The sequence below is a fragment of the Halomonas sp. SpR8 genome, from assembly GCF_031010195.1.
In the GTDB taxonomy this organism is placed as follows: Bacteria; Pseudomonadota; Gammaproteobacteria; order Pseudomonadales; family Halomonadaceae; genus Vreelandella.
The window spans coordinates 397,611-455,281 of sequence record NZ_JAUAMC010000003.1 but is presented as its reverse complement, the minus strand read 5'-3'; the positions used below and the strand labels follow the sequence as shown (position 1 = coordinate 455,281).

At 54.7% G+C, this 57,671-nt stretch carries 51 protein-coding genes and 1 riboswitch (2 of these 52 cut by a window edge); of the genes, 35 read left to right on the top strand and 16 right to left on the bottom strand.

From position 1 onward, the window contains the following. The 3 genes from QT230_RS08695 to QT230_RS08685 form a co-directional block, all read left to right on the top strand. Positions 1-1,581, top strand: partial view of an SMC family ATPase gene (locus QT230_RS08695; protein WP_308321227.1) — the 3' portion only. Its footprint begins 1,485 nt before the window's first position; 1,581 of the gene's 3,066 nt are visible here — the last part of the coding sequence; the start codon falls outside the window, past its left edge; the stop codon is at positions 1,579-1,581. Between the two features lie 121 nt (positions 1,582-1,702). After that, positions 1,703-2,443: a tellurite resistance TerB family protein gene (locus QT230_RS08690; RefSeq protein ID WP_308321226.1), complete on the top strand. Its 741-nt coding sequence runs from the start codon at positions 1,703-1,705 to the stop codon at positions 2,441-2,443. Further along, the gene (locus QT230_RS08685; RefSeq protein ID WP_308321225.1) at positions 2,443-2,922 is read left to right on the top strand and encodes a phosphatidylglycerophosphatase A; all 480 of its coding nucleotides are present in this window, start codon (positions 2,443-2,445) and stop codon (positions 2,920-2,922) included. The genes QT230_RS08690 and QT230_RS08685 overlap by 1 nt, the downstream gene beginning before the upstream one ends. A gap of 116 nt (positions 2,923-3,038) precedes the next feature. Here QT230_RS08685 and QT230_RS08680 read toward each other — a convergent pair whose 3' ends face one another. The 6 genes from QT230_RS08680 to QT230_RS08655 all read right to left on the bottom strand — a co-directional run bounded on the left by QT230_RS08680 (position 3,039) and on the right by QT230_RS08655 (position 9,160). After that, entirely contained in the window at positions 3,039-4,421 is a 1,383-nt protein-coding gene (locus tag QT230_RS08680) for an NAD-dependent succinate-semialdehyde dehydrogenase (protein ID WP_308321224.1), read from the bottom strand. A gap of 246 nt (positions 4,422-4,667) precedes the next feature. Next, the gene (locus QT230_RS08675) at positions 4,668-5,462 is read right to left on the bottom strand and encodes an IclR family transcriptional regulator (protein WP_308321223.1); all 795 of its coding nucleotides are present in this window, start codon (positions 5,460-5,462) and stop codon (positions 4,668-4,670) included. 94 nt (positions 5,463-5,556) lie between these two features. Continuing rightward, on the bottom strand, positions 5,557-6,849 hold the full coding sequence (locus QT230_RS08670; RefSeq protein ID WP_308321222.1) for an FAD-dependent oxidoreductase: 1,293 nt from the start codon (positions 6,847-6,849) through the stop codon (positions 5,557-5,559). A gap of 12 nt (positions 6,850-6,861) precedes the next feature. After that, entirely contained in the window at positions 6,862-7,590 is a 729-nt protein-coding gene (locus tag QT230_RS08665; protein ID WP_308321221.1) for an amino acid ABC transporter ATP-binding protein, read from the bottom strand. Beyond that, positions 7,587-8,252, bottom strand: coding sequence for an amino acid ABC transporter permease (locus tag QT230_RS08660; protein ID WP_308321220.1), 666 nt, complete (start codon positions 8,250-8,252; stop codon positions 7,587-7,589). Before QT230_RS08660 ends, QT230_RS08665 begins: the two co-directional genes overlap by 4 nt. 122 nt (positions 8,253-8,374) lie before the next feature. After that, the gene (locus QT230_RS08655) at positions 8,375-9,160 is read right to left on the bottom strand and encodes an ABC transporter substrate-binding protein (protein WP_308321219.1); all 786 of its coding nucleotides are present in this window, start codon (positions 9,158-9,160) and stop codon (positions 8,375-8,377) included. A 424-nt stretch (positions 9,161-9,584) separates the two neighbouring features. Here QT230_RS08655 and QT230_RS08650 point away from each other — a divergent pair, with 424 nt between their 5' ends. From QT230_RS08650 to QT230_RS08640, 3 genes are all read left to right on the top strand, one after another. Further along, positions 9,585-10,757, top strand: coding sequence for an iron-containing alcohol dehydrogenase (locus QT230_RS08650; RefSeq protein WP_308321218.1), 1,173 nt, complete (start codon positions 9,585-9,587; stop codon positions 10,755-10,757). Positions 10,758-10,832: 75 nt separating this feature from the next. Then, entirely contained in the window at positions 10,833-12,254 is a 1,422-nt protein-coding gene (locus QT230_RS08645; protein ID WP_308321217.1) for a hypothetical protein, read from the top strand. Positions 12,255-12,347: 93 nt separating this feature from the next. Beyond that, positions 12,348-13,934: a sigma 54-interacting transcriptional regulator gene (locus QT230_RS08640; protein WP_308321216.1), complete on the top strand. Its 1,587-nt coding sequence runs from the start codon at positions 12,348-12,350 to the stop codon at positions 13,932-13,934. 17 nt (positions 13,935-13,951) lie between these two features. On the opposite strand, the gene msrA is transcribed toward QT230_RS08640, so the two are convergent. Together msrA and QT230_RS08630 are read right to left on the bottom strand one after the other, a co-directional pair. After that, positions 13,952-14,620 (bottom strand): peptide-methionine (S)-S-oxide reductase MsrA, encoded by a 669-nt coding sequence (gene msrA, locus QT230_RS08635; RefSeq protein WP_308321215.1) that lies wholly within the window; start codon positions 14,618-14,620, stop codon positions 13,952-13,954. Between the two features lie 107 nt (positions 14,621-14,727). After that, on the bottom strand, positions 14,728-15,660 hold the full coding sequence (locus tag QT230_RS08630; protein WP_308321214.1) for a LysR family transcriptional regulator: 933 nt from the start codon (positions 15,658-15,660) through the stop codon (positions 14,728-14,730). 164 nt (positions 15,661-15,824) lie between these two features. Here QT230_RS08630 and QT230_RS08625 point away from each other — a divergent pair, with 164 nt between their 5' ends. The 10 genes from QT230_RS08625 (at position 15,825) to QT230_RS08580 (ending at position 28,742) form a co-directional block, all read left to right on the top strand. Continuing rightward, entirely contained in the window at positions 15,825-17,336 is a 1,512-nt protein-coding gene (locus tag QT230_RS08625; RefSeq protein WP_308321213.1) for a CoA-acylating methylmalonate-semialdehyde dehydrogenase, read from the top strand. Positions 17,337-17,362: 26 nt separating this feature from the next. Beyond that, on the top strand, positions 17,363-19,021 hold the full coding sequence (locus tag QT230_RS08620; protein ID WP_308321212.1) for a GMC family oxidoreductase N-terminal domain-containing protein: 1,659 nt from the start codon (positions 17,363-17,365) through the stop codon (positions 19,019-19,021). A 233-nt stretch (positions 19,022-19,254) separates the two neighbouring features. Then, complete coding sequence (locus tag QT230_RS08615) at positions 19,255-19,458, top strand: cold-shock protein (RefSeq protein ID WP_007113564.1); 204 nt, start codon at positions 19,255-19,257, stop codon at positions 19,456-19,458. A 235-nt stretch (positions 19,459-19,693) separates the two neighbouring features. Further along, entirely contained in the window at positions 19,694-21,463 is a 1,770-nt protein-coding gene (locus QT230_RS08610) for an SLC13 family permease (RefSeq protein WP_308321211.1), read from the top strand. 90 nt (positions 21,464-21,553) lie between these two features. Next, a complete protein-coding gene (locus QT230_RS08605; RefSeq protein WP_308321210.1) occupies positions 21,554-22,219 on the top strand; it encodes an alpha/beta fold hydrolase in 666 nt (221 codons plus the stop codon). A 46-nt stretch (positions 22,220-22,265) separates the two neighbouring features. After that, the gene (locus tag QT230_RS08600; protein WP_308321209.1) at positions 22,266-22,964 is read left to right on the top strand and encodes a hydrogenase subunit MbhD domain-containing protein; all 699 of its coding nucleotides are present in this window, start codon (positions 22,266-22,268) and stop codon (positions 22,962-22,964) included. Next, entirely contained in the window at positions 22,961-24,451 is a 1,491-nt protein-coding gene (locus QT230_RS08595) for a proton-conducting transporter membrane subunit (protein ID WP_308321208.1), read from the top strand. Before QT230_RS08600 ends, QT230_RS08595 begins: the two co-directional genes overlap by 4 nt. Next, entirely contained in the window at positions 24,448-25,953 is a 1,506-nt protein-coding gene (locus tag QT230_RS08590) for a proton-conducting transporter membrane subunit (protein WP_308321206.1), read from the top strand. The genes QT230_RS08595 and QT230_RS08590 overlap by 4 nt, the downstream gene beginning before the upstream one ends. After that, a complete protein-coding gene (locus QT230_RS08585) occupies positions 25,950-27,722 on the top strand; it encodes a complex I subunit 5 family protein (protein ID WP_308321205.1) in 1,773 nt (590 codons plus the stop codon). Before QT230_RS08590 ends, QT230_RS08585 begins: the two co-directional genes overlap by 4 nt. Before the next feature lie 36 nt (positions 27,723-27,758). Then, a complete protein-coding gene (locus tag QT230_RS08580; RefSeq protein WP_308321204.1) occupies positions 27,759-28,742 on the top strand; it encodes a YihY/virulence factor BrkB family protein in 984 nt (327 codons plus the stop codon). 38 nt (positions 28,743-28,780) lie between these two features. Here the strand turns inward: QT230_RS08580 and QT230_RS08575 are convergent, their stop codons facing one another. Both QT230_RS08575 and QT230_RS08570 read right to left on the bottom strand, forming a co-directional pair. Then, positions 28,781-30,190 (bottom strand): PhoH family protein, encoded by a 1,410-nt coding sequence (locus QT230_RS08575; RefSeq protein WP_308321203.1) that lies wholly within the window; start codon positions 30,188-30,190, stop codon positions 28,781-28,783. Positions 30,191-30,385: 195 nt separating this feature from the next. After that, positions 30,386-31,255, bottom strand: a complete 870-nt coding sequence (locus QT230_RS08570; protein ID WP_308321402.1) for a LysR family transcriptional regulator — start codon at positions 31,253-31,255, stop codon at positions 30,386-30,388. A 109-nt stretch (positions 31,256-31,364) separates the two neighbouring features. Here QT230_RS08570 and QT230_RS08565 point away from each other — a divergent pair, with 109 nt between their 5' ends. Beyond that, entirely contained in the window at positions 31,365-32,231 is an 867-nt protein-coding gene (locus QT230_RS08565) for a cation diffusion facilitator family transporter (protein ID WP_308321202.1), read from the top strand. Between the two features lie 21 nt (positions 32,232-32,252). On the opposite strand, the gene QT230_RS08560 is transcribed toward QT230_RS08565, so the two are convergent. Continuing rightward, positions 32,253-32,438, bottom strand: a complete 186-nt coding sequence (locus QT230_RS08560; RefSeq protein ID WP_308321201.1) for a DUF3008 family protein — start codon at positions 32,436-32,438, stop codon at positions 32,253-32,255. Positions 32,439-32,545: 107 nt separating this feature from the next. On the opposite strand from QT230_RS08560, the gene ybaK reads away from it, so the two are divergent. From ybaK to QT230_RS08545, 3 genes are all read left to right on the top strand, one after another. Continuing rightward, a complete protein-coding gene (gene ybaK / locus QT230_RS08555; RefSeq protein WP_308321199.1) occupies positions 32,546-33,013 on the top strand; it encodes a Cys-tRNA(Pro) deacylase in 468 nt (155 codons plus the stop codon). 95 nt (positions 33,014-33,108) lie between these two features. Next, positions 33,109-34,506 carry an ATP-dependent RNA helicase DbpA gene (dbpA, locus tag QT230_RS08550; RefSeq protein WP_308321198.1) on the top strand — a complete coding sequence of 466 codons (1,398 nt, stop codon included), beginning with the start codon at positions 33,109-33,111 and terminating at the stop codon, positions 34,504-34,506. Positions 34,507-34,539: 33 nt separating this feature from the next. Further along, positions 34,540-35,415 (top strand): PA4780 family RIO1-like protein kinase, encoded by an 876-nt coding sequence (locus QT230_RS08545; protein ID WP_308321197.1) that lies wholly within the window; start codon positions 34,540-34,542, stop codon positions 35,413-35,415. Here the strand turns inward: QT230_RS08545 and tkt are convergent. Together tkt and tal are read right to left on the bottom strand one after the other, a co-directional pair. Next, a complete protein-coding gene (gene tkt, locus QT230_RS08540) occupies positions 35,412-37,403 on the bottom strand; it encodes a transketolase (RefSeq protein ID WP_308321196.1) in 1,992 nt (663 codons plus the stop codon). The two genes, QT230_RS08545 and tkt, sit on opposite strands and share 4 nt — an antisense overlap. A 40-nt stretch (positions 37,404-37,443) precedes the next feature. Next, on the bottom strand, positions 37,444-38,391 hold the full coding sequence (gene tal / locus QT230_RS08535; RefSeq protein WP_308321194.1) for a transaldolase: 948 nt from the start codon (positions 38,389-38,391) through the stop codon (positions 37,444-37,446). Positions 38,392-38,746: 355 nt separating this feature from the next. Here tal and QT230_RS08530 point away from each other — a divergent pair, with 355 nt between their 5' ends. The 9 genes from QT230_RS08530 (at position 38,747) to QT230_RS08490 (ending at position 49,047) form a co-directional block, all read left to right on the top strand. Then, the gene (locus tag QT230_RS08530) at positions 38,747-39,220 is read left to right on the top strand and encodes an RpiB/LacA/LacB family sugar-phosphate isomerase (RefSeq protein ID WP_308321193.1); all 474 of its coding nucleotides are present in this window, start codon (positions 38,747-38,749) and stop codon (positions 39,218-39,220) included. A gap of 93 nt (positions 39,221-39,313) precedes the next feature. After that, positions 39,314-41,044 carry a dihydroxyacetone kinase family protein gene (locus QT230_RS08525; protein ID WP_308321191.1) on the top strand — a complete coding sequence of 577 codons (1,731 nt, stop codon included), beginning with the start codon at positions 39,314-39,316 and terminating at the stop codon, positions 41,042-41,044. Between the two features lie 38 nt (positions 41,045-41,082). Next, on the top strand, positions 41,083-42,063 hold the full coding sequence (locus QT230_RS08520; RefSeq protein WP_308321190.1) for a sugar-binding transcriptional regulator: 981 nt from the start codon (positions 41,083-41,085) through the stop codon (positions 42,061-42,063). Between the two features lie 414 nt (positions 42,064-42,477). Next, a complete protein-coding gene (locus QT230_RS08515; protein WP_308321188.1) occupies positions 42,478-43,584 on the top strand; it encodes an alcohol dehydrogenase catalytic domain-containing protein in 1,107 nt (368 codons plus the stop codon). A 47-nt stretch (positions 43,585-43,631) separates the two neighbouring features. Further along, on the top strand, positions 43,632-44,276 hold the full coding sequence (locus QT230_RS08510; protein ID WP_308321187.1) for a DUF2291 domain-containing protein: 645 nt from the start codon (positions 43,632-43,634) through the stop codon (positions 44,274-44,276). Positions 44,277-44,285: 9 nt separating this feature from the next. Then, the gene (locus QT230_RS08505; RefSeq protein ID WP_308321186.1) at positions 44,286-45,827 is read left to right on the top strand and encodes a sugar ABC transporter ATP-binding protein; all 1,542 of its coding nucleotides are present in this window, start codon (positions 44,286-44,288) and stop codon (positions 45,825-45,827) included. Positions 45,828-45,852: 25 nt separating this feature from the next. Beyond that, on the top strand, positions 45,853-46,968 hold the full coding sequence (locus QT230_RS08500; RefSeq protein ID WP_308321185.1) for an ABC transporter permease: 1,116 nt from the start codon (positions 45,853-45,855) through the stop codon (positions 46,966-46,968). Positions 46,969-47,045: 77 nt separating this feature from the next. Beyond that, positions 47,046-48,002 (top strand): D-ribose ABC transporter substrate-binding protein, encoded by a 957-nt coding sequence (locus tag QT230_RS08495; protein WP_308321184.1) that lies wholly within the window; start codon positions 47,046-47,048, stop codon positions 48,000-48,002. Between the two features lie 133 nt (positions 48,003-48,135). After that, positions 48,136-49,047 carry a ribokinase gene (locus QT230_RS08490; RefSeq protein ID WP_308321183.1) on the top strand — a complete coding sequence of 304 codons (912 nt, stop codon included), beginning with the start codon at positions 48,136-48,138 and terminating at the stop codon, positions 49,045-49,047. 119 nt (positions 49,048-49,166) lie between these two features. Here QT230_RS08490 and QT230_RS08485 read toward each other — a convergent pair whose 3' ends face one another. Continuing rightward, the gene (locus QT230_RS08485; protein ID WP_308321182.1) at positions 49,167-49,643 is read right to left on the bottom strand and encodes a 6,7-dimethyl-8-ribityllumazine synthase; all 477 of its coding nucleotides are present in this window, start codon (positions 49,641-49,643) and stop codon (positions 49,167-49,169) included. Positions 49,644-49,740: 97 nt separating this feature from the next. Continuing rightward, a riboswitch (FMN riboswitch) is annotated at positions 49,741-49,905 on the bottom strand. Positions 49,906-50,104: 199 nt separating this feature from the next. On the opposite strand from QT230_RS08485, the gene QT230_RS08480 reads away from it, so the two are divergent. The 4 genes from QT230_RS08480 to QT230_RS08465 all read left to right on the top strand — a co-directional run bounded on the left by QT230_RS08480 (position 50,105) and on the right by QT230_RS08465 (position 54,850). Beyond that, entirely contained in the window at positions 50,105-51,145 is a 1,041-nt protein-coding gene (locus QT230_RS08480) for an AbrB family transcriptional regulator (RefSeq protein WP_308321181.1), read from the top strand. An 89-nt stretch (positions 51,146-51,234) separates the two neighbouring features. Beyond that, positions 51,235-53,130, top strand: coding sequence for an ABC transporter ATP-binding protein (locus QT230_RS08475; protein WP_308321179.1), 1,896 nt, complete (start codon positions 51,235-51,237; stop codon positions 53,128-53,130). Positions 53,131-53,174: 44 nt separating this feature from the next. Beyond that, complete coding sequence (locus QT230_RS08470; protein WP_308321178.1) at positions 53,175-54,182, top strand: NAD(P)-dependent alcohol dehydrogenase; 1,008 nt, start codon at positions 53,175-53,177, stop codon at positions 54,180-54,182. A gap of 116 nt (positions 54,183-54,298) precedes the next feature. Beyond that, entirely contained in the window at positions 54,299-54,850 is a 552-nt protein-coding gene (locus tag QT230_RS08465; protein WP_308321177.1) for an NUDIX domain-containing protein, read from the top strand. Positions 54,851-54,895: 45 nt separating this feature from the next. On the opposite strand, the gene QT230_RS08460 is transcribed toward QT230_RS08465, so the two are convergent. Next, positions 54,896-55,162 (bottom strand): hypothetical protein, encoded by a 267-nt coding sequence (locus QT230_RS08460; protein WP_308321176.1) that lies wholly within the window; start codon positions 55,160-55,162, stop codon positions 54,896-54,898. 171 nt (positions 55,163-55,333) lie between these two features. On the opposite strand from QT230_RS08460, the gene QT230_RS08455 reads away from it, so the two are divergent. Together QT230_RS08455 and QT230_RS08450 are read left to right on the top strand one after the other, a co-directional pair. Then, a complete protein-coding gene (locus tag QT230_RS08455; protein WP_308321175.1) occupies positions 55,334-56,491 on the top strand; it encodes a hypothetical protein in 1,158 nt (385 codons plus the stop codon). Between the two features lie 38 nt (positions 56,492-56,529). Then, the gene (locus tag QT230_RS08450) at positions 56,530-57,363 is read left to right on the top strand and encodes a mechanosensitive ion channel domain-containing protein (protein WP_308321174.1); all 834 of its coding nucleotides are present in this window, start codon (positions 56,530-56,532) and stop codon (positions 57,361-57,363) included. A gap of 14 nt (positions 57,364-57,377) precedes the next feature. Here QT230_RS08450 and QT230_RS08445 read toward each other — a convergent pair whose 3' ends face one another. Beyond that, positions 57,378-57,671, bottom strand: the end of a protein-coding gene (locus QT230_RS08445; protein WP_308321173.1) for a YebC/PmpR family DNA-binding transcriptional regulator. Its footprint extends 441 nt past the window's final position; the window shows 294 of its 735 coding nt (coding positions 442-735); the start codon falls outside the window, past its right edge; it ends in the stop codon at positions 57,378-57,380.

Here is a 57,671-nt window from a genome sequence, read left to right as displayed (position 1 = left end):
CAGGCCGCACTGTTAGCGCTTAGCCTTGAGGTGGACGCCCCTTGCCCGGTGTGTGGCAGCCGTGACCACCCAACTCCAGCGGTCCAAAACGCAGCTGTCGTTACCCAGGCACAGGTAGAAACGGCGCGCTCTGCCTTGGAAAAAATCCGTCAGGCGCAGCAAGCCGCTGAACGTCATCACCATCAGCTCGCCCAGCAGATTAGCCACAACGCAGACCAGGTTCAGCGGCTTAACCAGCAACTGGGTGAGTGGGCCAGCCAAGCGCTGATGGAACTGCACAATGCCTGTGAAGAATTGCGTCGCCAAGCGCAGCGGCGGGAAAGCGTTGAGGCGGAAATTCGCCAGCAAACCGCCGCCCGCGATGCGCTGCGCCGGGAGTGGGGCGCGCTGGATAAGCAGCTGAAAGCCCAGCGGCCTGCGGTTGTACAGTCGAAAGAAGACGCCTTGCGCCTGGAGAGCCAGCGCGACCAGTTGAGCCAATCGCTGCCGGAAGAGGCCCGCGACCCTGAGACTATGCGCCGAACCCTCGTCGAGCTGGAACAGCAAATCGCACAGCTAGAAAAAGCCTGGGAGAGTGCCCAGCAGGCGCTATCGATCGCTCAAACCCAACTGGCACGGGCTGAAGAGCAGTTACGCGGCGCTAGCGAACGCGTCGAGCATCGCCAAAAGGAGCAAGCGCAAGCGCAAACCGAGTGGCAGACGGCGCTGCAGGCCAGCCCCTTCGAAGATGACGCGGCGTTTCAGGCGGCGCAATTGGATGACACCCAGCAGCAAGAGCTGACCCGCCAGGTCGAAACGTATCAGCATCGCCTGGCTGAACTGGAAGGGGCACTGCAGAGTTATCAAACCCAGCTGGCGGATAAAACGCCGCCAGATCTCGATGCGTTGACCCGGCTAACCGAGGCTGCCCAAGCGGAAGAGAGCACCCAGTTAGAAGCGTGGCGAACGCTTGACAGCAGGTTAACCACGCTCAAAGGCATTCACCAAAAGCTTGCCGCCGCCCACGCCGCCCAGGCCGAGCTGGAAGCCCAGTACCAGCTGTGGGGTACGCTCAGCGAAGTGGCCAATGGCCGCACCGGGCATCGCATCAGTTTGCAGCGCTTTGTGTTGGGCGTACTGCTGGATGACGTGCTGATTCAGGCCTCCGAACGGCTGGTGCGCATGAGCCGCGGGCGCTATCAGTTAGTGCGCCGGGAAGATCCCTCAAAAGGCAATAAAGCGTCAGGTCTGGAGCTTGATGTGGCGGATACCTATACCGGCAAGAACCGTTCGGTGGCGACGCTTTCCGGCGGCGAGTCATTTATGGCGGCGCTGTCGTTGGCGCTGGGGCTTTCAGACGTGGTGCAGGCGTATGCTGGCGGCATTCAATTGGATACGCTATTTATTGATGAAGGTTTTGGTAGCCTGGATCAGGATGCCCTGGATCAAGCCATCGCCATGCTTAGCGAGCTGCAAATGGGCGGGCGTATGATCGGAGTGATCTCCCATGTCAGCGAACTCAAGGAGCAAATGCCAGTCCGTATAGACGTGCGTGCCAGCCGACACGGGAGCTCGGTGGAAGTGAAAGGCGCACTTCTTTAATGCCTAGGGCATTTAACGACTAGGGTAACGTTAGTTCATGCTGCGTTCATGCAGTATGTTTTATAACGTGAGTTAATCGTCAAACTAGCCGTAAAGATAATAGCGACATAGGAGTACAAGGATGAACGCAAGCAAAATTCTACAGCAACTGATGCAGCAGGCCGGCGGTAGCCAGAAGGGCGGCAGTAGCAGTGGGGTCGATGTTAAAGGCATGTTGAGCGGGCTTTCAAAGCAACTGGGCGGTGGCAGCAGTCAAGGCGGTAGCTCTTCCAGCGGTTTTGATATGAAAAGCCTGCTCGGCGGTGGCGCCATGGGCATGTTAGTGGGCTCCAAACGCGGCCGCAGTATGGGCGGCAAAGCGCTGAAATATGGTGCCATCGCAGGGGTAGGCGTGTTGGCCTGGAAGGCATGGCAGAGCTCTCAAGCGGCGAAAAATGGCAATGCCCAAGAGAATACTGCCCAAACTGCGTCAGAGGGCGAGCGGGTAGAAGCGCTTAGCGGCGAGTATCAGGAGCGGCGCAGCCTTGAGCTACTACAGGCGATGATTATGGCCGCCCGGGCCGATGGCCATATTGATGAGCAGGAGCAGGCGCTGATTACCGAACAGATCGACGCTTTAGGGGCTGACCAGGAGATGCATAACTGGGTGGAGCAACAGCTAAAAGCGCCGCTCGATGCCCAGGCGCTGGCCCGTGAAGCGGACTCTCCTCAGGCGGCGCGCGAAATGTACCTGATCAGCGTGGCCGTGACTGACGATCAAAATCCCATGGAGCGCGCTTGGCTTGACCAGTTGGGCAGTGCCCTCAACTTACCCAAAGAGATGACCGCTGAACTTGAGCGCCAAGCGCAGCAGGCGGGTTAATGCTAGATACGGTTAATTTTTGGATAGCCACCGGCTTTGGGCTGGGGCTATCGCCGGTGGCACCAGGTACTTTTGGCTCGCTGCTGGGCATTCCTTTGGCGTGGTGGTTGTTAGCACGCCCACTGAGCCAGCAGGGGATTATCATCGCGGTTATGCTGGTGCTAGCGGTACCGGTTTGCCATGTCGCCTCACAGCATTTTGCGGGAGCGGATCATGGCAGTATCGTCGCCGATGAGTACGTCGCGTTTCCGCTGGCGGTAATAGGTTTAGCCGCTGCGCGCCACCCGCTGGTCATGGCGATAGCCTTTGTTGTCTACCGTTTCTTTGACGGGTTGAAGCCGCCGCCGATTCATTTGGCAGAGTATATCCATGGCGGCTTTGGCATTGTGTTAGATGATGTGATTGCGGCACTGGTGACTTGGGTAATTATGGCGTTGCTGTTGAAGTTCTGGCAGCGGCGGGCTTCCCAGCGCGTCTAAACGCGCTGTAGAGTGACAAAAAAGCGCCGTCAGTCTGATCATCAGGCTGACGGCGCTTTCTTTACAGCTCGCTATTTACAACTTACGAGTCAACTTACGAATCACTAAGCACGACATTACTCTTGAACGACAATGACCGACTTAACATTGACGAACTCAAGCATACCGAAGCCACCGTGTTCGCGACCGTAGCCGGAGTTTTTGACCCCACCAAAGGGCATTTCTGGGGTCGCCACGCCAAAGCCATTGATAAACACCATGCCGGTATCGAAGTATTTGCTAGCCAGCTCAGTGGCACGTTTAACGTCCTTGGAAATAATACCGCCGCCTAAGCCGTAACGGCTGTCGTTGGCAATGCGCATGGCGTCTTCGTCATCTTTGGCACGAATCAACGCTGCCACCGGGCCAAACAGCTCATCATCGTAAGCGGGCTGACCGGGCGTGACGTTATCCAGCACGGTGACCGGATAGAAGGCACCTTTACCTGAAGGCTTTTCACCACCGCAGAGAATCTTCGCGCCTTTGCGCACGCTCTCTTCCACTTGATCGTGAAGCCCATCGCGTAGATCGACACGGGCCATGGGGCCTAGGTCGCTGCCTTCCTGGGTGGGGTCACCCGCTTTGAGCGACTGCATGCGTTCTACATAGCGCTGTTTAAACGTTTCGTAGTTCTTTTCAGTCACAACAAAGCGCTTGGCCGCGACGCAGGTTTGCCCACCGTTGTAGACACGCCCTGTGACGCAGGTATCGATCGCGACATCCATATCGGCGTCATCAAGTACCAGATAAGCGTCGTTAGAACCCAGCTCAAGCACGGTCTTTTTCAGATTTTCGGCGGCTTTAGCGCCGACTTTACGGCCTGCGCCATCACTGCCTGTTAGCGTTACGCCCCGTACGGCAGGGTGAGCAATTACTTCGTCAGAAATGTCGTGAGAGATTACCAGCGTACGGAAGACGTTTTCCGGAAGCCCCGCTTCGCGATAAATTTTTTCCAGCAGCAGACCGCTACCGGTGACGTTTTCAGCGTGTTTTAGCAGCACGCCATTACCCGCCATAATATTGGCGATGGAGTAACGGATGACCTGATACGCCGGGAAATTCCAGGGCTGAATGCCGTAGATCACACCCATGGGTGAGTAGGTCACAAAACCACGCTCCCCGTTGCTAGGCTGGCGCTCTTCGTCGGCTAGCTTTTGGGGGCCATGTTCCGCGGTGTAGTCACAGATGCCGGTACACAAATCCACTTCCTGGCGGGCCTGAGAAGGCAGTTTGCCCATCTCTTTGACCATCAGGTCGGCAAGCTCGTCTTTATGCTTTTGCAGCGCCTGACCGATGGCTTTGACCGTTTTGGCGCGGTTTTCCAGAGACCCCAGGCGCCAATCGAGAAACGCCTCGTAGCAGTCGTCTACTACCTGCTTGGCTTCCGCGCTGCTCATCAACGCGTAGGTTTCGAGGGTTTCACCATTGGTGGGGTTAATCGTCTTGATACTGTTGCTCATAAGATCTCCTATCTATAGATCAACGTTTGGGTCAACGCGTCCAGTTCCTGGGCGTCTAATCGACCGGTCTACTTTTCATGTGCAGTCACTGTAGTACAAAAAGAACGACCATGCATAACATTGATGTTACCTATCCGGCAGCGGTAAGAGCGATCAGTTCCAAGTCATGCTCATGGAATCTGGTTCAAACATATCTGTATTGGCCAAATTTGTAACGCTTATTCAAAAAATCGGTTAAACCGATAATTAGCTTCGCATGCGGGCAGCCTTGGTTATTGCGCGAGCACACTCCATTAAAGAGGGGGCAAGCTGTTCCAGTGCTCGTTCAAGGTTCCAGCGGCTGCTGGGGGTTGTGATGTGCACAGCGGCTACCGGTAAACCTGCGGCATTGCTTATCGGCGCAGCAATGTTGATATCCCCCAGAAAGTATTCAGCATCGTTCCAGGCGACTCCGCGTGTACGACATTTACGGACCAGGTCGGTTAGGGCGCTTATATCGGTAATCGTATTTGGAGTATGGGCCTTTAACTCGCAGGCGGTTAAGTACTCCTGAACGCGGGCGTCGTCCAGCGCCGATAAAAACGCTCTGCCAGAGGCGGAGCAGTACATCGGCACGCTGCTGCCCACCGGCATATGAATGGGAATGTAGTGGCGGCTGGTAAAACGGGCCATGTAGATCATATCGAGCCCGTAGGGCTCGGTTAGCGACACGGTTTCTAGGCAGCTGTTGCTCAATTCCGACAGGTAGGGGTTAGCGCAATCGACCAGTAAGTCGGCTTCTAGATAGTTGGCGGAGAGGGTCATCAGTCGGATGCCGAGCCGGTATTTGCGACTGGCGGGCGCTTTGGCCAAATAGCCGAGTTGTTCTAGCGTGTGGGTGATGCGCTGCACCGAGCCCATGCTTAGCGCTGAATACTTGGCGATTTCCGACAGACTGAGTTCGCTGTGCTGAGCATCAAACAACTCAAGCACAGCAAACGCTTTCTCCAGCGATTGATTGAACTGCGGAGAGCGTGGTTCGTTGGCGTTGGCGTGCTTCATGCTTTTATAGGATTCCTTACGTGTCCCCCTTGAGTGGCGGACTCAGGAGGATCATCTTTACCGCTTGCGTTTTGGTCTTGAATTGACCGGACGCTTAGCGCTCCAGCCAATCCCTGGCCCGATAGTAGTTGACCACCGTTTCAACATACAGTCTTTGTAGGCCGTGCATGGGAATCGGCTTGATGGGGGTGAATGGAAAGGGAAGTACTTCCTTCAGCGTAGGTTCTCCCAGATGCTCGCCAATCAGCTTGCCGAGGTGTGTGCCCATGGCCACGCCACGGCCATTATAGCCTAGCGCCACGGTGAGCCCTCGCTGCGGTTCGTGTACATGAGGAAGTGAATCTTGGGTGATGGCGATGCGTCCTGCCCAACGAAAGGCGATCTCAACGTTCTTTAACTGCGGGTAGAGTTTGCTAATGGCGTTTTCGAGGTGGCGAAAGTCGCTGGGTTTACGCGGGTCGTTGAAGGAGCCACGACCGCCCATTAGCAGGCGGCCATCCCGGTCGCGGCGAAAGTAAAGCAGCAGCTTGCGGGCATCTGACGCCACTTCGCCACCAGGCAAAATATGGCTGCCTTCCTCTGCCGTGAGGGGGCGGGTAGCAATCTGATAGCTATTGGCGGCGATCAGGCTGCTGGCGAGTTTGGGCTGCAGAGCGTCACTGTAGCCATTGGTACAGAGCAGAACCCGCTCTGCCTGAATTTCCGCGCCGCTTTCCGATGTTACGCGCCAAAGCCCTTCGGCACGGCTCAGCGAGCTTACGCGAGTGTGCTCATACAGCGTTGCTCCGCTGTTGTGCGCTGCCTGTGCCAGCCCTCGGGAGTAAGCGAGCGGATTCAGCCCGCCGGCCCTGGGGTCTACCCAGCCGCCCAGATACTCAGAGGTGCCGAGACGCTCAGCGCACTGCTGCTGATCTAGCCAGACGATGTCTACGCCGCGGGATTGCCATTGGCGGGCTCGGGATTCAATCGCTTTCAGGCTGGCATGGGTAGCGGCGGGTTGAATCCAGCCGAGCTGCTGCGCGTCGCAGTCAATGTTGTGCTGCTTTATAAGCTCAAACACCACATCGGCATTGCGGGCAGAGAGTTCTATCATGCGTTGGCCGCGCTCTTCGCCATAGCGTGAGATGAGTGCATCCGGGTCATATTTGAGACCGGGGATGACTTGGCCCCCGTTACGCCCTGACGCACCCCAACCAATACTTTCGGCTTCCAATAAAGCGGTTTTTATTCCGCGCTTGGCGAGCGCCAGGGCGGCGGAAAGGCCGGTAAAACCGCCGCCGATAATCACCACATCGCTGCGCTGGACGCCCTGCAGCGTTGGGTAGTCTCTGCCCGCGGGGGCGGTGTCAGCCCACAGGGAGGGCGGCATATGAGATGAGGTTGCCATCCTTGGTCTCCGTTAATGGTTTAGCACGCGGCGCAGAAAATCCTGGGTGCGCTCGTGGGAAGGCTGGGTAAGCAGCGTGTGGGCATCGCCGGATTCGACAATCTGCCCGCCATACAGAAAGCAGACGCGGTCAGCGACTTCTTTGGCAAAGCTCATTTCATGGGTAACGACCACCATGGTCATGCCTTCGTTGGCCAGGTCGCGCATAACGGTAAGCACATCGCCAACCAGTTCGGGGTCGAGAGCGGAGGTGGGCTCATCGAACAGAATGGCTTCCGGTTGCATGGCCAGGGCGCGGGCAATAGCAACACGCTGCTGCTGACCGCCGGATAATTGCTGGGGGTAGGCGTGTACTTTATCGCCTAGCCCGACTTTCTCTAACAGCGCTATCGCTTGCACCTGCGCTTTTTCACGCGGTTCATTTTTGACGAAGATTGGGCCTTCCATGACGTTTTCGACCACCGTGCGGTGAGGAAAGAGATTAAAGCGCTGGAATACCATGCCGACTTGAGTTCGTAGGTCGTTAATATCTTTGCTGGCCACATCTACCTGGCGGTCGTTGATCGTAATGCTGCCCTGGTCATAAGACTCCAGGCCATTGATGCAGCGAAGCACGGTCGACTTGCCAGAACCTGAGGGGCCAATCAGACAAACCACTTCACCCTTGGCGACCGTTAGGCTGACCCCTTTGAGTACTTCTACGTCGCCAAAGGATTTATGAATAGCGTTGATATTGATCATGATTTGCCTCCTTTCGCTGACTTTCCGAAATAGCGCTCTAGGCGGTTAACGCCAAAAATCAGCGGTAGGCTAAGGCAGAGATAGAGCAGGGCAACCAGGGTATAGACCGTGGTGTTCTGAAAGGTGGAGGCGGCAATTAACTGCCCGGCCCGAGTCATTTCGGCCACGGTGATGGTGGAGGCGAGTGATGAGTCTTTCAGAATCATGACGGCCGTATTGCCGTAGGGAGGTAGCGCAATACGGATCGCCTGGGGAAGCACGACGCGGCGCATGATGAGCTTGCTTTTCATGCCGATGGATCTGGCGGCTTCGATCTGGCCCGCTTCAATCGCTTCTATACCGGCGCGGAAGTTTTCCGCTTGATAAGCACTATAGGCGACGCCCAGCCCGATAATACTTGCCTGGAGGGCGCTAAGCTGTATGCCGAGTTCGGGGAGTACGAAGTAGATATAAAACAGTTGAACAATAATCGGTAAGCCACGCACCACATTGATGAAGGTGCCTGCCGTGATTGAAAACGCCCGCACGGGCGAGAGCTTCATTAAGGCTAATAGCAGGCCGAGCAGGGTGCTTAGTAGTAGGGCGCCAATGGTGATCTGCACCGTAATCAGAGCACCTTTTAATAAAATGGGTAGAAAGGCGGTGATGTCCGAAAACTCCATGGGAAGCCTTTATTTTTGCGTGCACTTCTTCAACTACCCCCGAAGGGGGCAGTGAGGCGATGCTGGGGTGATCATTAGCAGGCTGGTTCGTTAACGCTGCCGGTGGGTTACCTGGGGTGGTTTTATAAACCCCACTCTTCGAAGATAGCGTCGAGGGTGCCATCCTCTTTCAGACGAGCAAGGGAGGTATTCACTTGTTCCAGCAGTTCGGTGTTCTCCTGGTCAACCGCAAAACCAATATGGCCGACCATTTGCTGCTCATAGTTTTCTGCTAGCTGGAGTTCTGGGAAGCGGTCTTGGCTGAGGTGATAGCTCATGATGGGCGCATCGCCGACACCCGCCACAATGCGGCCTAATGATATGTCGCGCATCATGTCCGCCAGGGAGTCGTAATTTCGGATTTCGGGAAAAATGCCCATGTTGTTGAGTTGTTCGACATAGGTGGTGCCTACCTGGGCGCCAATTACCTCGCCTGAGAGGTCTTCCAGTGTGTGGATCTCGCCATCGTAGTCCTGACGAGTAACAACGCCTTCACCGTAGGGGTAGACATCATCGCTGAACGCGACCTGTTTTGCGCGCTCTTCGGTCTTCAGCATCGCTGCGGAAATAATGTCGATATGTCCAGCGGTCAGCGAGGGTATTAATGCGTTGAACTGGGACTCCTGAATAGTGACCTCATAGCCCATATCTTCGCCCAATGCATTGACCAGATCGACCATCGCCCCGGTGATCTCATTGGTTTGCACATTTAGGAACGTAAACGGAATCCCGCTTGGCGTTCCGCCTGCTTTTAGCACTTCCTGTGCGTTGACTGTGGCGCTAAGTACCAAGGCTGTGCCCAGCACTGCCGGTAAGAGCATCGCTTTTTTAAAGTGAAGAAAAGGTTGGTTGTTGGATTTAGGTTTCATTGGGTCACCATCGAGAGTGTTGGGGATTGTTATTTACGCTTTGTTAAAAACTTTTCGGTAACGTCACTTCAGAGCCTAGAAGAGTTTTATTTTATCGGCAAGAGTTATTTTTTATCGCAATGCGATAAAAAATAAAGATGGTGTATGTTTTAAGCGCTTACCTTCTGGGCTCTTGGCCATCGCACTAATATGTTGATGAATAAAATCATCAAGATGTATGTTTCCGATGATTTATTGGCTCGCTTATGTCTGCCACTTATGTATGCATAGTTATATGTTAAATATTTTTCCTTAAAAATCAGTTGCTTGATTATTTTTTGGGATTGGCACGGCGTTTGCTATGTAACAAGTAGCCAGCCTGCATACCTCTATGGAGCAATGGCGCTGGTACAACAACCAATAAAACGCTGATAGGAAACGCTAAATGCAGTTAAGTAACCCTAATCAAGTGAGCAGCTTTAAAAGTGCCGGTAAGTTGATTACCGGCCATGGGGCTGCACAGCAGTTGCAGCCATACGTTCAATCGCTGGGAATGAAGTGCCCATTGCTTGTTACCGACAGCGGTGTGGTGGCTTCAGGCACGCTGGAGATCATCACTGAACAGCTTATGGCGCTCAATGTGTCCTACGAGGTGTTTGATCAGGTAACGCCCGAGCCGGAAGTGGAAATTGTTGAACTCTGCACCCGGGCTTTTATTGCTGGCCAGCACGATAGCGTAATCGCCGTAGGCGGTGGCAGTGCGATGGATATCGCTAAATGCGTGGCGGTATATGCGCAGTACGAGGGCCCGCTTGAAGAGTTATTTGGTGAGAATAAAGTTGCCCAACGCAAAATACCTTTAATAGCCATGCCCACCACGGCGGGCACAGGCTCTGAAGTGACCAATATTGCGATTTTGTCGGATAAAGCCCAGCAAATGAAGAAAGGTGTCGTAAGTGATTGCTTACTGCCTGATGTCGCTATTGTGGCGCCTGAGCTGACGTTGAGCTGCCCGCGTTCTGTCACGGCGGCTAGTGGGGTAGATGCGCTGGTGCACGCGGTGGAAGCCTACCTTTCAAACTTTGCTACACCCATCACCGATGCATTGGCAGTAAAGGCCATGAATCTGATTGTGCATGCACTGCCAAAGGCGTTTGCCAACCCAAACCATTTGCAAGCCCGCGAGGATATGGCCACCGGCAGCCTGTTGGCAGGGCTGGCATTTGGTAATGCTGGTGTAGGGGCGGTGCATGCGTTGGCGTACCCGCTAGGTGGGCGTTACCAATTGGCTCATGGGGTGACCAATGCGCTCTTGCTGCCCTTCGTTATGGAGTGGAACAAGCTGGCGTGCGTGGAGCGCTTTCGCGGCATTGCGGTGGCCTTTGACGAACCCGTCGTTGAACTTTCTGATGATGCAGTAGCAGATGCCGTCATTAAGCGCATGCATAAACTATGCGCCGATGTGGCCATCCCTTCCGGCTTGCGTTCGTTTGATATACCTGAATCTGCCATTCCTGAACTGGCCGCCGAGGCGATTAACGTTGAACGCCTGCTGCGCAATAACCCGCGTGTGTTAACCCAGGCAGATATTGAAGCGATTTATCGTGCTGCTTATTAAAGTCTAATAAAGACAATCGCTTATATAAGCACACCTATTCAAAACACTAACAACTTTAAAACAGGAGTCCATGCCATGAGCGCTTGGAAACATCGCGTCGACGGTGAAGAGAGCCCGTACACCCCGTTAGGGCCATTTAAGCTACGCCTGCCATTTTACCATTACCGTTTTGAACTGCCTGATTACCTGCAAGGGCTATTGATGTGTGCGGTGGATCTTGCCGCCATTCCATTAATGATGCAGCTATTAGGCATGCCATTTGAGGCGGCTCTGGCTATTGTGATTTTAAATGGTCTGCTCTATTTGATGCATCACCTGCTGGGCGATCCGGTCATTCCAGGGTGGATTACCCCTGCTATTCCTTTGTTGATGGCTTATGTCTCAACCTTTCCAGAGGGGGTTGACAGAGTTCATGCGCTGATTGCCTTCCAGATGCTGCTGGGGATTCTTGCCCTTGGGCTTGGGGTAACAGGCATGGCGAGTAAAGTGGTGCGGCTGATTCCGTCTGCTATTAAAGCGGGGGTTATTATGGGGGCTGGGCTAGCGGCGATTGTCGTGGTGTTTGATGAGGGCGGCCGCTTTGAGCAGTATCCGTTTACCATTGCGATTGCTGTGGGTGTTGCGTTTTATCTGATTTTTTCTCGGCACTTTAACAAGTTGAAAGCGCAGGGCGGACTTTGGGGCGCGATCGGTAAGTTGGGTATTTTCCCCATTATTGTACTGGCAATCATTGTGGCCCCACTGTTTGGTGAAGCGCCGTGGCCTGATGTCGAGTGGGGATTTAGCCAGCCTGATTTCGCGCTGATGTTTAGCGAATACACGGTGTTCGGCGTTGGCTTACCGCCGCTGACGATGTTTTTGACTGCGCTACCTACGGTTATCGCCGCTTACATTGTGCTGTTTGGCGATGTGCTGCAAAGCAAGGCGTTGCTGGAAGAAGCGGATGAGAAGCGCCAAGACGAAAAAATCGACTATAGCCCCAACCGGGCGCACATGATTTTTGGTGGGCGTAATTTCGGGATGAGCATTTTTGGCCCCGATGTGGTGATGTGTGGCCCGCTGTGGGCTGCAATGCATGTGGTCACAGTGGAGCGTTACAAGCAGGGCAAAGCGGCGATGAACTCTATCTTCGGCGGCTCTGGTTCATTCCGCTGGGGGACGAATACCGGTTTGTTGCTGCTGCCGATTGTGAGCTTGGTGGAGCCCATCCTGGGGATTGCGCTGGCGCTGACGCTGTTGATTCAGGGTTACGTGAGTGTGCGTATTGGCATCATGGAGGCCCGCAGCCAGCGTGACTTGGGTATCGCGGGCATTATTGCCGCCATGCTCGTCATTAAAGGGGCTGCCTGGGCTTTTGCGGTAGGTATCCTGCTCTGCGCGTTAATTTACGGAAAACGCTTCTTCTCAGGTGAGGTGGATAAAACCTTCGTGAAGGATTGGGATGAGGCATCGCTACCACAGACTGATCTAGAGCCGGAGGTGCCTCTGCGCAAATAACAGATTCTGGCTCTATAGTGGCTTAAACGCTATTGGGTTGAGAACCAGCGTCCACCGTGAAAGCGGTGGGCGCGGTCTATCAGGGGAGCTGTTATGCAACGTATCGAAGAGTGCCTTTCGTTGGAAGCCGCACTACCGCTATTTGATTCACACGGTACGGATGCGGTGGAGGTATTTGATAGCCAGGGACAGGTGACTGGAGTATTAACCCGCACCGATATTGAAGAGGCGCAGCGCAATGCGGCATTAGACCAGTTGGTGGGTGAGTGTATGCGTTATCGCGTCACGGGTATTAAACCCTCGGCGGAGGCTGAGAGCGTTGATGCGTCTGGCTTTGACCAAGAGCCATTACGCTCATTTCTGGATGCCTTGCATGATGGTGTTTATATCACCGATGCCAATGGTATTACGGTGACGATCAATAAAGCTTACGAACGTATCACGGGTATTTCTCGGGCGGATGTGGTGGGCTTTCATATGGCTGACCTGGTGAAGGCGGGGTTTATTTCTAAGTCAGCCTCATTGGAAGTTATCCGGGAACGCCGCCCGATTACGCTGGTGCAGACAATTCATGGCAGTCGCAAGATCGTTGTGACCGGGACGCCCATGTTCAGTGCTGATGGCTCGATTGCCTACGTGGTTACTAGTGTGCGTGATATTACCGAACTGCTGCTGGCGAAACACGCCCAGGAGCAGTTGGAGCAGATCCAGCGCATTCGCGAGGCGTATAAAGTACCTGAGATAACGTCACTGAGTGCGACTGGGGTGATCAGCAGCCAGCAAACGGAACCCTGCTTTGCGCTTGCTAAGCGAGTGGCGAAATCAACCGCGAAGATCCTGATTCAAGGGGAAACGGGGACTGGTAAAACGCTGTTGGCGCGCTATATCCATCAGCACAGTGACCGAGCGGATGGGCCATTTTTGGAGCTGAACTGTGCGGCATTTCCGGAAGGGTTACTGGAAGCGGAACTGTTTGGTTATGCCCCCGGGGCGTTTACCGGGGCTACGCCAAGAGGTAAACAGGGGTTATTGGATGTGGCCCATGGCGGCACGCTTTTTCTGGATGAAATAGGCGATCTTCCCCTCGCGTTGCAGGTGAAGCTACTCAAGGTAGTGGAGGAAAATCGCTATTTGCCAGTAGGTGGGACAGTTTTTCGTCATACCAATGTGCGCCTGATTACCGCGACCCATCAGGATTTAAACGACCAGGTTAAGAAAGGGGGCTTTCGTGAAGATCTATTTTATCGCATAAGCGTGGTGCCGCTATGGTTACCCCCATTGCGGCAACGTCGAGATGAGGTAATCCCATTACTGAACTATTACCTAGACCACTTTAATCAGTTGCACGATGTTAAAAAGCGCTGGAACCCCGAGGCGTTGGAATTACTGTCGAGCTACTCATGGCCTGGCAATATCCGCGAGCTGATTAATTTAACCGAACGCTTAGCCGTCACGGCGGTAGAGGACGAGATCGCTACCACTACGCTGCCGAGTGAGATATTTCCCACTCTGCCATTTAGTTTAGAGCCCGTGAGTGATGATCTTCGGCAGCAGGTTAATCGGTTTGAGCAGCAACTCATTCAACAAGCGCTTGCCAAGCATGGCACGACACGTGCGGCAGCCGCTGTGCTGGGAATCGATCAGTCGACGTTAGTGAAAAAGCAGCGGCGCTGGCGTTAGATCGTATTGTTCTCCTGCTATTCAAACGTAGGCCCACCGGCCTCTTCACCCCAGACCTCTTCCAGGCGGCCATCGCGGCCACAGCTGAAGCGGTAAAATTTATAGCGTACGGGATTCTTTTGATAATAATCCTGGTGGTACTCCTCGGCAGGCCAAAAGGTGGTGGCCGGTACAATCTGTGTGGCAATCTCCCGGTCAAAACGCGCCTCCATTTCCGCTTTGGACGCTTCGGCCAGTTCGCGCTGCTCGTCATTGTGATAGAAGATCGCCGAACGGTATTGATCGCCCACATCGCAGAACTGGCGGTCAACCGCAAAGGGATCGATATTGCGCCAGAAGATCTCCAATAGCTGCGCGTAGCTGATCTGTTCAGAGTCGTACTCGATTTGCACCACTTCAGCGTGGCCCGTACCGCCTCGGGAGATATCTTCATAGCTGGGGTTTTCAAGCTCTCCGCCGATATAGCCGGAAATGGTAGCACTGACGCCGGGTTGGTTGTCATAAGGGGGTTCCATGCACCAGAAGCAGCCACCGGCAAATGTGGCCTCTGCATGGGCATGCTCTTGAGATGCCTGATCTTGAGATGATTGGTCTTGAGACGACTGGGCGTAAAGTGGTGCACTGGCGAGGCCTGCAACTGCCATAATGCACAGCGTTAAGGGGCGCAAAAGCGAAAGTCGGGTCATGTTGGCACTCCAGTGGCGGTGGCGAGTCATTGCTTGCTGTTGAGTCGATTAGTGGCTTGAGACGCGATTTCCTTACAGCCATTCTCTTACAGCTATTCTTTTACAAGCTAGCCGGGTCGATGTGGCCATACCTCATCCAGTGTACTCAGTGCAGCATTTACCGGCGGCTCGTTGGCGCTTTCGTGTCGCCAAATAAAGCTTAATGCACAGGGCAGGCGAATGTTGTCGGCCACGGCTAGACCACTCTCCTGGCGTTCGGTCATCGCCAGGGCATCCCGGGCCAGGCTGAGGCCAACGCCTGCGCGCACCAGGTCAAGCATGCAGGCCTCCTGGTCAACCTGGGCCATTCGATTGGGTACCGCGCCGCTTGGCCCAAGCGCCTGTTTTAATAGCCGATGGTGAGCGGAGTCTGGCGGCGTGACAATCCACGGTAGCGTCGCCAGGTGCTCCCAGCGGGTATCCATAAGCCGGTTTTCCCAGCCCGCAGGGGCAATCACATGGTAGTGAAAATGCGTTAGCTCACGCCAAGCCAGCGCCGCATGCCCTTTGCCAGGGGCGAGCTCAGAGGCTAGGCCAGGGCCGTCGCCGGGCGGTGCCAGGTAAAAGCCGACATCAAGGTCACCCTGCTCCACGCGGTTTAGCACACTGCCGCTCATGCCATGCTGAAGCTCGGTTTCCAGCTGCGGCGCACGGGCCATTAGGCGGCTTAAAAAGGCCCCCAGACGGAGAAACTCTGGGTCGACAATGGTACCGATTGAGAGTTTTCCACGCAGCGTGCTGTGCAGTGTTCCGGCGGTTTGCTCAAACGCCAAGGCGCTGGCCAGGGCTTTTTCAGCGGCAGGCAGCAGCGCATGGCCGTCGGTCGTCAAGGCAAGCCCCTGTGGGCGGCGGCTAAACAGCGTGAGGCCCAAGTTCGCCTGTAGCTGCTTCAACTTTAGGCTAATGGCGGGTTGCGTCAGGTGTAGCTGCTCAGCGGCGCGTGACACGCTGCCCGTTCGTGCAACGGCCACGAAGGCGCGCAGTGTGGCGTAGTCTTGCATGTTAGGCCTCAAATAGAACGCTGATATTAACAGAGCTTATAACTGGCTTTTGAATAACTCAATTGATCCGCTCGCTGGGCCCAGTAGGCTAGGCTTAAGGTAAATATTCTGCATAAGCTTTTTTGCATAAGCTCTCAACGTGCGTTCTTAAAACAGGTACTCCCATGACAGCAACAGCGATTCAGCACTTTATCAATGGCCAAATAAGCGCGGGTGAATCTTCACAAGCTCAGGACGTTTTCAATCCTGCCACTGGCCACGTTACCGGCCGCGTGTCGCTGGCTTCCCCGGCAGACGTCAACGCGGCGGTAGAAGCTGCTCAAGCTGCTTTTCCCGCCTGGGCTGATACGCCGCCCATTCGCCGTGCTCGGGTGATGTTCAAGTTTTTGGAACTATTAAATACCCATAAAGACGAACTGGCCGAAGCGATTACCAAAGAGCACGGCAAAGTATTCACCGATGCCCAGGGGGAAGTGGCCCGCGGTATCGATATTGTCGAATTCGCCTGTGGTATCCCGCAGCTGTTAAAGGGTGACTACACCGAACAAGTGAGTACCGGAATCGATAACTGGACGACGCGTCAGCCTTTAGGCGTCGTCGCTGGTATAACGCCGTTTAATTTCCCGGCGATGGTGCCGATGTGGATGTTCCCGCTGGCCATTGCTGCCGGTAATACGTTTATTTTGAAACCCAGCCCGCTAGACCCTAGTGCCTCGCTGCTGATGGCCGACCTGCTGAAGCAGGCGGGCCTGCCTGATGGCGTGTTTAACGTTGTGCAGGGTGACAAAAACTCGGTGGAAGCCCTTATCGATCACCCGCACGTTAAGGCGCTGTCGTTTGTGGGGTCTACGCCGATTGCCAACCTGATCTACGAGCGCGGTGCCCGCAACGGCAAGCGCATTCAAGCCTTGGGCGGCGCTAAAAACCATATGGTGGTGATGCCGGATGCGCACTTGGATAAAGCCGTCGACGCATTGATTGGCGCTGCCTACGGCTCTGCCGGTGAGCGCTGCATGGCGATTAGCGTGGCCGTATTGGTCGGCGATGTGGCGGATAAAGTCGTGCCTGCCCTGGCTGAACGTGCCAAGGCGCTGAAAGTAAAAGATGGTATGCAGCTGGATGCGGAAATGGGCCCCATTGTGACCCGTGAGGCTCATCAACGGATTACCGGCTATATCGAAAAAGGCGTGGCGGAAGGCGCCGAACTGGTGGTCGATGGCCGCCACTTTGATGCCTCAACGGCAGGTGACGACTGCGCCGATGGCTTCTGGATGGGCGGCACGCTTTTTGACAACGTCACTCCAGATATGACGATCTACAAAGAAGAAATTTTTGGCCCGGTACTGGTCTGCGTGCGAGTGCCGGATATTGCCACGGCCATTCAGTTGATTAACGATCACGAGTTCGGCAACGGCGTTAGCTGCTTTACCGAAAGCGGCACGGTGGCGCGGGAGTTTGGCCGCCGTATTCAGGTCGGTATGGTAGGCATCAATGTGCCTATTCCGGTACCCATGGCGTGGCACGGCTTTGGTGGCTGGAAGCGCTCGCTGTTTGGCGACACCCACGCTTACGGCGAAGAGGGCGTGCGCTTCTATACCAAGCAGAAATCCATCATGCAGCGCTGGTCAGACTCCATCGACGCCGGCGCTGAGTTTGTGATGCCCACGGCAAAGTAACGCCTACACGTTATGGGAGCCAACGCATGCCAGCGCCAATTAATAATAACTTCGACTATATAGTGGTAGGAGCAGGCACCGCCGGGTGCCTGATGGCCAATCGTCTTAGCGCCAATCCAAACAATAAGGTGCTGCTGATCGAAGCGGGTGGCCGCGATAACTACCACTGGATCCATATCCCGGTGGGCTATCTCTACTGCATTAATAACCCGCGCACCGACTGGCTGTTTCGCACCGAGCCAGACAAAGGGCTCAACGGCCGTTCTTTGATCTACCCACGGGGCAAAACCCTGGGCGGCTGCTCAAGCATTAATGGCATGATCTATATGCGCGGCCAGGCGCGGGACTACGACCACTGGGCCGAGGTCACCGGCGACGATGCCTGGCGCTGGGAGAGCTGTCTACCCGACTTTATCAAACACGAAGACCATTACCGCCTGGATGGGGGCGGCGATGCCGATGCCAAGCATCGCGATTTTCACGGCCACGGCGGTGAATGGCGGATCGAAAAGCAGCGCCTTAAGTGGCAGGTGCTGGATGACTTTGCCGAAGCTGCCGTGCAGGCGGGCATTCCTCGCACCGACGATTTTAACCGCGGCTCTAATGAAGGAGTGGCCTACTTTGAGGTTAATCAGCGCTCGGGCTGGCGCTGGAATACCGCTAAGGCTTTTTTGCGCCCTGCACTCAAGCGCGACAACCTGACGCTATGGCATTCCTCCCAAGTAAATCGCCTGCTGTTTGCAAATCGCGCAGAGACGCTGCAATGCACAGGCGCGGAGGTAGAGCGTGAGGGCAGCACCCTTCGTGTTGCGGCGAGCAGGGAAGTAGTGCTCTGCGCGGGCGCCATCGGCACGCCGCATCTTCTGCAGCTTTCTGGCGTAGGGCCTGCTGAGCTGCTGCGCGAACATGGCGTTGAGGTTATCCACGACCTTCCCGGCGTCGGCGAAAACCTGCAGGATCATCTGCAGATCCGATCAGTCTATAAAATCACTAATGGCAAAACCCTGAATGCCATGGCCAGTACGCTGTGGGGTAAAGCAGGCATTGGTTTGGAGTACCTACTAAAGCGCTCAGGGCCGATGAGCATGGCACCTTCTCAGCTGGGTGCTTTTACCCGTAGCTGTGAGGAGCAAACGCATCCCAATATTCAATACCACGTGCAGCCGCTAAGCCTGGAGGCCTTTGGCCAGCCGCTACACCCGTACCCGGCGATTACCGCCAGCGTGTGCAATTTGAATCCCACCAGCCGTGGCACGGTGCGATTAAAAAGCAGCGACCCGCGCCAAGCGCCCGCAATTTCGCCTAACTATTTGAGCACGCCTGAAGATCGCAAGGTGGCAGCGGACTCCCTGCGCGTTACCCGGCGTATCGCCGAGCAGTCTGCGTTTGCCAAGTACGCGCCAGAAGAGGTGAAACCAGGCGTTGAGTATCAAAGTGACGATGAGTTAGCGCGCTTGGCGGGTGATATTGGCACGACTATTTTTCACCCCGTGGGTACCACACGAATGGGCCGTGACGATGACGCCATGGCGGTGGTCGATGCGCATTTGAGAGTGCGCGGTGTGAACGGGTTGCGGGTAGCGGATGCGGGGGTAATGCCGACGATTACCAGTGGCAACACCAACTCGCCCACGCTGATGATTGCAGAGAAGGCCGCCGGGTGGATATTGGCGGAGCGTGGTTAGCGTTCACCCATCATTAGCCTTCCACCCATCACAAGGTGATATTCGGTCATGCTATCGCACGGTGTTGACGTGCAAAGCGGTTTGGCGCAAGATACGCTCAGTTGGTTAGCAAGTCGAACGTTGTCAGCAGTATAGAAGCGCCTCAAGCGTTAAATCTGGTGAAAGTCTCTTGTTCTACCCACTGCAATTCGGGTATTACCCGGTTTTAATTAGCTAAATTGAGGAACTCAATCATGGCAACTGGTACAGTTAAATGGTTCAACGACACTAAAGGTTTTGGCTTTATTTCTCCTGACGACAATGGCGACGACCTGTTCGCGCATTTCTCAGAAATTCAGGCAGAAGGCTTCAAATCCCTGCAAGACGGCCAGAAGGTTTCCTTCGACGTCACTCAGGGTAAAAAAGGCCTTCAGGCTTCTAACATCAAACCTGTTTAAGTTAATTCTTAAGCACTAAGATGTTAGCAATCATCGCGTAGCGTTGATTGACCAAAGGACCCCGCTAAGTGCGGGGTTCTTTGTGTCTGCTGTTTAGGTTTTTGCAACTTATACTTAATTCACACCTCACACGTATATTCCATTTTGATCTTTAAATGTTTCTAAAAATAACTTTTTAGAATATAAAATTAGCTTCACAATACGACCATGCTTATTTGTTAAGGATGTCGTGGTTATGTCGCTGGATGCTTGGATAGCGGTAGGGATGGTGCTCACCATCTTCCCGTTAATGGCCTTTTCACGCTTGGGGCCGGATATTATTCTGTTGGGCGCGGTTATTGTGCTAATGACGTTGGGGGTGATTGACCCCCAGCAGGCGCTAGGGGGCTTCTCCAATACCGGCCTGTTTACCGTGGCGTTCATGTATGTGCTGGTGGCCAGCATTCGAGAGACGGGCGGTATCGATCTGATCATTCGCTATGTATTAGGGCGGCCCACTAGCGAAAGAGGCGCACTGATACGCCTTGTGCTTCCGGTGGCGTCGCTAAGCGGCTTTGTTAACAACACCCCCGTAGTGGCTACCTATATTCCCGCCGTCTTGAGCTGGAGCCGACGGCTGCGCTTGTCTCCACAGCGGCTGCTGATGCCGCTTAGTTTCGCTTCTATTCTGGGTGGCACCATCACGCTGTTTGGTACCAGCACAAATCTGGTGGTACATGGGCTGTTGGTTGAGCGTTACCCTGAACTTGGTATGGGCCTGTTGGACTTAGCCTGGGTGGGTATTCCGGTGGCCGTGGTGGGGCTTACCTATCTGATTTTGCTAGGCCCGCGTTTACTGCCCGCCAGGGAAGGAGTGGCCAATGCGTTTGCCAATCCGCGCGAATTTACGATCGAAATGGAAGTCGACCCGGCGGGCGTACTGGTGGATCGCACTGTCGAAGAGGCAGGGCTACGCCACCTACAGGAGCTGTTTCTGGTCGAAATTGAGCGCGCTGGCAATGTGGTCAGCGTGGTTGGCCCCGGCGAGCAGCTCAAAGGCGGTGATCGGCTGGTATTTGCAGGCACCTCAGATGCGGCAGTTGAGTTGCAGCAAATTCGCGGCTTAATCCCCTCCCGAGATGGTACTTCCAGTTTGGAGAAGGAGTTTAAAGAGCGCCGCTTGGTTGAGGCGGTGGTGTCTGATCAGTGCCAGTTTATCGGCCAGCGCATTCGCGACGGTCACTTTAGAACTCTGTATGGGGCAGCGGTGCTGGCGATCTGCCGTGGTGGCGAACGTGTTAAGGGCAATCTGGGCCAGGTGCGGCTGCAGCCAGCCGATGTGCTGCTGCTCGAGGCGCGCCCCCCGTTTATTGAGCGGCACCGCCAGTCACGGGATTTTTTGCTGATTAGTGAACTCAATGGCGCGGCGCGGCCGATTCATGAAAAAGCGCCGCTCGCCTGGGGCCTGCTATTAGGTGCCGTGCTACTCGCCGCTTTCGGTGTGCTGAGCATGCTTAACGCGGCCATGTTGGGAGCCGCTTTGGCGCTGCTGACAGGCTGCTGTTCGGTAGGTGCTGCCAAGCGTGGCCTGGATACCCAGGTGCTGCTTACCATTGCCGCCTCCTTTGGAGTAGGGGCGGCGCTGCAGAGCTCTGGTGCTGCCGGAGTGATCGGCGGAGGAGTGTTGACCCTGGTGGCGGGTAATCCACTGCTGCTGTTAATAGGCACTTACTGCGTGGTGGCGCTGCTTACCGAACTGGTCACCAATAACGCAGCGGCGGTGATTATTTTTCCGGTGGTGATGAGTGCCGCGGAAAGCTTGGGCGTTAGCCCGATGCCCTATGTGGTGGCCGTCATGTTTGCCGCCTCGGCGAGCTTTTTAACCCCCATCGGCTATCAAACCAATTTGATGGTGTATGGCCCAGGGGGTTACCGAGTCAGCGATTTTCTACGCTTGGGCGCCGGGTTAAATATACTGACGGGTGCCATAGCGCTGACTTTAATTCCCCTGGTATGGCCTTTTTAAGTGTGCTGTGATTATTTTAGGCGCTCTCCCGCTCGCTGTTAACGCTGCTTTGCGCTAGGGTGGCGCTTTTTGCATAAGGAATACAATGTTATGACTGCTCCTGGCGAACTGATTATTGAGCCAAAAGATGGTCAACCTGCCGATGCCTGCGTGTTCATTATTCACGGCTTAGGTGCGGATGGGCACGATTTTGAACCGCTGGTGCCCGCACTGGCGTTGCCCAAAGATTCACACGTGCGCTTTATCATGCCCCATGCACCACGCCTGCCGGTGACGATTAATGGCGGCATGGTGATGCCTGCCTGGTACGATATTCTCGCCATGGACTTGGGGCGTCGGGTCGATGAGGTTCAGCTCAAGAAATCCGCTGTGCGAATCCAGGCGCTGATTCAAGAGCAGATTGACCAGGGTATCGATAGCCGGCGCATTATTGTGGCGGGTTTTTCGCAGGGTGGTGCGGTTGCTTATCATGCAGCGCTGACTTTCCCCGCGCCGCTGGGTGGCCTGTTAGCCATGTCGACCTATTTCGCAACCGCCGACAATATCGACCTTGCAGAAGCTAATCGTCAGATCCCGGTGGAAGTGCAACACGGTAATTTCGACCCCATCGTGCCTGAAAGCCTGGGTCGCAGCGGCGCCGAGCGCTTAAAAGAGATGGGCTACGCGGTCAACTACCGCCAATACCCTATGGCCCATGCGCTCTGCCCCCAGCAGGTCAATGATATCGGCAAATGGCTGGGTGCTCGCCTAAACTAAGCGCCTGTTCCTATTCGTGGCCGATGCAAGGATGTAGCGAAAACGAATGATAGCTCCCTTTGATGCGTTAGAACCTCTTGAAGCAGTCGAAATGCTGCTGGCGCTGTGCCTAACGGCGTCGGCACTAGTGTGCCTGTTTGATCGCCACTTGCTGCGTGCCTGCTGCTTTTTTGTCGCCTTTGCGGCTTCAATGACGCTAGCTTGGTGGTGGCTAGAGGCTCCCTGGCTCGCTGCTGTCGAGTTGGTACTGGGCGTTGTGCTAACCGGGGCCTGCTTTTTCTATGCCCTGGGCCACGTTTCACCCGGTGTTTCATCCCCTCTCGAGCGGGATAGATTTAGCGAGCCCTGGCCGCGGGTGGCGATGCGCGTGTTCTTGGCGCTGGCCTGGTTTGTCATGGTCGGTGCCGCCATTCGCTATGTTATCGCTGACATGGCGTATTCACCTTCACAGCATCCGCTGCTGCTGGCGGGCGTGGTGATTGCCGCCAGTGCCTTAGGGGCGTTTGCACTACACCGTCATTTGCTGCGCCGGTTGCTGGCGTTCAATATTCTCGGCTCGGGGGTATTTATGCTGCTGGCCGGTGTGGCGGGCACCTCGGCGTCTGCCCAGGTGTTAATTAGCGTTGGGCTGTTAGTCGCCTGGCTGGGGAGCATGCTGGGTGCGCTGCTGATTCGGCAGCTTTTACATCTGGAAGGGGTCGAAGCCTTAGGGCCTGACGGTAAGTCCAAGGAGAGCGCCACATGACTTGGCGCTTTGGCCTTTTCGATAGCACCTTTGAACCTCTTGCCAGCACCCATTGGGCGCTGTTAGCTGCGCTTGGCTTGCCGCTTCTAATGGGTATGCTGGCGGCACTCTTTCCTCCTAAACGAGCCTTTCCCGTTGCGCTGGCGAGCCTGCCGATATTGGTGTCCGGATGGATGCTGCTATCTGCTTATGACCAGGCGGGTCTGCTCCGCTGGCAGTGGGAAATAGCCGGTATTCTCTTGTCACTCCGCTTAAATGGGCTGAGCGTACTACTGCTGTTAATGACCCAGGTGATCGGCGTTGCTGCGGCGCTTTATACACCAGGGTACCTGCGCTTAAGCGAAACCGGGCCTTTGGCACGCTGGCTCTGGCCGCTGATGGGCGTTGTGCTGAGTGCACTCTCGTTAATTTGGCTGGCCACCGACCTGTTGACCCTTTACCTAGCGCTGGAACTGATGGGCTTGGCGGCGGTGGGTATGCTGCTGCTATCGGGAAAGGTGCCCGCGCTTGTGGCGGGAATGCGCTATTTGCTGTTGGCGCTGGTGGGCTCGCTTACCTACCTACTCGGGGTCGCGCTGATTTTAGGCCACTGGGGTCGATTGGATCTGCAGGGCTTGGCTGATGTGATAGAGCCTGGCCCGGTGGCATGGTTCGCCGCTGCCCTGATCGGCACTGGCCTGGCCTTAAAAGCCGCACTGTTTCCGCTGCATGCCTGGTTGACCCCGGTGCATGAGAGTGCCTGGACACCCGTGAGCGCGCTGCATGCCGCGCTGGTGATCAAAGCGTCGCTGTTTATACTGCTGCAGCTATGGAGCATTCTGCTGCCTGATACGTTCTACGCCCCGCGTGTTATTGCCTGGTTAGGCCTGCTGGCGATTGTATGGGGTGGGTTACTGGCGTGGCGTACCGGTTCTCTTAAAACCCTGGTGGCTTCGTCCACCGTGGCCCAGTTGGGCTACCTGATGGTGGCTTTTCCGCTGCTGCTGGGGCCGGATGTTGCGCCGCTGCCCCGGGCGTTAGCCTGGGAGGGGTTTTGGCTGCAGCTAATGGGCCACGCTTTTGCCAAAGCCGCCATGTTTATGGCCGCAGGCAACCTGATACTGGCCACTGGGGAGAGCACGCTCAAAGGCTTGGCGGGTACCAGCCGCCGTTTGCCGCTGTCACTGCTAGTGTTTGGCGTCGCCTCTATCACGCTAATGGGCCTTCCGCCCAGTGCTGGCTTTACGGCCAAATGGATGCTGCTGCAAGCGATGATCATCACACAACAGTGGTGGGCGGTGGCGGCGTTATTAACCGGCACGCTATTAACCGCGGCCTATATATTCCGCCTGTTTCGTTACTCGTTTGACGAAACGGCTCCTCGCCATCGTTACCAACCTCTGGCGCCCGGTATGGATCTGATCGCATTAACGCTGGCCCTGATTGCGTTCGCCCTGGGGCTATTGGCGCATTTCCCGCTGGAATTGATGCATGGAGGTAGCCCATGAACGCTGCCTGGTTACCGCTGACCGCTTTGGCGACCTCGCTCCTGGTGGTGGTGGTTATTTTTGCGCTGCCGGAAGACGCGAGGCGACTGCGCACGACGATCAACCTCGCGGCGGCAGTCGTTAAGATTATTCTGGTTATGTTGATGGTCAGGCGGGTAGCCGCAGGACATGAGGACATTTTTAGCTTTCAGGTAGTGGGGGGCGTTGATTTCGTTCTGCGCAGCGATGCGCTAGGGGTGATGTTCGCCGGGTTATCGTCGCTGCTGTGGCTATGCACCACGGTTTATGCCATCGGCTATTTGGAAGGTTCTGCCAACCGGAAGCGCTTTTTTGGCTTTTTCAGTCTGTGCGTGGCGAGCACCATCGGCATTGCCCTCGCCGATAACCTGTTTACCTTCCTGATTTTCTACGAAATGTTGACGCTCTCCACCTACCCGTTGGTGGTTCACAAGGGGACGCAGCAAGCCCTCAATGCGGGACGTGTCTATTTACGCTATACGCTAAGCGCCGGTGTGGTACTGCTACTGGGGGCTGTGCTGCTGTATAGCCTGACCGGGGATCAATCGTTCTCCTCAGAAGAGGGCTTGGGCGACTATGTGAACGATCACCGTGGCCTACTAACGCTGATATTTGCCTTGTTAGTCGGGGGGCTTGCAGTGAAAGCCGCCATGGTGCCGCTGCACGGTTGGCTACCCCGAGCGATGGTGGCGCCCGCGCCGGTGAGTGCGCTGCTGCACGCGGTCGCAGTGGTGAAGGCGGGGGCCTTCGGTATTCTGCGGGTGGTTTACGATCTGTTTGGCATTGAACTAAGTGTAGAGCTGGGCGTTATTACCGCGTTAGCGGTGGCGGCCTCTATTACCATTATTTATGGCTCGTTAAGGGCGATTGCCCAAGAGGAGCTCAAACCACGCCTAGCGTTTTCTACGGTCAGCCAAGTCTCCTACGTCATACTCGGTATAGGCTTATTCGGCCCGTTTGGTACCGTCGGGGCCTTGGCGCACTTGCTGCATCAGGGCTTAATGAAGATCACGCTGTTCTTCTGTGCGGGCAACTACGCCGAAGAGCTGGGGATTCATCGCATTGATGAAATGGACGGCGCTGGTAAGCGTATGCCGTTGACCAGCATTGCGTTTACTATCGGCGCGTTTGGCATGATTGGCCTTCCTCCTGTGGCGGGCTTTATTACCAAGTGGTATCTCGGGGTTGGCGCGATTCAAGCCGAGATGTACTGGGTTGTCGCCGTGCTAGTGGCAAGTAGTACGCTCAATGCCATGTACTTTTTACCCATTGTGCACCGTTTGTGGTTCCGTTCAGGGCCTGCCCATGGCAAAGGGAGTTGGCCCAAAGAGCAGCGCCTAGGTCGGTTAGAAACTCATGGCTGGTTACTTTGGCCCATGGCGTTTACCGCCATGGCCAGCCTGGGTGCTGGGCTGTTTGCCGGGCTGCCCTTTAGTCCCTTGGATTGGGCGGCGCGGGTAGCTAGCGGGGAGTACCTGCCATGATGACGTTGCTGCTTGCGCTAACATTACTCTGGCCGCTAGCCATCGTCGGTTGGACGCTATGCAACACCTATCGCATTTCCGCTGCCCGACGCGGCTATTTTTCAGCGCTATGGCTAAGCGCTGGTTGGCCAGCGCTGCTGTTAGCCTACGGCGGTGAAGCGCAGTGGACGCTGGATGCCTGGATGCTGGGCGGCGAATGGGCGCTCAACTCGTTAAGCCGCCCGTGGCTTGCGTTTACCGCGCTGCTCTGGAGCTTGGCGGCTTTTCATGCCAGGGGCTATTTTGCGGCGGAGCAGGCGAAGGCCCTGGATGGTGATCAAGACGCCGAGCGGCGCCTGTTGCGTTTGGCGCTGCTATGGCCGCTGACGCTGCTGGGCAACGTGCTGCTGATTATTGCCCAGGATATCGCCAGCTTTTATCTAGGTTTTGCGCTGATGACCTTCGCCGCCTACGCCCTGGTGGTGCATAGCGGCTCACAGGAGGCCCGGTTGGGGGCCAAGGCCTATTTGATATTAGCCGTGGTGGGTGAAGGGCTCATTCTTGGCGGCTTTCTCTGGGCGGCCGGGGAAGCCGATACGCTTACGCTACAAGGGGTACGCGAAGGTATTTTAGTCGCTGAGCAAGGCGCATGGATGGCCACTTTGCTGTGCTTGGGTTTTGGTGTGAAAGCAGGCGTTATCGGCCTGCACGTATGGCTACCACTGGCCCACCCGGTGGCACCGGCGCCCGCCAGTGCGGTACTGAGTGGGGCGATGATTAAGGCAGGGCTATTGGGCTGGATCAGTGTGCTGCCGTTAGGTGATGAGAAGGTGTCACCATCGCTCGCCCAGTTTGGCAACAGCATGTTAATCGCAGGCTTGGCAGCGGCGTTTGGCGCTGCGCTTTATGGGGTTTTTCAGCGCCATCCCAAAGCCGTGTTGGCCTACTCCAGTATCAGTCAGATGGGCATGATGACGGCGCTGGTGGCCATGGGCTTAGTGGCGCCAGACGTATGGCCGCTGCTATGGCCAGGTTTGGTACTGTTTGCTGCCCATCACGCGCTGGCCAAAGGCGCGCTGTTTATGGGCACCAGTATCAGCGAGCATCTCCCTCGCTGGCCGTTGCCGTTGGTTTGGGCGTTGCTGGCACTGCCGGGTATCTCGTTGGCGGGCGCCATTGGCGCGGGCTTGGTCAGCAAGTGGGGCGTGAAGAGTCCGCTCTATGAAATGCACCATGAATCACTGATCAAACTGCTTAGTTGGGCCGCTGTCGGGACCGCGGCACTGGTGAGTGTTGCCCTATGGCGTCAGTGGCAGCAGCGCCATCAAGGGGGCAGTAATCGAGAGCAGTGGGGCGCCTGGTTAGTCGCCATCGCCGCAGCGCTGTTAACGCCGCTGTGGCTTCCTCTTCCAGCAGGCAGCATCGAGATGCCGCCGCTTAAAGAGTGGCAAGGCATCATGTGGCCCTTTTCGGTCGGGGTGCTGTGCGCCGCGTTAGGTTGGTTAGTAACGCGCCCGCTGAAGGGTAAATCGCTCCCCGCAGGTGATCTATGGTGGCTCTACGCCGCTATAGTCGGCGCTGTGATTGTGCCGATACGTTGGTTCGGGCACTACTGCGCCCAGGTGAAAGCGGCGAGCGTGGCAAGCGCACAAAAAATCGAAGCAACGTTGATGGGGCATTTAGCGCGGCTGTTGTCGGCCGAGTCTTGGCTGCGTCACCATGCCAGTGGCTTGATGATGGTGCTTGCCGTATTGCTCGCGGCGCTACTAATGTGGGAAGGCCAACGATGAGACGACTGTTTGCAATGTGCTTGTCAGGAGCCTTCTATGGGTAAGCTCTCTCGCGGTCGCCGCGCGCAGGTGCCTGGTGATATCCCGCAACGTGGCTGGCAGGATATTGCCTGGAGGGTAGTGCGCGCCGCGCGCCGTAACCGACTTACCATGCTGGCGGCTGGGGTGGCTTTTTATGCCTTGCTGGCGCTATTTCCCACCATCGCGGCGGTCATTTCCCTCTGGGGGTTACTGTTTGATCCTTATGAAGCTGGTCAGCAGCTATATGAAATCAGCCGGTTTATGCCGCCGGATGCTGCCGAGTTAATCGATAAGCAGGCCCAGGAGGTCGTTGAGAGTGCGGAGTCGGGTAGCTTTCACGGCGCTCTCGCCGGGCTGCTGATTGCGATGTTTATCGCTTCCAAAGGGGTAGCGGTATTAGTGATCGGCCTCAATGTGGTGTACGGAGAAAGCGAAAAGCGCAGCCTGTTACATCGCAGTACCGTATTGGTATCGCTGACCTTTGGCTTGATTTTTATGACTCTGGTCTCGCTGGCTTTTATTGCTATCGTGCCGGTGGTCGTCAACGCTCTGGCGATTGACCAACCGCTGAACCGAATACTGCAGTGGCTACGCTGGCCTGCACTATTGTTGATGATGAGTATGCTGATTGCGCTGCTCTACCGCTACGCGCCCTATCGGCGTTCAGCCCAGTGGAGCTGGTTAAGCTATGGCACGCTGCTGGCAACGGTGATGTGGCTGTTAGGTTCTGGCGGGCTTTCGCTCTATGTGCGCTACTTCTCTACCTTTAGTGAGCTATACGGCTCACTGGGGGCGGTGGTGGCACTGATGCTCTGGTTCTGGCTCTCCGCCTTTGTAGTGCTGTTTGGCGCGGAAGTTAACTGTGAGATGGAGCGCCAAACCTTCAGCGATACCACCATTGGTGAGGCACGCCCGCTAGGTGAGCGGGAGGCGTTTGCTGCGGATACCATTGGCGCCCCCCGGTCAAAGGATTCAACCGGGCACAGCGAGACAGAGTAACCCCCCACCCTTTGTTAGCGGTGGGAGGCGGTTGGTTTTTAAAGCAGCTCTTCCGCCGCCAGGGCCAAGCGCGAGCGCTCAACGCTTTTCAAGGTGATATGCCCGGCGTGGGGCCAATCACGGAAACGCTCAACCACCGCAGCCATCCCGCAGGTGTTGGCAGTGAGGTAGGGCGTATCAATCTGCCCGACGTTGCCCAGGCAGACAATTTTGGTATTGCGTCCCGCTCGTGTTACCAGCGATTTAAGCTGTTTAGGGGTGAAGTTTTGCGCCTCATCAATAATCAAAAAGGTGTCGTTTAAGGTGCGCCCGCGCATAAAGCTTGGCGAGCGGATCTGTACCCGCGAGCCAATCAACTGCCGGGTGGCGCCGTTATCCCAACTGGATTCTCCCTCCTCGTTGCGCAGCAGGTTATCCATATTGTCGTGGAAGGCGCCCATCCACGGTGACATTTTTTCCTCCTCGGTGCCTGGCAGGAAGCCAATGTCTTCGCCCATGGGAATCGGTGCGCGGGTAAACACAATGCGCTCGAACAGCTTGGCATCCAGGGTTTGCTGAAAAGCGGCGGCGAGGGTCATAAAGGTTTTACCGGTGCCCGCATTACCGGCAATGGTGACTAGGTCAATATCGGGGTCCATGAGTAGGTTGAGCGTGAAATTTTGCCGGCTGTCGTGAGCGTGGACCCCCCAAACGCCTGAGTGATGGCGGTAGTTGGTGAGTAGCTGAAGGCGCGCCGAAGAGGGGCCCAGTTCGCGGATAATCGCTTCAAACTCTGCACCGTTTTCGCTATCCGAGACCAGCATGCCTACGTGCCAATGGCGGGGCATGGTGCCGGTAAGCTGATAGAACGTGTGGTGATCCAGGCGCTCTACGCTGACATCGACATTCAACGCTTCCCACAGTGAGGCGCCATTTTGGCCTGCGGGGGCGTAAACTTGCGCGCCCTCAATCATCGCGTCGCTGTCGGAGAAGGCACGGTCGTTGAGGTAATCCTCAACAGGCACTTTCAGCGCGGCGGCTTTGACGCGTAGGTTGATATCTTTGGTGATTAGAATGACCGAGGCGTCGGGACGTTCTTCGCGTAGGCGACAGGTCTCCGCCAGTATGCGGTTGTCGGGGCTATCGTCGAGGGCGTCAAAGAGCTTTAAGTCGTTGTAGCATAAAAAGTGCAGGCGTCCTGTGTCGCCACTAATACGGGGAATCGGAATACCGCGTTGGATCTCATCAAAAGTGACTTGGCTGGTAAGGTCAGAGAGCGTACGGCTGATTTGGCGAGCCGTGCGGGCAATTTCACGTACGCCATTTTTGTGCTTATCAAGTTCCTCCAGAACGGTCATGGGGATAACGACATCGTGCTCATCAAAGTGGTAGAGCGCGGTAGGGTCATGAATGAGGACATTGGTGTCCAACACGTACAGCCGAGTGGCTTTCTTATCGAGTCGTACCATCGTTGGAATCACTCCTTGGTTGACGGCAACTTCGACACTGGCAGGTGCGTATTACGTCTGGATGACACTTACCAGTGTTCCTCACGTGGCGTGTCCTGGCGTCTCCTTATTTAGCTCTTTTTAATAGCGTGGAAGGCTTTGGCGTTTTTTTCCACAAAAAAGATTTCAACGATATGTCAGTAAGTCCGCATTGGCTTAATTCAGGGTGGCTAAAAAATGCGTCACTTTGTTCAATAGCGCGGTGGCGACCACGCCACAGCTATCGCTTTCAACATAGCGGTAGTAGTGGCTGTCCAATGCCAGATCGTGGTTAAGCGTGCACAGCGTACCCGCCTCCAGGGCGCCTTTAATTAGCGGGTAGGGTAGCAGCGCCCAGCCGGTCGCGTTGATGACGGCGTCGCGAATTACCTCAAACATGGTCAGCCCAAGGTAATTGCCTGAAAACAGCGCTTCGCTGATCAGCTTGTCATCCTGCACGTGGGTTAAACACACTTGGGTGTACTGGGCCAGGTCATCGCGGTTAACGCTGGGGAGGCGACTTAGCGGGTGTTGGGGCGCTGCCACTAACCGCATACTGACGGGGGCAAGATTGGCCGCCTTGGCGTCGATGCCTTCGGCGGTATACAGGCCAAAGGCAATATCCACCGTTTGACGCTGCACAAACTGGGCATGCTCCTGTGGGGGCACCAGATACACCGAGATCGCGGTTAGTGGAAACTGCTGTTTTAAATCGTGCATCACCTGGCGCCAAAACGCTTCTGGCAAGGCGTCATCGCGGGCAATGCCGAGTTGGCTTTCCACGCCCTGCAAGTGCTGATGGCAGTGTTTTTTGATCCGACTGGCGCTGGTTAGCAGACGGTAGCAGTCGGGAAGCACGCTATCGCCTACGGCGGTCAGCGTTAGGCTGTTGCCCGAACGCTCAAATAGCGCCACGCCCAGGCTGTCTTCCAGCGCATTAACCGCAGCGCTTAGGGTGCTGCGCTTGAGGCCGGTATGCCGTGCAGCGGCAGCAAAAGAGCCATGCTCGGTGACATCAATAAAAGCCTGTACCTGTTCAGCGCGCATCATTACCCCGGTTAGTCCTTTGAGCGCCAGTAAACTTGGCGCTGAGCGATTCGTGATTGTTATAACTCCTGACTATTATGGCGCACAATTCGCCGATGGAGTTATCCGCGTGACCCCCTTTGTTGCCGAGCGCCGTGCGCTAAGATTTTCAGCTATTTCAGCTAGCCTGTTTGCGTTTACCGGGCTGGCGCTAGGGCTGACCAGCGGTTCCATAACGATTCTTTTTGACAGTGGCTACTCGCTGTTAAGCCTGGTACTGGCGTCGTTATCGTTGTTTGCGCTTCAGCAGGCGCGTAAACCTGCAGATGATCACTACCCCTTTGGGCGGCTGACGGTAGAGCCGCTTGCCGTGCTGCTCAAAGGCGTAGTGATCGCGATGGTCTGTATCGTTTCGCTGGTCTCCGCCCTGTGGAGCCTGCTCGACGGCGGGCGGCTGGTCACGCTGGATTTGGCGCTGATGTTTGGCGTGGTCAATGTGACAGGTTGCCTATTAACCTGGTGGTGGCTGGCGCGCTACGCCCGGGTGGCACGCTCCTCGCTACTGGCTGCTGAACTGCGTCAGTGGCAAATGGATACCTGGCTGAGTGCCGCCGTCATGCTGGGCTTTGCGCTTACCTGGGGGCTAACCCAGTCGCCCTGGGCCAGCTATGCGCGCTTTGCTGATCCGGTCATGGTGCTGATCATTGCGGGCTATTTTCTCCCGATGCCGATTCGCATGGTGAAGGGAGCATTACGTGAGCTGATGTTTGGCGGTTCGTGCAGCAGCGTGCGGCAAGAGGTGGTGGAGGATGTCGCCGACTTTGATGTCACCGCCGACGATGTGCGCCTGGCCCAGGTGGGCAGTTTCCTGATGGTGGATATCCAGCTAGACAAGCAGCAGTTCGACGACGCCCAGGAGATTGTGGACAGCGTAGAGCAGCGCTGTAAGCGGCTAAACCTGCGCCCTGTTACCAGCTTGACGCTGGTCGCTGGCTAGAACGTATATTCAGACGAGCTGTCAATTCTCTTTCTTCTGCGGCTTGCCCTCGCGTTTTGTGCCCGCCATCTCCTCTAGCTCGTCTTCACTCATCGAGTCATGCATCTCTTTAGAGGCGCCTACCAGCTCGCTGGGCTTGGTTTCGCCGCGTTTAGCGGAAAGGGCTGCCCCTGCGGCCTTCTGCTGTGCTTTTGAAGTGGCTTTCATTTTGAGACTCCTGTCAGTTGACTTCCTTCACTCGGTCACGTTATCAAGCCTAGCAGTGGGCAGTAATGTTTTCCTACTAGTTGACGCTTTTAACTTAAGAGAACGACATGACACCGGCTATAAATAGCGCGAAACACGCAGGCATTGCCTTTCAAATCCATGAGTACCACCACGATGCCACCGCGCACTCCTATGGGTTGGAGGCGGCTGAAAAACTGGGCGTAGCGGCTGAGCAAGTATTTAAAACGCTGGTGGTAAAGCTGGATGGTAAGCAGTTGGCAGTAGGTATTGTGCCCGTCACCGGGCAGTTAAACCTAAAGCAGATTGCCAAAGCCGCTGGGGCCAAAAAAGCGGTCATGGCGGAACCCGCAGAGGTGGAGCGCACGACGGGCTACGTGCTAGGGGGCGTTAGCCCGCTGGGGCAGAAAAAGCGCTTGGCCACCTTTATTGATCATACCGCCGAAAACTTTGCCAGCATCTATGTCAGCGCCGGTCGCCGTGGGCTTGAGATTGAGCTTGCCCCAGGGGGCTTGGCTACTTTGATTCAGGCTAAATTTGTGCCGCTGGCAGCGTGATGTCGATGTGATGGCGGCGCAGTGTGAGGCACTTTCTGGTATGGTGCTTCACATTATAGGTTTACGGGGCGCTACGGCCCCTTCAGGAATTTTCTGTGTCCGACACTTCTTTTGCATCTCTGGCGCTTCCAGCAGCGCTACTGACGAATCTAGACACCCTTGGCTACCACGAAATGTCGCCGGTGCAGGCAGAAAGTCTGCCGCCCATGCTAGCTGGGCGCGATGTACTGGCCCAGGCGAAAACTGGCTCAGGCAAAACCGCGGCGTTTGGTTTAGCACTGCTAGCTAAGCTGCAAGTGGAGAGCTTCGCAGTGCAGGGCCTGGTGCTTTGCCCTACCCGAGAGCTCGCTGACCAAGTGGCTGAAGAGCTGCGCCGCTTGGCGCGCGGTATGGCCAATGTGAAAATACTCACCCTCTGCGGCGGCGCGCCCTTTGGCCCGCAGCTCGGCTCTTTAGAGCACGGGGCACACATTGTGGTCGGCACCCCAGGGCGTATCGACGAGCATTTGCGCAAAGGCTCGCTGGCGCTCGATTCACTCGCCATGCTGGTGCTGGATGAAGCGGATCGCATGTTGGATATGGGTTTCCAGGCAACTATTGATGACATCATTGCCGACACCCCAACTGACCGCCAAACGCTGCTGTTTAGTGCAACGTTTCCGGATGAGCAGTCGTCAGGCGGGCTAACCGAGATGACCCGTGGTGTAGTGCGTAATCCGGTGACGGTCAAAATCGCCGAGGTTCACGACGCCAGCACGATCCAGCAGCACTTTTACAGCGTCGCCAATGAAGAAGCGCGATTTGATGCACTGTGCCAACTGCTGCTGACCTATCGACCTGCTACCAGCGTGGTGTTCTGCAACACCAAGCGCGAGACCCAGGCAGTCGCCGAGCAGTTGACAGACGCCGGGTTTAGCGCCGTGGCGCTCAACGGCGATTTGGAGCAGAAAGACCGCGACCGCATACTGATCCTGTTTGCCAACCAAAGTGTGTCTATTTTGGTGGCCACCGATGTGGCCGCCCGTGGCTTGGATATCGCTCAGTTGGACGCCGTGTTTAACTACCAAATTGCCCGCGAGCTTGATGTTCACGTGCACCGGGTAGGGCGCACCGGGCGTGCCGGGGCCAGCGGCATTGCCTGTACGCTCGTCACCCCGAAAGAGAGCTACCGGTTGGAGCGGCTGGAAGGGTTGCTGGAGCAGGCGATTAAAACGGAACCCATGCCTAAACCCCAGCACTCGGTGCCGTTTGAGCCGCCGATGGCGACGCTGCAATTAGCCGGTGGCAAGAAAGATAAGCTGCGCCCGGGTGATATTCTGGGAGCGCTGACCAGCGAAGGTGGGCTGCGCGGTGAGCAAGTGGGTAAAATCAAAGTACTCGCCCGCAGTGCCTATGTGGCTGTTGAGCGCAGTGTGATTCAGCAAGCTCAGGCCAAGCTCGAGCGTGATAAATTAAAAGGGCGTGCTTTCCGTGTTCGCCGTATCCGTTATTGAACGCGTACCAAAGAGGAGCCGACGCAGCTAACCATGAAAATCCCTAAACGATTACAGCCGCTTGTCGATGATGGCATGATCGATGAGGTGCTGGTGCAGTTAATGAGTGGTAAAGAGGCGCAGGTCTACGTGGTGCGCTGCGGTGAAGAAGTACGCTGCGCCAAGGTATTCAAAGAGGCCAAGCAGCGCAGTTTCAAACAGGCCGTTCAGTATCAAGAAGGGCGTAAAGAGCGTAATAGCCGCCGTTCACGGGCGATGGCCAAAAAAACCCGTTACGGCCAGAAAGAGCAGGAGCAGGCGTGGCTGAATGCCGAAGTCGACGCGCTCTATCGCCTTGCCTCGGCGGGTGTGCGGGTGCCCGAGCCCCACGGTTTTGTCGACGGTGTCCTGTTAATGGAGATGATCAGCGACGCCGAGGGCAACGTGGCGCCGCGCCTGGACGAAGTCACGCTTACCCCAGAGCAGGCCGAGACCTACTTCGCCAAGGTCATTCAGGACGTGGTGCGTATGCTGTGTGCCGGTTTGATTCACGGCGATTTGTCGGAATTTAACGTGCTGGTCGATGCCTCCGGCCCGGTGATTATCGATTTGCCCCAGGCCGTTGACGCCGCTGGTAATAACAGCGCGGCCGCCATGCTGTATCGCGATGTGGATAACATGCGCAACTACTTCGGCCAGTTCGCGCCGGAGATTCTGAGTACAGAGTATGGCAGAGAGATGTGGGCGCTGTATGAAACCGGTGAACTGCATCCAGATAGCAAGCTCACCGGCCACTTCGATGCTGACACCCACATTGCCAACGTCGACGAGCTGATGGAAGTGATTGACGATGCCAAAGAGGAAGAAGCCGAGCGTCAGGCGCGCATGCGCGATGATGACGACGATGGCGAGATTCCCCAGCCTTACTAATCCAGTAGCGCATTGGCCTGGTCGACGATGTTCTCGACGGTAAAGCCGAAGTGCTTGAACAGATCGCCTGCCGGGGCCGATTCGCCGTAGGTGGTCATGCCGATCACACGGCCTTCCAGGCCCACATACTTGTACCAGTAGTCGGCGTGAGCGGCTTCGATAGCAATACGCTTGGTCACCGCTTTGGGCAGTACGCTTTCGCGGTACTCCGCGTCCTGGCCGTTAAAGCGATAGGCCGAGGGCATTGAGACCACACGCACCGCTTTGCCCTGCTGTTCCAGTTCAGCGGCGGCCTCCATGGCCAGCGCCACTTCTGAACCAGTGGCAATTAGAATCAGCTCGGGAGTTCCTGCGCTATCTTTTAGGACATACGCCCCATTCTGAATCGCCGCCAACTGCGCTTGGGTACGCTGCTGATGGGGCAGGTTCTGGCGTGACAGCACCAGCGCCGTGGGGCCAGAGCGACGTTTGATGGCTGCATCCCAGGCCGCTGCCGTTTCCACCGCATCGCAGGGGCGCCATGTGTTCAGGTTCGGCGTGGTGCGCAGGCTGGTGAGCTGCTCAATGGGCTGGTGGGTCGGGCCATCTTCGCCTAGACCGATGGAGTCGTGGGTAAACACGTAGATCACCTGCTGACCCATCAATGACGCCATGCGAATCGAGTTGCGCATGTACTCCATAAAGATCAGGAAGGTCGCGCCGTAAGGCACCAAGCCGCCGTGCAGAGCGATGCCGTTCATAACCGCCCCCATGCCGAACTCACGCACGCCGTAGTGCAGGTAGTTGCCGCTGGCATCTTCCGGGGTGATCGCTTTAGCGCCTTTCCAGAAGGTCAGGTTAGACGGCGCCAGGTCAGCACTGCCGCCCAGCAGTTCCGGCATTTGCGGGCCAATCGCGTTCAACACTTCAAAGGAGGCTTTGCGTGAGGCAATCGTCTCGCCGCGCTCTTGGGCCTGCTCAATCAGTGCTTCGGTCGGCAGTTCCGTCGGCAGCTGGCGCTTCATGCGGCGGGTGAATTCCCGCGCTTCCGTCGGGAAGGCCTCAGCGTAGCGGGCAAAACGCTCCTCCCACGCCTGCTGCGCCGCTTTACCTGCCTCGCGAGCATCCCAGGCCGAGTAGATCGGCTCCGGGATATGGAAAGGGGCGTGGGGCCAGTCGAGCTGGGTGCGTGCCAGGGCCACTTCGTCATCGCCTAAGGGCGCGCCGTGGGCGTCCTCTTTGCCCTGCTTGTTGGGCGCACCAAAGCCAATAATGGTTTTGCAAATAATCAGGCTCGGCTTATCGTCGTGGCTCTTGGCCAGTTCGATGGCGGCTTTCACCTCTTCGGGTTTATGGCCATCCACATTGGGCACCACGTGCCAGCCGTAAGCCTCGAAACGCTTGGCAGTATTGTCGGTAAACCAGCCTTCCACTTCACCATCGATAGAGATGCCGTTGTCGTCATACAGGGCAATCAACTTACCTAACTGCTGGGTACCCGCTAGCGAGGCGGCTTCGTGGGAGATACCTTCCATCAAGCAGCCGTCACCCAGGAAACACCAAGTGTGGTGATCGACGATGGTGTGACCGGGGCGGTTAAACTGCGCCGCCAAGGTTTTTTCCGCTATCGCAAAGCCTACAGCGTTGGCAAAGCCCTGGCCGAGGGGGCCCGTCGTCGTCTCAATGCCTGGGGCGTAGTCAAACTCCGGGTGGCCGGCGGTGGGCGAATGCAGTTGGCGGAAATTCTGCAGGTGTTCCAGGCTTACCTCATAGCCGCTTAAGTGCAGCAGCGAGTAAAGCAGCATGGAGCCGTGGCCATTGGAGAGCACAAAACGATCACGATCGGCCCATTTTGGGTCTTCGGGGTTGTGCTTGAGGTAGTCATTCCATAGCACCTCGGCGATATCAGCCATTCCCATGGGGGCGCCAGGGTGGCCGGATTTGGCCTTCTGAACGGCATCCATGGACAGGGCGCGAATGGCATTGGCTAGCTCAAAACGGTTATTCATATCAGCGATACCTTTAGTTGTTGTATTGAGTGACATGTTGTTAAACGCGAGTAGTTAAGCGTTGAGTAATCAGCGACTCTAATGTTTGTTGGTCGCTGGCGAAGCGGCGGATCCCGTCAGCCAGCATCTCGTTGGCCATGGCATCTTGATTGTGCTGCCAACGAAACGCCGCTTCTGCTAGCGGTGTGGATGCTTTATGAGTGACGGATTGTGGTTGGATGCAGGAGGCGACCTCTCCCTCCAGGCTATCAAGCTGCTCTAGCAGTGCGGGAGAGATGGTCAGGCGATGGCAGCCCGCCAGCGCCAAGACCTGGTCGGTGGTACGAAAACTAGCCCCCATAACCACAGTGTCGTAATTACCAGCGGCAGCCCTCTCGCAAATCCCTTTTACAAATAGCACGCCAGGATCGTCTTCTGGTGTGAACTGCTTACCTGTTGTCTTTTGGTACCAATCGCTAACGCGGCCAACGAAGGGGGAAATCAGATACACCCCCGCATCAAAGCAGGCCTGCGCCTGAGCATCGCTGAACAAGAGCGTTAAGTTGCAGTTGATCCCTTCACGCTCTAGCAGCTCTGCTGCACGGATCCCTTCCCAGGTAGACGCGAGCTTGATCAGCACGCGGTTGCGGTTAATGCCTAGTTTTTCGTAGCGCTCAATCAGTTCATAGGCCTTGCGGATGCTGGCTTGGGTATCAAAAGAGAGGTGTGCGGAGACTTCTGTCGATATGCGTCCAGGAATCACGTTGGCAATTTGCTCGCCGATCGCAACCGACAATTGGTCAACTATTTGGCTCGGCCCGCTCTCCTTGGGGCGTGATTCAGCAATCACCTTATCGATCATCTCTTGATAGCGAGGTAGCTCGAAGGCCTTGAGAATCAAAGAAGGGTTCGTGGTGGCATCCTGGGGTTGATAGCGCTTTATGGCATCCAAGTCGCCCGTGTCGGCCACGACCAGTGAGTGTTCGCGTAATCCCGTTAAAAGTGACATCGCTCATCCTCGATAATAATGTACATTAAGTGATCAGATGATTGATCATTTTTATCAGTTTAGTCAAATAATAGGGCTGGTTGGATAGATTTTAAGGTCTTGGTACAAAAGTATAATGCGCTGTGGTTATTGGTTTATTTTCAATTATTTTTATTAAAATCAATAATTTAATTAATTATTTAACTTTTTTATCCATGGTCGACTATCAGTAATCGATATGATCTTATGAACGGAGTCTTTACAAATGATAGGTTGGTGATAGATTGAATAGCGTCAGTAGTCGGCTGGTAGCTGTGTAGTGCACTCCTCGTTGTCAGTCGTCCGCGTTTCTATTTTCTGGAAAGGGAGAGCATGAATGTCTAATGCGACGCCTTCTCTCAGAGTCGCTATTGGCGGTGATGAAGCCGCTTACGACTTAAAAGAGATTCTCATTGGTTATATCCGGGAGTTGGGCTACGAAGTCGAAGATTTTGGCACTTTCAATGCGCAGCCCGTGCTGTACCCCGATATTGCCTTTGAGGTGGCTACGGCTATTAAGGAGGGGCGCTTCGATCGTGCTGTGCTGGTTTGTGGTACGGGAATCGGAGTGGCTATTTCTGCTAATAAAGTGCCTGGAATCCGCGCTGCGCAGGCCCACGATACGTATTCAGCGGCAAAGGCGCGCACCAGTAATAATGCCCAGATTGTCGCACTGGGGGCCCGAGTGATTGGGCCAGAGTTGGCGAAATCAATAGTGGCCACCTTTTTGGGTAGCAACTTTGCGGGTGGTAATTCCGAATTAAAAATAGCAAAAATTGACGAGTATGAGTCCCGGTTGAATACTCAGTAATCGTGGTATCGCTTATATTCGTCGACACTGATTAATAACAACAGCACGCAAACTGTGGTAACACAGTTAGGCCTCACTTCAGAGGATATAATAATGACACGCCTATTTAATGACCCCAGTGATTTCCCAGAAGAAGCCCGTTTAGGCTTGGTCGCTGCGCATCGCGATAAGCTGATGGCTGTGCCAGGGGGTGTTGTGCGCAGTACGCGCAGTCAGCCGGATACTGTTGCGGTCGTGGTTGGCGGCGGTAGCGGCCATTATCCCACCTTTGCGGGACTGGTTGGGCAGGGTTTGGCCCATGGGGCGGTGATGGGAAATCTGTTTTGTTCGCCCTCTGCGCAACAAGTTTATTCCGTCGCCAAAGCCGCTAACAACGGCGGTGGTGTGCTGCTCTCTTTTGGCAATTATGCGGGGGATGTTCTGCACTTTGGCGAAGCGCGCGAGCGTTTGATCGCGGACGGTATTCCTTGTGAAATCGTGCTGGTCACTGATGATGTCGCCAGTGCGCCTTTGGCGGAGATTGATAAGCGCCGAGGTATTGCCGGTGACTTAACCGTTTTCAAGGCGGCGGCTGCTGCCGCAGAGAATGGATTATCACTGGAAGAAGTAGTTCAAGTGGCGAAAGAAGCCAATCGCTGCACGCGCTCTTTTGGGGTGGCGTTCGAGGGATGTACGTTACCGGGCGCAGCCGATTCGCTCTTTCATGTGCCCGAAGGCAGGATGGCCATAGGGCTGGGGATTCACGGTGAACCGGGCATTAGCGAGACAGGTATCCCTTCCGCAGACGGCTTGGCCAAGATTCTCGTCGACCGATTATTAGAAGAAGTACCTGAAGGTATCAGTATCAAAGGGGCTCGCGTGGCACCGATACTCAATGGGTTGGGTACCGTTAAGTATGAAGAGCTGTTCGTTATTTATCGCAAGGTCGACGAATTGCTGCAGGAGGCTGGGGTCACCATCATCGAGCCGGATGTGGGCGAGCTGGTAACCAGTCTGGATATGGCTGGGGTTTCACTGACGCTATTCTGGCTTGATAAACACATGGAGTCGTTGTGGACTGCGGCGGCGGATGCGCCGGGCTATCGAAAAGGCAGTGTGACGCCAGCGCAGGCGCTGGATCCGGCTGAAGTCGAGGTGGTAGCTCAAGATGAGATTCCCGAGGCTAGCGATGCCTCGCGACAATTAGCGCTCGGCGTTGTCGAGGCGCTCGAAGTGCTCGCCAATACAGTCAATGAAAACTGCGAGATGCTGGGCCAGATTGATGCAGTGGCTGGCGATGGTGATCACGGCATTGGCATGCAGCGGGGCAGCAAGGCTGCGCTTGAAGCGGCCAGAGAAGCTTGCGATAGAGGGGCGGGCGCAGAGACAGTGCTGCAGTGGGCTGGGCAGCGCTGGTCCGATAAAGCAGGCGGTACCTCGGGTGCTATCTGGCGGGTTATCTTAAAAGCGATGGGTGAGTCGCTTGGCAATCAGAAGCCGCTCTCAGGGCAGCGTCTTGCTGCGGGTGTCGTCAATGCCCGTCAGCAAGTGATGGCATTCGGGAAGGCAGAGTTGGGCGATAAAACGCTTGTCGATGTGCTGGTGCCTTTTGCTGATGCCCTATCTTTGGAGGCCGAGAAAGACCAGGGAGCTTTGGCTTGCTGGGAATCGGCCGCGCGTATAGCGAGTGAGGCTGCTGAGGCTACCAGTCAGTTAATTCCCCGGGTGGGCCGCGCACGCCCGTTGGCTGAGAAAAGCGTGGGTACACCCGATGCTGGCTCAGTTTCATTGGCGTTGATTGTTCAGGCGCTGATTCCTGTGTTGAAAAAGTGTCAGGCAAGCTGACATGATACATGCCCTTCAACAACTCCTGGATGCCGAGGATGAATGGTCAAGACGCTGCAGATATAGACTTAATGACAGAGATTTCAACGCTCTACTATGTGCAGGGGGAGACGCAGGAAGCGATTGCTAATAGGCTCGGGCACTCGCGCGTGCGCATAGGGCGATTGCTCAAGCGTGCGCAGGCAGAAGGGATAGTGGATGTTCGCGTGCGCCTGCATCCCTCCGTTAGCATCGAGATTGAGCAGGAGCTCAAGCGGCGCTTTGGGCTGAAGCGAGCATTGATTGCTCTGGATAATGCCGACCCGGATGTACAGCGCTCGTCGGTCGCGAGTCTAGTGGCCGACCATCTGTCGCGTAGTTTGAACGATGGCCAGATCGTGGCTGTTGGCATGGGGCGTAACGTCGCCGCGGTGGCGGATAATGTTTTTCTCTCTGAGTCGTTAAAGGTTTCATTTGTGTGCGCAATCGGCGGCTCGCTGCGCGCAGGTGAACATATGAATCCTGACCATATTTGTCGGCGCCTGGCGAGCCGGTTTGGCGGTGACAGCGAGACGCTTTATGCCCCTGCGCTGGTACAGAACGGCGAGCTTAGGGATGCGCTGTATGAAAACTCCACTGTTCGCCAGACGCTGGATCGTGCTCGACGCGCGGATACTGCTTTGATTGGCGTCGGTGATGTAAGTGAAGACAGTAATATGGTGCGTATGGGGTGGTTTTCCGCGCAGGAGATTGCTGAAGCACGGCTCTCTGGGACCGTGGGCGATATGATGGGCTACGACTTTATCGATATCCATGGGCAGCCTTCTGCGTCGCAGATGCAGGGGCGGGTGGTCGGGCTCAATATCCAGGACCTCACTCGTATTCCAGATGTTATCGCTATCGCCAGTGAGAATACTAAAGCGGTCGGCATACTGGGTGCGTTGCGTACTGGAGTTATCGATACCTTGGCTACTAGTGTCACTAACGCACACACTATTCTGCGCCTTGACGAGGCGACTCAAGGGGAGGTGCGCGCTTAATTTGCATTCAAGCTTAGCTGCCTTTTAAAGCCCCCTGGGCGCAATGCACCCAACTATTCCTGCCCTGCTTCCTGAGGTGTGCGCACTTTTTAGTATGCCTGGTTTGCCGCCCCCGCCTTTCGCTATGATGCCAGCAATGACTGACTGATGAATGCGCATTTGAACGATGGCGGAACATATAGTATGGCTTTAAGTGGTGTTATCAAGAGGCCTTAATAATAAATCGTTTCCATTTTTTTAATTTAATCATAAAAATCAATAAATTGAATTCTAGGCCTAAAGTATAAGGTTAGAAAATTCCATTATGGATTGACTCAGCTATGCTTAAAGCAGTTAATTCATATGTACACAATAAGATCTTTTGTAATGCAGGCATCGCTTGCTAGGCACTACAAGATACATTAGGAGTAAATAATGCATAACGCTGATAACAACAATCACGCCGAACTGCCACTGACCATGCAAGCTGTCGTGGCCTACGCGCCTGGTGATTATCGCCTTGAAGAGGTGGACGTGCCTAAGGCGGGAGAGGGTGAAGTGCTGATTAAGGTCGAAGCATGCGGAATCTGTGCAGGCGATCTCAAAGCCTATGAAGGCGCCCCTAGCTTCTGGGGAGACGAAACCCAGCCCGCTTATATCAAAGCACCGATGATTCCAGGCCATGAGTTTATCGGTCACGTGATGGCTTTAGGTGAAGGCGTTAAAAACCTGGAGATCGGTGATCGCGTTATTTCTGAGCAAATTGTGCCTTGTTGGGAGTGTCGTTTCTGTAACCGCGGACAGTACTGGATGTGCGAAAAGCACGACGTCTATGGGTTTCAGCATAACGTGAATGGCGGTATGGCGGAATATATGGTCTTTCCCAAAGAAGCCATTAATCACAAGTTGCCCGATGAAATTCCGATGGAAAAAGCGGTTCTTATTGAACCCTATGCCTGTTCGTTACATGCCGTTAAGCGTGCGCAGATCGAACTGGGTGATGTGGTTGTGCTCTCCGGTGCGGGAACCTTAGGGCTAGGCATGATCGGCGCGATCAAAAAGTCCGGCCCTGCCAAGCTGGTCGTGCTGGATCTCAATAAAAAGCGCTTAGAGCTTGCCAAGCAGTTTGGTGCCGACATCGTCCTGAATCCTGCTGAAGTCGATGTTGTTGACTACGTGAAAAGTATAACGGAAGGCTATGGCTGCGATATCTATATTGAGGCCACCGGTGCAGTCAAGTCGGTAGAACAAGGCCTTTATATGATTCGTAAACTTGGCCGTTTCGTTGAGTTTAGCGTCTTCAAAGAGCCAGTTACGGTTGACTGGAGCATTATTAGCGATCGTAAAGAGCTCGATATACTGGGTGCGCACCTAGGTCCTTATTGCTATCCACTTGTCATCGAAGGCATTGGTAATGGTGATTTCCCAACGGATCACGTAGTAACCCACAAGCTTCCGTTAGCAAAATTCCACCAAGGGCTAGATTTAATGCGCAATGATCCCGATGCGTTAAAGGTTGTGCTGATACCTGACGGGAAATAGATGACGGAAGTTTCTTATTTATAAATACAATGATAACCGGAGTGATTATGTCAGCGACATTAAATTCGGTGCCCGGTGATAAGCGTATAAAGGTCTATGTTGCAGCGGCTTGTGCTTTAGTGCTGGTTGCACTCATGGCATTTGATACCAAAGTCATTAGTCTTACTGAACTTGAGAGTGAGGTGGGGTTTTCACCCCAGCAATTTGCTCAGGAAGCATTTCCAGATATCCAGGCTTATGCCGAGAATAACGCCGTAGATGCATCGGTATTGGCGCCAGAAGTGCTCCAGGATGCTGGCGCGGCAGGTGAGAAGTACGGTGTCGCTGCCAGCATTGGTCATATCGTGCCAGTCTCCTTCTCAGGTGTTGCCGTAGAAGGGCGAGGGGGTGTTTACACCCTAGATGTTGCCGATGTGCCTTCAGATGTGGTTATTCGTGTGCAAACAGGCCCAGCCATTAATGGCACTACGCTGAGAGATACAACCGGCAGTATTCAATTTGGTGACTTCACCAATCAGATCGAATACCAAGACGTTGGCGCAGCGCTTAATGACGAAATGAAGCGTCAAGTGCTTGCCGATATTTCCGGACAAGACTTAGCCGGTAAGACGCTAGAGGTCGTTGGCTCCTTCACCATGATAAATCCCAAAAACTGGCTAATTACTCCCGTGAGTATGGCGATCATTGAGTGAGGGGCGACTATGAGTATCGATAGATCAACAGTGGAAGTGGCGCCGGTGATTCTTTCTGCACGCAATATCGAAAAACGTTTCGGTGCCGTGCAAGCCCTTAAAGAGGTGAACTTCGATATATATCGAGGTCAAGTGACAACACTCTTTGGTGAAAATGGAGCGGGTAAATCCACGCTGATGAAAATTTTGTCTGGCGTCATTGCTCAGACGGCTGGGGAGATTTTGTTGGAAGGAGAGTGTGTTAGTTTTTCTTCGCCGTCGGATGCCGAAGCCTTGGGGATTACCATTATTCATCAGGAATTGAGCTTGGCCCCTAACTTGAACGTGCGCGACAACATTTTTATGGGCCGTGAGCTGACGAAAGGAAGGGGCAGCGTCGACTATAAAGAGGAAGCGCGTCAGGCGGAATTGTTAATGGAGGAGCTTGGTGAACCGATCCATCCTCTCACCATGGTCGAAGACTTACGAGTGGGGCAGCAGCAAATCGTTGAAATCGCTAGAGCGCTGTCCAAGAACTCACGCATTTTGATTATGGATGAACCGACCTCCGCATTGAGTGCAACTGAGGTCGAGACGCTATTCAACGTCGTCGAGGATCTCAAAAACAAGGGGGTGTCGATTGTTTATATTTCTCACCATTTGGAGGAGGCGCTACAGATTACCGATCATGCCGTTGTTCTCCGTGATGGCGTCATGACGGCTTATGCCCCGCGTTGCGACATCGACCTGCAGTGGATTGTTAGGCATATGGTGGGAGAGAGTTTTGATCTTGGTTCACCGCCAACAGGGTATGAGCAGGGTGCCACCGCGCTCTCTATTCAGAACCTATGCGTAAGCGACGATAAAGTGGCTGGTCGTTATGTGGTTGAGGGCCTTTCACTGGATGTACGTGCAGGTGAGATTGTCTGCATCTATGGGCTGATGGGGGCTGGCAGAACTGAGTTGTTGGAGTGTGTGGCAGGGCGAACCCGACAATCTAAGGGAGATATCTTGCTCAATTCAACTGATGTATCGCATTACAACATTGCCCAGCGAATCGAGAGAGGGTTGGTGTTAGTACCTGAGGATCGCCAGCGTGATGGATTAGTGCCCACCCTGTCAGTCGGTAGAAATCTTTCGCTAGCCAGTATCCAGGCGTTTACCCGCAAGGGACTTACTTCATCCCGCTTGGAAGCAGAAATGATCGATTCGGCCATTAACCAGGTGCACATCAAAACAGACGGTGGGGAGGCTGCCATTGGTTCATTGTCTGGCGGTAACCAGCAGAAGGTGGTGATCGGGAAGATGTTGGCGACTCATCCAGACGTCATCATGCTCGATGAGCCTAGCCGTGGCATTGATGTGGGTGCCAAGGCCGAAGTGTTCAAGTTGTTGAGCCAAGGGGCCCGGCGGGGGTTGGCGGTTGTCTTTACCACGTCTGAAGTAAGCGAGTGCCTGAGCATCCCGCACAGAGTGCTGGTGATGAGCAAAGGGCGGATCTCTGCTGAATTCAAACCGGGTGTTACGAAAGATGAAATTATGGCTGCTTCGGGCGAATCAGTTGCTGCGTGATTATTCAATCGGATAGGTAATGACCATGTCTTATCAAAAAATGTCTCATCACAACAATAACGCGTTACAGGTTGACAAAGGCAGTATCGATATCGTCAAGGTTTTGCTGGATGGTAGGGCTTTTTTCGCATTAATCGTGATCATTATTGTCTTTTCCATGCTCTCACCTGTTTATTTCTCCACGGGTAATTTTTTAACCATGTCGTCGCATGTAGCTGTTTTTGGCTTGCTAGGCATCGGCATGCTGTTTGTTATTCTGACCGGTGGCATAGATCTGTCGGTTGGCTCTACGCTGGCACTCTGCGGGGTGTTCGCGGGTATGCTGCTAGAGGGGATAGAGATTGAGGCGCTTGATTTGGCGTTCTTCCCTTCAGTGTGGGTCGTCGTGGTACTTACCTGCTTGCTAGGCGGGCTAGTGGGGGCTATCAATGGCGTATTAGTTGCCTACTTCAAAGTGCCTGCTTTTGTGGCCACGCTTGGCATGTTGTATGTCGCCCGCGGAGCCGCTTTGTTACTAACGGACGGTTTAACTTTCAACAGTTTAAGTGGTGACTCTGCGTTAGGTAATACAGGCTTCGAATGGCTTGGATTTAATAAGCTATTGGGTATTCCGGTAGGAATTTTGATTCTGTTTAGTGTTGCCATTGTGTGCATGTTGGCTCTGAGCCGTACTCCTTTTGGAAGATGGGTCTACTCGACAGGAGGCAATGCGCGCGCTGCAGAGCTTTCCGGGGTGCCGGTCAATAGAGTTAAGCTCTCTGTCTATATCATTTCCGGCGTATGCGCTGCCATGGCGGGGATTGTGCTTGCCTCACAGCTGACATCGGCTGGGCCTACGGCAGGCACCACGTATGAGCTAACAGCGGTTGCTGCGGTTGTTATTGGTGGCGCCTCGCTTATGGGAGGGCGTGGCACTATTCGCAATACTTTATTGGGCGCATTTGTGATTGGTTTTCTAGCCGATGGTCTTGTCATTATCGGTGTGTCTGCCTACTGGCAGATGGTCTTTACGGGCAGTGTTATCGTCTTCGCTGTCATGTTAAACAACGTCCAATACAGTGCTAAAAATAAGTCTTCTCAAAAAGCTGAAAAAAAGACTACAGAAGTTAAGCACGACGATTCTAGTGCAAAAGCTACTTAGCGTAGCGTTGCTTAGAAGTGTGACCTTTTAGGTCTCCCTATGCAAAAACTAACAACCATAACTATGAGGTAATAAACATGCTTCCAAAAAGCAAAAAAGTGCTTTTTACAGCACTCGCCAGTGTCTCTATGCTCTTTAGTGGCGCTATAGCTGCTCAGGAGAAGGGGCTGATCTCAATTATTGTCAATGATATGTCAAATCCCTATTGGCAAACGGAAGGAACCATTGCTGAACGCACAGCAAAAGAGTTGGGCTATGAAGCAAATGTCAGTTCCCATGTGGGTGATACCAACACTGAGAGCAATCAGGTCGATACGGCGATTACCAATGGGGCTAAAGCGATCATTCTGGATCCTGCTAATGTGGACGGCTCCATTGGTGCCGTGAGACGTGCCGTAGAGGCAGATATTCCTGTATTCATTATTAACGCCGAAATTAACCAGCAAGGGTTGGCTAAGGTGCAGTTGGTTTCCAATAATGCGCAAGGTGCCGCGTTAGGAGCCCAGGAGTGGGCAACGCAGCTGGGTGGAGAAGGCTCTTATATAGAATTAGAGGGCCCGCCTTCCGATAACAATGCCGCGACAAGATCCAATGGCTACGAGACAGTGCTGAGCCAGTATCCCGACCTTAATCTAGTGGCATCAGATATCGCTAACTGGAGCCGGACTGAAGGGCGCAATAAGATGCAGAGCATGCTCCGTTCTCACCCTGACATTAAGGGCGTGATTAGTGGTAATGACGAAATGGCCTTAGGCGCTATTGTTGCTCTAAAGCAGGAGGGGCGGCTAGACGATGTGCTGGTCGGTGGTTTTGACGGCTCGCCAGATGCTGTTGATGCGGTGCGCTCGGGTGAGTTGGCCTATACGGTTCTGCAGCCGGTGGCCGTATTTGCAGAAGATGCCGTAAAAATTGCTGATCATTACATCAACACAGGGGAAACCGGGCTGGATAGTGAAAAGCAGCTTTATGACTGTATCCTCATTACGCCGGATAATGTTGATAATTATACCTCTCCCTTCGTTTTAGAAGAATAGGCCTTAGAAGATTAGGCTTTAAAAGAATGGTTTTTACAAGAATGGTTTTTACAAGAGCAAGTATTAGATAACCTTGCTGAGAAGCCAGCCAGCTTTCAAGTTGGCTGGTTTTTTTAAATAAGAGAGTATGCCAATGATATTTAATTTTGGTTCCATCAATATTGATCATACTTATCAAGTTCCCTACTTTGTTCGTCCTGGCGAAACGCTGGAAAGCAATGATTATAATATTGGTTTGGGTGGAAAAGGCGTCAATCAATCCTTGGCAATAGCGCGCGCCAAGGGAGCAGTGAGTCACTGGGGTCGAGTTTCATCGTTAGATGCCTGGGTGGCCCATGAACTTGAGTTTGCGGGTGTTGGCGTGAAAGATATCGAGTTGACCACAGAACCAAGTGGACATGCGATTATTCAAATTGATTCAAGTGGTGAAAACGCTATTCTTTTATTCGCTGGCGCCAATCATGGTTTTACGCAGGAGAGAATCGCGGCACTGATTGCGCAAACCTCGCCTGGCGACACAATACTTATTCAGAACGAATGTAATGGGCTTGATCAGCTTATTCCACTGGCCGTGAACCATGGTTGTAAAGTGGTATTTAACCCTGCTCCAATGACCTCGAAGGTATCATCACTGCCTTTAGACCAGTGTGAACTGCTTTTTTTTAACCGGACAGAGGCCGCCGCTTTATTAGATATGCCGGTAGCGTCGAGCGCTGCAGATTTGCTAAGGCGCTGTAAAGAAGCCCTTGGCGATGTCGAAGTAGTGCTTACCCTAGGTAGCGAGGGCGCTTGGTATCAGCGTAGCAGCGAAACCCTTTTCCAAGAGGCGTTAAAAGTAAAGGCCATTGATACAACGGCTGCAGGCGATACCTTTGTGGGTTACTTCCTCGCCGCTAGGCAAGCTGGCCTAACGCCCTCACAGTGCTTGCAACGGGCAACAGCAGCGGCTGCCCTGGCGGTTCAAAAACTTGGTGCTGCCAGTAGCATTCCAGTGGCTGAGGAGGTTGATAGGTTGATGTGGAGTGCCCAGGAGCATTCTGAGTAAGCAAACGATTTTACTATTACGTAATAATGCAGATTTAGAAACACTTTTGAAAAAGCTTAGGCAACGACCAATCCTCAGACTGCCTGTTACCTAAGCGTATCCAAAGGGTTGGCAGTGGCCTATCTTAGCCCTTGAATCCTTTTATGGTTTTCCAGGGTCATGACCAGCGCTTCGGCGGCTTCCTTGCCTTTGGCGCGGAAATGGTCATGGAAAAACGCATGGTGCGTGCTGTGTTCATGAAAATGGTGAGGCGTCAGCACAACCGAAAGAATGGGGATTTCGGTTTCCAGTTGCGCTTGCATCATGCCTTCAATGACCGCTTGGGCAACGAACTCGTGCCGATAGATGCCCCCATCAATGACGAAGCCGGCTCCCACGATGGCGCTGTAACGGCCCGTTTTGGCGAGTAGTTTAGCCTGAAGCGGGATTTCGTAAGCCCCTGCGACTTGGAATATCTCGACTTGATCAGCAGAAAAGACATGCTCGCTGGTAAGTTGAGCAATAAATGCTTCTCTGGCTTGAGTGACAATATCGTGATGCCAAGATGCTTCGATAAAGGCAACGCGAACGGGTGAAGAGTGTTGGGTCTGATTCATGGTCATCCTATAGGGATTGTTTACCAGAACCAGGGCATGAGGCATCCAATAGCACAGTACCCGTATGCGTTAGAACGCTACGGGTAATATCTCTAGGAAACCTTCTCTTTTATCCGGACTATTACCGTCGGCTTCGGGATCTCACCGAATCTGCTGTCCTCAACCATCCAGTTTTATCCAGTGGTTGAGCGCTCGTGGGCTTGTCCGCATCGACTGCGGCATCACCACCGGTGGGGACTTGCACCCCGCCCTGAGAAAGTTCGCCATTAATGGCGAGGGGTATTATACGCTGGCTGGACAGTAGATGCAGACGTCGAAACAAATATTTTTAATCAAGGAGCTTCGCTTGGAGAGCGCGCGACGTCATCCCTGACCGACGACTAATAGTGATAGACTGACCATGACGCTTAGCAGGATAAGTATCCTGGCGCTTAGCCAGAGGTTGATCATGGGAGGGGAGTTTGAAGGGCTACCGTTGCAGTGCAGAGAGTTTAAGGTCGCTTGCGATTTCGCTGGGTCTAGGCGCCGTGGGCGGTACGCTGTTTCAACTGACCGGTTTGCCCCTTGCCTGGATGTTGGGTCCACTGATTGCTAACCTGCTGGCCTCCTCGCAAGGCGTTAAGGTCTCGGTGCCCGAGCCGCTGCGTAATATGTTTTTAGCGGTAATGGGTCTGGTGCTGGGTAGCCAAGTGACGCCGCAGTTGGCGCACCGCGTCGTGGATTGGCCTGTTTCCGCCGCGCTACTGCTGTTGGGGGTGGCCGCTTCCACCGCCGTGGCCGCTGCCTGGTATCGGCGTTGCGGGTTTGACCCGGTTAGCGCCTGGTTCGGCGCCTCGCCTGGCGCGATGACGGCGATGATCCTGCTAGGCGAGAAGTGCGGTGGCGACCCGCAGCGTATTGCGGTGGCGCAGTCACTGCGCATCATTTTAGTGATTCTTTTTTTACCGCCGCTATTTTGGGCCTATGAGGGGGGCGGCGAAGGTGTTGGCCCTGTGCACAGTGGCCTGGAACATGGCTGGATGCTGCTGTTGATCCCACTGCTATTACCGCTCGGCCGCTGGTTGCGAATTCCCAGCCCCGCGCTGCTGGCACCGCTGCTAGTCGCTGCTCTATTATCCGGTGTTGATATTGCTAGCCTTGCCCTGCCGGAGTGGGGCATGAATTTGATGTTATGGGTGCTGGGCAGTGCTATCGGTTCGCGCTTTCAGGGCATGACGCGCAAGCTGCTGGGGCGCTATTTATGGCAGTCTGGCGTGGCGACACTGTTAGCGCTGCTGGTACTGGCGCTATTTGCCGAGCTGATTCATCAACTACTGGGGATAGGGCGTGATGTGGCGCTACTGGCATTGGCGCCTGGGGGGATTGGCGAAATGGCTATTTTGGCCGTCGCGCTCAATATCGATCCGGTGTTTGTTGCCTTCCACCACCTGCTGCGCATGGTCACGCTGATGATTATTGCACCGTTCTGGGCGCGTTGGCTGCTGCGCCACTCTAACTCTTAATGACATTTTAATGACATCTACACTCTCCACACTCACGCATAACAAAGTAAAGACCGTCAATACCAACGCCAGTAACGTAAGGAACTCTCATGCTATCGCGTGTTTTACAGCCGTTATTTCGTTACTTCGAAACGCGGGTTAACCCCTATCCGGAAGGCGAAGTTAAAACGCCGCCCAATGGCTTGATGCCGTTTATTGTCCACTTTTCCCGTCCGATGCTGCCGCTATTGCTGCTAATGACGCTGTTCACGGCGCTGGTATCGGCGGCGGAAGTGGTTTTCTTCAGTTACATGGGTCAGTTAGTGGACTGGCTGGGCAACGTTGAGCGGGCAGGCTTTTGGGCTGAAAACGGCTTATGGCTAGCAGGTCTTGGGCTGTTGCTGCTGGTCGGGCTGCCACTGTTGGTGCTACTGCAGTCGTTGGTTACCCATCAGAGTATTTTCGGTAACTACCCAATGATCGGCCGCTGGCTGTCCCACCGCCATATGCTTAGCCAGAGCCTGGCATTTTATCAGGACGAGTTTGCCGGGCGAGTGTCGCAAAAGGTCATGCAAACGGCGCTGGCGATTCGCGAAACCGTCACCAAGGTGATGGATCTGCTGGTTTACGCCATCGTCTACTTCACTGGCGCGGCTTATCTGTTGGGCCGGGCGGATCTGTTGCTGCTGATCCCGCTGGGGCTCTGGTTAGTAGGCTATCTGGCGATCATGCGTTTCTTCGTACCGCGTCTGCGCGATGTCTCTATGGCTCAGGCGGATGCCCGTGCCCAGATGACCGGCCGCGTGGTGGACAGCTATAGCAATATCCAAACCATCAAGCTGTTTGCCGATACTGAGCGGGAGCAGCATTATGCCAAGGACGCCATGGAAGGCTTTATGGTGACTGTCCACCGCCAGATGCGTTTGGTGACCATCATGAGCGTAGGTTTGACGCTGTTAAATACCTTTCTCCTAGTGGGCACGGCGGCGATGGCCATCAGCGCCTGGTACACCGAAGCGATCTCCCTGGGCGTGCTGGCGATTGCGATTGCGCTGGTTATGCGTATTCGCTTTATGTCCGACTGGATTTTGTGGGAAGTCGCTGGGCTATTTGAGAATATTGGTACCGTTCAAGATGGTATGAATACCATCGCCCAGAAGCCAACGATCAACGATGCGCCTAATGCTAAAGCGCTTCAGGTTCCCAACGGCGAAATTGTGTTTGACGCGCTGCGCTTTCAATACGAGCAGGCGAAAGGCGAGAGTAAAAACGTCTTTGATGGGCTAAGCCTGACTATTAAGCCCGGCGAGAAGATCGGTTTGATAGGCCGTTCCGGCGCAGGTAAATCCACCCTGGCCAATCTGCTGCTACGTTTTTATGACTTGCAAGACGGGCGGATTTTGATTGATGGGCAGAATATTGCCGAAGTGACGCAAACGTCCCTGCGCCATCAAATAGGGATGGTCACCCAGGACACTTCGCTGCTGCACCGCTCGCTACGCGACAATATCCGTTACGGCAGCCCCCATGCCAGTGACGAGGACGTCTGGAGTGCGGTGTGCCTCGCCCATGCGGATACCTTTATCAATGATTTGGTCGACCCGAAAGGGCGTCGTGGCTTGGATGCTCATGTAGGTGAGCGTGGCGTTAAGCTGTCAGGCGGGCAGCGCCAGCGGATCGCCATTGCCCGTGTGCTGCTCAAAAATGCGCCGATTCTGGTCTTGGATGAGGCGACCTCGGCACTTGACTCCGAAGTCGAAGCGGCTATCCAAGAACAGCTGGATACACTGATGGAAGGCAAAACGGTCATCGCCATTGCCCATCGTCTTTCGACCATTGCTATGCTCGACCGGCTGATTGTGGTGGATGAGGGGCGCATGGTGGAAAGCGGCACGCATCAGGAGTTGCTTGCACATAACGGCATTTATGCCAGCCTATGGCAGCGGCAGTCAGGAGGATTTTTAGGTCACGACCTTGATCTCGAAGATAATACCCTCATCTCATAATAGACCAGTCGTTTTTAACGACATACGTTTAATAGGAGGTAGTGATGCAAGCCATTCAGCTGCGAGAGCCCGGCGGTTTAGACAAGCTAGAGGTCGTTGAACTAGCGGCCCCAGGCGAGCCTGGCCCTGGCGAAATTAAAGTACGCCTGCATGCCAGTTCCTTGAATTTCCACGACTACGCCGTGGTTGCTGGGATGATCCCAACAGAGCAAAACCGTATTCCCATGTCGGACGGCGCGGGGGTGGTTGAAGCGGTCGGTGAAGGTGTCAGCGAGTTCGCCGTTGGCGACCACGTGGTCTCAACCTTCTTCCCGCACTGGCTGGAAGGCCCGGCAAGAGTCGGTGATTTTCGCACTACCCCCGGTGACGGCGTGGATGGCTATGCCCGTGAACAGGTGGTTCGTCCTTTCGAGTGGTTTACCCATCAGCCCAAAGGCTATAGCCACGCAGAGTCCGCTACGTTAACCACCGCTGGCTTAACCGCTTGGCGCGCGCTTGTCGTCGATGGCGGTATCAAGGCAGGCGATAGCGTGCTGGTGTTGGGCACCGGTGGGGTATCGGTTTTTGCCCTGCAGTTTGCCCACCTGATGGGCGCACGGGTGATCGCGACTTCATCGTCGAACGAAAAACTGGCGCGGCTGCGCGAGATGGGCGCCGAGCACACCATCAACTACAAAGAGACGCCTGATTGGGGTAAGCGGGTAAAAGAGCTGACCAACGGCGAAGGCGTTGATCACGTTGTTGAAGTAGGCGGTTCTGGCACGTTGCCGCAGTCCATCGATGCGGTGAAAATCGGTGGGCATATCGCGTTGATTGGTATCCTCACCGGCCGTGAAGGTGAAGTGCCAACGGCTAAGCTAATGGCTAAACAGGCGAGCTTAAAAGGTTTGATTGTGGGCAGCCGTCGCCATCAGATCGAGATGATCCGCGCGCTGGAAACCTTCGACATGCATCCGATCATAGATCGTGAATTCCCACTCGCCGACATCGCCGACGCTTTCCGCCATCAGGAATCCGGACAGCACTTCGGCAAAATTTGCCTGACCATGTAAGCTTGTCGTGCAATCAGCAGCCTGACGTTAAGCGGCCATTCGGGTAGAATGGCCGCTTTTCTTTCTAGTCATTAATTAACGCAAGAACTAACACCAAGAACTAACACAAGGTACCTATGCAGCGTTTAGCCCATTTAGTGCATGAATCATTAGCCCAGCCGCTTGAAGTCGAGCAGCTACGGGTCTTAAAGCGTGAGGCGGCCCGAGCTATTGTCACCCGTGACGATAAAATCCTACTGCTCTACACCGAACGCTACGATGATTTTAGCTTTCCTGGTGGCGGCATTGATCCAGGTGAAAGTCCAGAGGCGGGCTTGCACCGTGAGCTGCATGAGGAGACGGGCGCTAACCAAATCGAAATTGTTTCCCACTTCGGCTATGTGACCGAATATGCGCCCACCTTCAAAAAAGACTGGGACGTGATGTATCAAACGTCCCACTGGTTTCGCTGCCAGATTGGTCAGACGCTAGGTGATACGCGCTTTGAGGATTACGAAGTCGCCAACGGTATGTCCGCTGCTTGGGTCAGTCTTGACGATGCATTGGCTCACAATCGTGGTGTGATTCAGCGTCGCCCTAGCAAGATGGGTATCTCTATTCAGCGCGAAACCCTGGTGCTCGAGCGTGTGTCAAAGGCACTCGCAGAAAGCTTGCAAGTGCCTGCGTAGAAAAAAGCGTGACTACCATAAGGGGGGAAGATCGGCCGGTGATAATTATTCCGGCAAGCGGCTGTATACCACTCCTTTCACTTCAAGCTCCAGTATCTCGTCATAAGGGACGGTAACCCCTTCGACATCCCCTGGCGTGCGGTGGCTGTTTTTAATCTCGGTTTCAGGTATCACCTTTACGCCCACCAGTCCGACATGCTGAATTCTGGCGCTGAAGCGATTGCCCTCGTGCTCAATCAGCAACCGTTCTCCGGCAATACACTTCTCAAGCTTGGCGTGCAGCTCTGCTTCACTAACCTGGACAACACTCATCGCTTGCTCCTTTAGCGCTCGCAATCGCTATTGCTAAATATCAACGTCCGTTAAGTTACGTTAACTACTGTCTATAAAGACTTTACTTTAGCCCATAAGTTCGGTTTAGGGAGGGGCGGCGTTGTGGGCCGTGCTAAAGTATGTGTTTCGCGCTAGCTAAGGAATACAAGCATGGGGGAGCAGTCATCATCAGCCAATTCGCCGTTGTGGAGGGTCGTTGAGCTTGATCAATTTCGTACCCCCGAGCATACTCAGGCAAGCCAGTGGCGACGCTCGCTTCGCTCGGCGTCTATATGGTTGGTGGGTAAAAAAGACGCCGAGCAGCAGATGAAAGATGAGGGTGAGCTACGCGCGCTGCCAGAGGTTAGGCTAGCGCACTTGGTGCCGCCCATTGATTGGTCGCCTGCAGCGCATGCATTAGCGCATCAGCTTAAAGATCATGAGTCGCCGGTTACTTTTTTTATTACCCCGCCTCACGGTGGCCATGCGGCAGTGGTTAACCACTGGGCAGAAGCGCATCTCGCTGCCTGTGTGCCACCGCCAACGCTTAGAGAACTCGCTGAGGGTGATACCCAGTGGGTGGAGCGCTGCGCTAATCAGCACCATTGGGCAGTCCCCGCGTTAGAGCGCCACTTTTTGCGCCACACCCAGGGACTTCAAGGCGTTCGTGAGTTTCTTGAACGCGCCCTAAGTGGCCGCTTAGGTCAGGGCGTGATTGGCTGCGATAGTTGGACCTACGCTTATCTTCAGCAAGTGATAGGTATTGACGGCGCGCCAGTATTTACTCTGCAGTCGATGGAAGGCGAACAGCTGTCGCGCTACTTTGCGGAGATAGCGACTCGCCAAGGCCAGTACCCGTCGGTCTATAGTACGCGAACGGGCAAGGCACTATTGCCTGATCCAGAAGCTAAAGGTAACGAAGCCTCGTCAAACTATGATAATAAAGAATTGCAGCGTTTAGCCGCCCATTGTCGTGGCCATATAGGCGTTGCCTGGCACTACTGGCGTGAACGGTTACGAGAGCCTTCAGAAGAAAGTGAGCAGCACCTATGGTTAGTGGACGCTCTTGCTGATGCCGAGCTTCCCGCCGATACCGGTGATATTGCTACGTTGGTGCTGCATGCACTGCTAGTCCATGGCGGACTGGATGATGACTCGCTGGGCCAGGTGCTGCCATTTTCACACCATGAAGCCCTTAATGCGCGGCTAGCACTAAAGCGCAAAGGCGTCGTGTCAAACTGTGAAGGGCGTTGGCAGATTGCCCCGCTGAGCTACGCAAGCGTTCGCCAATTACTGGAGTCGCGTAATTACCTGGTCGACCCCCTTTAAGCAGCCCGCTATTAGTGACAGGCCCGTGGAGGGCAACCATGGATGAACAACAGAAGTACGCCCGACTGTTTAACGATATTGATAGCCAAGCGCTGATTACCCTGGGAGTAGTGCTTGCAAGTGCTATTGTGTTGATTATTGTCAGTCAGCGCGGTTTAAACTGGTTGGCTAGCCGCTTACACGGACAAGTGCGTTTTCGTATTTTTGCACTGGTACCGCTGACGCGTTTGTTAATTTTGATCACCGCGCTCGCCATTATTGTGCCGATTATTATCGAGCCGTCGCTGCGCAATATGGTGACGCTGCTGGGGGCGCTGGGCTTAGCCATTGGTTTTGCCATGAAGGACTATGTGAGCAGCCTGATTGCGGGGGTTGTTTCAGCCATTGAACTGCCTTACCGCCCTGGGGACTGGGTCAACATTGAAGGCACTTATGGCGAGGTCAAACACGTTGGTTTACGCACCGTTGATATCCAAACACCCGACGATGATTTAGTTGCCGTGCCGCACTTAAAGCTCTGGGATCACGCTGTCTACAACGCTAATAATGGGGGCACCAGTTTACAGTGCGTAGCGAGTTTTTATTTACACCCTGAGCATGAGGCAGGCTGGGTACGCAAGGCGTTGCGAGATGTGGCACTGACCAGCGCCTATCTCAAATTCGATCAACCGATCATTGTGGTAGCCGAGGAGAAACCCTGGGGAACGCACTACCGCATACGCGCCTATCCGGTGGACCCACGGCAGCAGTTCTTGTTTATTACCGACTTAACTGTGCGCGGTAAAATGGTACTAAGTGCCGCGGGGGTGCAGTCAGCGCTGTTGCCACCAGACGCCGCGTTGGATGCCCGCAACGCGGCAGCGTCTACTTAAGCGACAGCGATTGATTAGGCATCTGCTGATTCGGGCAATTCTCCACTGTGATAGACGTTTTGCACATCGTCCAGCTCGTTAAGCATGCCCAGGAATTTTTCAAACATCGCCACGTCGTCGCCCTCAACCGGGGTGGTGGTTTGTGGCAGGAACTGGATCTCGTCAACTTCAAAGTCAATTTCGCCAAACGCATCTAACAGTGCCTGTTTGGCTTTGGCGTAGTCGGTGTGCGGGGCGAAAACGGTGATGCGTTCGGCCTCCTGCTCAATGTCCGTCACATCGACATCGGCTTCCATCAAGGCTTCCAG

Bases quoted from the DNA above. Each gene is read 5' to 3' on its own strand.
- QT230_RS08690 (WP_308321226.1), top strand. From the start codon at position 1,703: ATGAACGCAAGCAAAATTCTACAGCAACTGATGCAGCAGGCCGGCGGT.
- QT230_RS08685 (WP_308321225.1), top strand. From the start codon at position 2,443: ATGCTAGATACGGTTAATTTTTGGATAGCCACCGGCTTTGGGCTGGGG.
- QT230_RS08680 (WP_308321224.1), bottom strand. From the start codon at position 4,421: ATGAGCAACAGTATCAAGACGATTAACCCCACCAATGGTGAAACCCTC.
- QT230_RS08675 (WP_308321223.1), bottom strand. From the start codon at position 5,462: ATGAAGCACGCCAACGCCAACGAACCACGCTCTCCGCAGTTCAATCAA.
- QT230_RS08670 (WP_308321222.1), bottom strand. From the start codon at position 6,849: ATGGCAACCTCATCTCATATGCCGCCCTCCCTGTGGGCTGACACCGCC.
- QT230_RS08665 (WP_308321221.1), bottom strand. From the start codon at position 7,590: ATGATCAATATCAACGCTATTCATAAATCCTTTGGCGACGTAGAAGTA.
- QT230_RS08660 (WP_308321220.1), bottom strand. From the start codon at position 8,252: ATGGAGTTTTCGGACATCACCGCCTTTCTACCCATTTTATTAAAAGGT.
- QT230_RS08655 (WP_308321219.1), bottom strand. From the start codon at position 9,160: ATGAAACCTAAATCCAACAACCAACCTTTTCTTCACTTTAAAAAAGCG.
- QT230_RS08650 (WP_308321218.1), top strand. From the start codon at position 9,585: ATGCAGTTAAGTAACCCTAATCAAGTGAGCAGCTTTAAAAGTGCCGGT.
- QT230_RS08645 (WP_308321217.1), top strand. From the start codon at position 10,833: ATGAGCGCTTGGAAACATCGCGTCGACGGTGAAGAGAGCCCGTACACC.
- QT230_RS08640 (WP_308321216.1), top strand. From the start codon at position 12,348: ATGCAACGTATCGAAGAGTGCCTTTCGTTGGAAGCCGCACTACCGCTA.
- msrA (WP_308321215.1), bottom strand. From the start codon at position 14,620: ATGACCCGACTTTCGCTTTTGCGCCCCTTAACGCTGTGCATTATGGCA.
- QT230_RS08630 (WP_308321214.1), bottom strand. From the start codon at position 15,660: ATGCAAGACTACGCCACACTGCGCGCCTTCGTGGCCGTTGCACGAACG.
- QT230_RS08625 (WP_308321213.1), top strand. From the start codon at position 15,825: ATGACAGCAACAGCGATTCAGCACTTTATCAATGGCCAAATAAGCGCG.
- QT230_RS08620 (WP_308321212.1), top strand. From the start codon at position 17,363: ATGCCAGCGCCAATTAATAATAACTTCGACTATATAGTGGTAGGAGCA.
- QT230_RS08615 (WP_007113564.1), top strand. From the start codon at position 19,255: ATGGCAACTGGTACAGTTAAATGGTTCAACGACACTAAAGGTTTTGGC.
- QT230_RS08610 (WP_308321211.1), top strand. From the start codon at position 19,694: ATGTCGCTGGATGCTTGGATAGCGGTAGGGATGGTGCTCACCATCTTC.
- QT230_RS08605 (WP_308321210.1), top strand. From the start codon at position 21,554: ATGACTGCTCCTGGCGAACTGATTATTGAGCCAAAAGATGGTCAACCT.
- QT230_RS08600 (WP_308321209.1), top strand. From the start codon at position 22,266: ATGATAGCTCCCTTTGATGCGTTAGAACCTCTTGAAGCAGTCGAAATG.
- QT230_RS08595 (WP_308321208.1), top strand. From the start codon at position 22,961: ATGACTTGGCGCTTTGGCCTTTTCGATAGCACCTTTGAACCTCTTGCC.
- QT230_RS08590 (WP_308321206.1), top strand. From the start codon at position 24,448: ATGAACGCTGCCTGGTTACCGCTGACCGCTTTGGCGACCTCGCTCCTG.
- QT230_RS08585 (WP_308321205.1), top strand. From the start codon at position 25,950: ATGATGACGTTGCTGCTTGCGCTAACATTACTCTGGCCGCTAGCCATC.
- QT230_RS08580 (WP_308321204.1), top strand. From the start codon at position 27,759: ATGGGTAAGCTCTCTCGCGGTCGCCGCGCGCAGGTGCCTGGTGATATC.
- QT230_RS08575 (WP_308321203.1), bottom strand. From the start codon at position 30,190: ATGGTACGACTCGATAAGAAAGCCACTCGGCTGTACGTGTTGGACACC.
- QT230_RS08570 (WP_308321402.1), bottom strand. From the start codon at position 31,255: ATGCGCGCTGAACAGGTACAGGCTTTTATTGATGTCACCGAGCATGGC.
- QT230_RS08560 (WP_308321201.1), bottom strand. From the start codon at position 32,438: ATGAAAGCCACTTCAAAAGCACAGCAGAAGGCCGCAGGGGCAGCCCTT.
- ybaK (WP_308321199.1), top strand. From the start codon at position 32,546: ATGACACCGGCTATAAATAGCGCGAAACACGCAGGCATTGCCTTTCAA.
- QT230_RS08545 (WP_308321197.1), top strand. From the start codon at position 34,540: ATGAAAATCCCTAAACGATTACAGCCGCTTGTCGATGATGGCATGATC.
- tkt (WP_308321196.1), bottom strand. From the start codon at position 37,403: ATGAATAACCGTTTTGAGCTAGCCAATGCCATTCGCGCCCTGTCCATG.
- tal (WP_308321194.1), bottom strand. From the start codon at position 38,391: ATGTCACTTTTAACGGGATTACGCGAACACTCACTGGTCGTGGCCGAC.
- QT230_RS08530 (WP_308321193.1), top strand. From the start codon at position 38,747: ATGTCTAATGCGACGCCTTCTCTCAGAGTCGCTATTGGCGGTGATGAA.
- QT230_RS08525 (WP_308321191.1), top strand. From the start codon at position 39,314: ATGACACGCCTATTTAATGACCCCAGTGATTTCCCAGAAGAAGCCCGT.
- QT230_RS08520 (WP_308321190.1), top strand. From the start codon at position 41,083: ATGAATGGTCAAGACGCTGCAGATATAGACTTAATGACAGAGATTTCA.
- QT230_RS08515 (WP_308321188.1), top strand. From the start codon at position 42,478: ATGCATAACGCTGATAACAACAATCACGCCGAACTGCCACTGACCATG.
- QT230_RS08510 (WP_308321187.1), top strand. From the start codon at position 43,632: ATGTCAGCGACATTAAATTCGGTGCCCGGTGATAAGCGTATAAAGGTC.
- QT230_RS08505 (WP_308321186.1), top strand. From the start codon at position 44,286: ATGAGTATCGATAGATCAACAGTGGAAGTGGCGCCGGTGATTCTTTCT.
- QT230_RS08500 (WP_308321185.1), top strand. From the start codon at position 45,853: ATGTCTTATCAAAAAATGTCTCATCACAACAATAACGCGTTACAGGTT.
- QT230_RS08495 (WP_308321184.1), top strand. From the start codon at position 47,046: ATGCTTCCAAAAAGCAAAAAAGTGCTTTTTACAGCACTCGCCAGTGTC.
- QT230_RS08490 (WP_308321183.1), top strand. From the start codon at position 48,136: ATGATATTTAATTTTGGTTCCATCAATATTGATCATACTTATCAAGTT.
- QT230_RS08485 (WP_308321182.1), bottom strand. From the start codon at position 49,643: ATGAATCAGACCCAACACTCTTCACCCGTTCGCGTTGCCTTTATCGAA.
- QT230_RS08475 (WP_308321179.1), top strand. From the start codon at position 51,235: ATGCTATCGCGTGTTTTACAGCCGTTATTTCGTTACTTCGAAACGCGG.
- QT230_RS08470 (WP_308321178.1), top strand. From the start codon at position 53,175: ATGCAAGCCATTCAGCTGCGAGAGCCCGGCGGTTTAGACAAGCTAGAG.
- QT230_RS08465 (WP_308321177.1), top strand. From the start codon at position 54,299: ATGCAGCGTTTAGCCCATTTAGTGCATGAATCATTAGCCCAGCCGCTT.
- QT230_RS08460 (WP_308321176.1), bottom strand. From the start codon at position 55,162: ATGAGTGTTGTCCAGGTTAGTGAAGCAGAGCTGCACGCCAAGCTTGAG.
- QT230_RS08455 (WP_308321175.1), top strand. From the start codon at position 55,334: ATGGGGGAGCAGTCATCATCAGCCAATTCGCCGTTGTGGAGGGTCGTT.
- QT230_RS08450 (WP_308321174.1), top strand. From the start codon at position 56,530: ATGGATGAACAACAGAAGTACGCCCGACTGTTTAACGATATTGATAGC.